Source organism: Brevundimonas sp. (genome assembly GCF_035626535.1).
Taxonomy (GTDB): Bacteria; Pseudomonadota; Alphaproteobacteria; order Caulobacterales; family Caulobacteraceae; genus Brevundimonas.
In genome coordinates this window covers 1-57671 of the sequence record NZ_DASPNO010000063.1, presented here as the reverse complement: position 1 = coordinate 57671, position 57671 = coordinate 1, and the positions used below count along the sequence as shown (strand labels likewise).

47 protein-coding genes (1 of these 47 running past the window's edge) are annotated in these 57671 nt (G+C 69.5%); 30 read left to right on the top strand and 17 right to left on the bottom strand.

The window, feature by feature from the left end:
* Positions 1-435 carry the start of a DUF4349 domain-containing protein gene (locus tag VEC04_RS10120; RefSeq protein WP_324776420.1) on the bottom strand. It extends 546 nt beyond the left edge of the window, so only the first 435 of its 981 coding nucleotides appear in the window; the start codon lies at positions 433-435; its stop codon lies beyond the left edge, outside the window.
* Between the two features lie 220 nt (positions 436-655).
* On the opposite strand from VEC04_RS10120, the gene VEC04_RS10115 reads away from it, so the two are divergent.
* The 4 genes from VEC04_RS10115 to VEC04_RS10100 are packed head-to-tail and all read left to right on the top strand — an operon-like array spanning position 656 to position 5238.
* On the top strand, positions 656-1927 hold the full coding sequence (locus VEC04_RS10115) for a NupC/NupG family nucleoside CNT transporter (protein ID WP_324776418.1): 1272 nt from the start codon (positions 656-658) through the stop codon (positions 1925-1927).
* A 17-nt stretch (positions 1928-1944) separates the two neighbouring features.
* A complete protein-coding gene (locus VEC04_RS10110) occupies positions 1945-2565 on the top strand; it encodes a glutathione S-transferase (RefSeq protein ID WP_324776416.1) in 621 nt (206 codons plus the stop codon).
* 53 nt (positions 2566-2618) lie between these two features.
* A complete protein-coding gene (acs, locus tag VEC04_RS10105) occupies positions 2619-4577 on the top strand; it encodes an acetate--CoA ligase (RefSeq protein ID WP_324776415.1) in 1959 nt (652 codons plus the stop codon).
* Positions 4567-5238: a Crp/Fnr family transcriptional regulator gene (locus tag VEC04_RS10100; RefSeq protein WP_324776413.1), complete on the top strand. Its 672-nt coding sequence runs from the start codon at positions 4567-4569 to the stop codon at positions 5236-5238. Before acs ends, VEC04_RS10100 begins: the two co-directional genes overlap by 11 nt.
* Here the strand turns inward: VEC04_RS10100 and VEC04_RS10095 are convergent.
* Genes VEC04_RS10095 through VEC04_RS10085 form a run of 3 tightly spaced genes read right to left on the bottom strand, consistent with a single transcriptional unit; the run spans position 5235 to position 9064 of the window.
* Complete coding sequence (locus VEC04_RS10095; RefSeq protein ID WP_324776411.1) at positions 5235-6833, bottom strand: tetratricopeptide repeat-containing protein; 1599 nt, start codon at positions 6831-6833, stop codon at positions 5235-5237. The two genes, VEC04_RS10100 and VEC04_RS10095, sit on opposite strands and share 4 nt — an antisense overlap.
* Before the next feature lie 9 nt (positions 6834-6842).
* The gene (locus VEC04_RS10090; protein ID WP_324776409.1) at positions 6843-7481 is read right to left on the bottom strand and encodes a nucleotide synthetase; all 639 of its coding nucleotides are present in this window, start codon (positions 7479-7481) and stop codon (positions 6843-6845) included.
* The gene (locus tag VEC04_RS10085; protein WP_324776407.1) at positions 7478-9064 is read right to left on the bottom strand and encodes a TIR domain-containing protein; all 1587 of its coding nucleotides are present in this window, start codon (positions 9062-9064) and stop codon (positions 7478-7480) included. Before VEC04_RS10085 ends, VEC04_RS10090 begins: the two co-directional genes overlap by 4 nt.
* Before the next feature lie 157 nt (positions 9065-9221).
* Here VEC04_RS10085 and VEC04_RS10080 point away from each other — a divergent pair, with 157 nt between their 5' ends.
* The 5 genes from VEC04_RS10080 (at position 9222) to VEC04_RS10060 (ending at position 15661) form a co-directional block, all read left to right on the top strand.
* Positions 9222-10556, top strand: a complete 1335-nt coding sequence (locus VEC04_RS10080) for a hypothetical protein (protein WP_324776405.1) — start codon at positions 9222-9224, stop codon at positions 10554-10556.
* A gap of 170 nt (positions 10557-10726) precedes the next feature.
* Positions 10727-12004: a cytochrome P450 gene (locus VEC04_RS10075; protein WP_324776403.1), complete on the top strand. Its 1278-nt coding sequence runs from the start codon at positions 10727-10729 to the stop codon at positions 12002-12004.
* A complete protein-coding gene (locus VEC04_RS10070) occupies positions 12001-13470 on the top strand; it encodes an MBOAT family O-acyltransferase (RefSeq protein WP_324776401.1) in 1470 nt (489 codons plus the stop codon). The genes VEC04_RS10075 and VEC04_RS10070 overlap by 4 nt, the downstream gene beginning before the upstream one ends.
* Before the next feature lie 8 nt (positions 13471-13478).
* Complete coding sequence (locus VEC04_RS10065) at positions 13479-14540, top strand: hypothetical protein (protein ID WP_324776399.1); 1062 nt, start codon at positions 13479-13481, stop codon at positions 14538-14540.
* 23 nt (positions 14541-14563) lie between these two features.
* Positions 14564-15661, top strand: a complete 1098-nt coding sequence (locus VEC04_RS10060) for a radical SAM protein (RefSeq protein WP_324776397.1) — start codon at positions 14564-14566, stop codon at positions 15659-15661.
* Positions 15662-15664: 3 nt separating this feature from the next.
* Here VEC04_RS10060 and VEC04_RS10055 read toward each other — a convergent pair whose 3' ends face one another.
* Complete coding sequence (locus VEC04_RS10055; protein WP_324776395.1) at positions 15665-17236, bottom strand: radical SAM protein; 1572 nt, start codon at positions 17234-17236, stop codon at positions 15665-15667.
* A gap of 183 nt (positions 17237-17419) precedes the next feature.
* Between VEC04_RS10055 and VEC04_RS10050 the strand changes: the two genes are divergently transcribed.
* The 5 genes from VEC04_RS10050 to VEC04_RS10030 all read left to right on the top strand — a co-directional run bounded on the left by VEC04_RS10050 (position 17420) and on the right by VEC04_RS10030 (position 21659).
* Positions 17420-17794: a GntR family transcriptional regulator gene (locus VEC04_RS10050; RefSeq protein ID WP_324776393.1), complete on the top strand. Its 375-nt coding sequence runs from the start codon at positions 17420-17422 to the stop codon at positions 17792-17794.
* A 3-nt stretch (positions 17795-17797) separates the two neighbouring features.
* On the top strand, positions 17798-18667 hold the full coding sequence (locus tag VEC04_RS10045; protein ID WP_324776390.1) for an ABC transporter ATP-binding protein: 870 nt from the start codon (positions 17798-17800) through the stop codon (positions 18665-18667).
* Positions 18664-19551 carry a hypothetical protein gene (locus VEC04_RS10040; RefSeq protein WP_324776388.1) on the top strand — a complete coding sequence of 296 codons (888 nt, stop codon included), beginning with the start codon at positions 18664-18666 and terminating at the stop codon, positions 19549-19551. Before VEC04_RS10045 ends, VEC04_RS10040 begins: the two co-directional genes overlap by 4 nt.
* A 142-nt stretch (positions 19552-19693) precedes the next feature.
* Positions 19694-20383 carry a hypothetical protein gene (locus VEC04_RS10035; RefSeq protein ID WP_324776386.1) on the top strand — a complete coding sequence of 230 codons (690 nt, stop codon included), beginning with the start codon at positions 19694-19696 and terminating at the stop codon, positions 20381-20383.
* 49 nt (positions 20384-20432) lie between these two features.
* Positions 20433-21659 (top strand): vanadium-dependent haloperoxidase, encoded by a 1227-nt coding sequence (locus tag VEC04_RS10030; RefSeq protein ID WP_324776384.1) that lies wholly within the window; start codon positions 20433-20435, stop codon positions 21657-21659.
* 56 nt (positions 21660-21715) lie between these two features.
* Here the strand turns inward: VEC04_RS10030 and VEC04_RS10025 are convergent, their stop codons facing one another.
* From VEC04_RS10025 to VEC04_RS10000, 6 genes are all read right to left on the bottom strand, one after another.
* Positions 21716-22720 carry a DUF2891 domain-containing protein gene (locus VEC04_RS10025; protein WP_324776382.1) on the bottom strand — a complete coding sequence of 335 codons (1005 nt, stop codon included), beginning with the start codon at positions 22718-22720 and terminating at the stop codon, positions 21716-21718.
* Positions 22721-22722: 2 nt separating this feature from the next.
* Positions 22723-23691 carry a DUF979 domain-containing protein gene (locus VEC04_RS10020; RefSeq protein WP_324776381.1) on the bottom strand — a complete coding sequence of 323 codons (969 nt, stop codon included), beginning with the start codon at positions 23689-23691 and terminating at the stop codon, positions 22723-22725.
* Entirely contained in the window at positions 23688-24401 is a 714-nt protein-coding gene (locus VEC04_RS10015; RefSeq protein WP_324776379.1) for a DUF969 domain-containing protein, read from the bottom strand. Before VEC04_RS10015 ends, VEC04_RS10020 begins: the two co-directional genes overlap by 4 nt.
* Positions 24402-24464: 63 nt before the next feature.
* Positions 24465-28097 (bottom strand): hydantoinase B/oxoprolinase family protein, encoded by a 3633-nt coding sequence (locus tag VEC04_RS10010; protein WP_324776377.1) that lies wholly within the window; start codon positions 28095-28097, stop codon positions 24465-24467.
* A gap of 212 nt (positions 28098-28309) precedes the next feature.
* The gene (locus VEC04_RS10005; RefSeq protein WP_324776374.1) at positions 28310-28681 is read right to left on the bottom strand and encodes a helix-turn-helix transcriptional regulator; all 372 of its coding nucleotides are present in this window, start codon (positions 28679-28681) and stop codon (positions 28310-28312) included.
* Positions 28682-28770: 89 nt separating this feature from the next.
* The gene (locus VEC04_RS10000) at positions 28771-29541 is read right to left on the bottom strand and encodes an A24 family peptidase (protein WP_324776372.1); all 771 of its coding nucleotides are present in this window, start codon (positions 29539-29541) and stop codon (positions 28771-28773) included.
* Between the two features lie 283 nt (positions 29542-29824).
* Between VEC04_RS10000 and VEC04_RS09995 the strand changes: the two genes are divergently transcribed.
* The 13 genes from VEC04_RS09995 (at position 29825) to gspM (ending at position 44424) form a co-directional block, all read left to right on the top strand.
* Entirely contained in the window at positions 29825-31336 is a 1512-nt protein-coding gene (locus tag VEC04_RS09995) for a hypothetical protein (protein ID WP_324776370.1), read from the top strand.
* An 82-nt stretch (positions 31337-31418) separates the two neighbouring features.
* On the top strand, positions 31419-34043 hold the full coding sequence (locus VEC04_RS09990; RefSeq protein ID WP_324776368.1) for a TonB-dependent receptor domain-containing protein: 2625 nt from the start codon (positions 31419-31421) through the stop codon (positions 34041-34043).
* Between the two features lie 161 nt (positions 34044-34204).
* Complete coding sequence (locus VEC04_RS09985; RefSeq protein ID WP_324776366.1) at positions 34205-35047, top strand: type II secretion system protein N; 843 nt, start codon at positions 34205-34207, stop codon at positions 35045-35047.
* Entirely contained in the window at positions 35044-37131 is a 2088-nt protein-coding gene (gspD, locus tag VEC04_RS09980; protein WP_324776364.1) for a type II secretion system secretin GspD, read from the top strand. The genes VEC04_RS09985 and gspD overlap by 4 nt, the downstream gene beginning before the upstream one ends.
* 7 nt (positions 37132-37138) lie before the next feature.
* Positions 37139-38650, top strand: a complete 1512-nt coding sequence (gspE, locus tag VEC04_RS09975) for a type II secretion system ATPase GspE (protein ID WP_324776362.1) — start codon at positions 37139-37141, stop codon at positions 38648-38650.
* Complete coding sequence (gene gspF / locus VEC04_RS09970; RefSeq protein WP_324776361.1) at positions 38650-39867, top strand: type II secretion system inner membrane protein GspF; 1218 nt, start codon at positions 38650-38652, stop codon at positions 39865-39867. The genes gspE and gspF overlap by 1 nt, the downstream gene beginning before the upstream one ends.
* An 89-nt stretch (positions 39868-39956) precedes the next feature.
* Complete coding sequence (gspG, locus tag VEC04_RS09965) at positions 39957-40397, top strand: type II secretion system major pseudopilin GspG (RefSeq protein ID WP_324776359.1); 441 nt, start codon at positions 39957-39959, stop codon at positions 40395-40397.
* Entirely contained in the window at positions 40366-40923 is a 558-nt protein-coding gene (locus VEC04_RS09960) for a GspH/FimT family pseudopilin (protein ID WP_349255594.1), read from the top strand. The genes gspG and VEC04_RS09960 overlap by 32 nt, the downstream gene beginning before the upstream one ends.
* Entirely contained in the window at positions 40916-41266 is a 351-nt protein-coding gene (gspI, locus tag VEC04_RS09955; protein ID WP_324776355.1) for a type II secretion system minor pseudopilin GspI, read from the top strand. Before VEC04_RS09960 ends, gspI begins: the two co-directional genes overlap by 8 nt.
* Positions 41263-41853 (top strand): type II secretion system minor pseudopilin GspJ, encoded by a 591-nt coding sequence (gspJ, locus tag VEC04_RS09950; RefSeq protein WP_324776353.1) that lies wholly within the window; start codon positions 41263-41265, stop codon positions 41851-41853. Before gspI ends, gspJ begins: the two co-directional genes overlap by 4 nt.
* Positions 41853-42845 (top strand): type II secretion system minor pseudopilin GspK, encoded by a 993-nt coding sequence (gene gspK / locus VEC04_RS09945; RefSeq protein ID WP_324776351.1) that lies wholly within the window; start codon positions 41853-41855, stop codon positions 42843-42845. Before gspJ ends, gspK begins: the two co-directional genes overlap by 1 nt.
* Entirely contained in the window at positions 42842-43951 is a 1110-nt protein-coding gene (gspL, locus tag VEC04_RS09940) for a type II secretion system protein GspL (RefSeq protein WP_324776350.1), read from the top strand. The genes gspK and gspL overlap by 4 nt, the downstream gene beginning before the upstream one ends.
* Positions 43948-44424: a type II secretion system protein GspM gene (gene gspM, locus VEC04_RS09935; RefSeq protein ID WP_324776348.1), complete on the top strand. Its 477-nt coding sequence runs from the start codon at positions 43948-43950 to the stop codon at positions 44422-44424. Before gspL ends, gspM begins: the two co-directional genes overlap by 4 nt.
* Before the next feature lie 36 nt (positions 44425-44460).
* Here gspM and VEC04_RS09930 read toward each other — a convergent pair whose 3' ends face one another.
* Positions 44461-46710 (bottom strand): TonB-dependent receptor plug domain-containing protein, encoded by a 2250-nt coding sequence (locus VEC04_RS09930; protein ID WP_324776346.1) that lies wholly within the window; start codon positions 46708-46710, stop codon positions 44461-44463.
* Between the two features lie 245 nt (positions 46711-46955).
* Between VEC04_RS09930 and VEC04_RS09925 the strand changes: the two genes are divergently transcribed.
* The 3 genes from VEC04_RS09925 (at position 46956) to VEC04_RS09915 (ending at position 52460) form a co-directional block, all read left to right on the top strand.
* Positions 46956-48047, top strand: a complete 1092-nt coding sequence (locus tag VEC04_RS09925) for a phytase (protein ID WP_324776344.1) — start codon at positions 46956-46958, stop codon at positions 48045-48047.
* A 484-nt stretch (positions 48048-48531) separates the two neighbouring features.
* Positions 48532-49656, top strand: coding sequence for a hypothetical protein (locus VEC04_RS09920; protein WP_324776342.1), 1125 nt, complete (start codon positions 48532-48534; stop codon positions 49654-49656).
* A gap of 500 nt (positions 49657-50156) precedes the next feature.
* Positions 50157-52460: an alpha-amylase family glycosyl hydrolase gene (locus tag VEC04_RS09915; protein ID WP_324776340.1), complete on the top strand. Its 2304-nt coding sequence runs from the start codon at positions 50157-50159 to the stop codon at positions 52458-52460.
* A gap of 398 nt (positions 52461-52858) precedes the next feature.
* Here VEC04_RS09915 and virB11 read toward each other — a convergent pair whose 3' ends face one another.
* Genes virB11 through VEC04_RS09890 form a run of 5 tightly spaced genes read right to left on the bottom strand, consistent with a single transcriptional unit; the run spans position 52859 to position 57597 of the window.
* Complete coding sequence (gene virB11 / locus VEC04_RS09910) at positions 52859-53887, bottom strand: P-type DNA transfer ATPase VirB11 (protein WP_324776338.1); 1029 nt, start codon at positions 53885-53887, stop codon at positions 52859-52861.
* Positions 53884-54897 carry a TrbI/VirB10 family protein gene (locus VEC04_RS09905; protein WP_324776337.1) on the bottom strand — a complete coding sequence of 338 codons (1014 nt, stop codon included), beginning with the start codon at positions 54895-54897 and terminating at the stop codon, positions 53884-53886. The genes virB11 and VEC04_RS09905 overlap by 4 nt, the downstream gene beginning before the upstream one ends.
* A 26-nt stretch (positions 54898-54923) precedes the next feature.
* On the bottom strand, positions 54924-55610 hold the full coding sequence (locus VEC04_RS09900) for a TrbG/VirB9 family P-type conjugative transfer protein (protein ID WP_324776335.1): 687 nt from the start codon (positions 55608-55610) through the stop codon (positions 54924-54926).
* A complete protein-coding gene (locus VEC04_RS09895; protein WP_324776333.1) occupies positions 55607-56383 on the bottom strand; it encodes a virB8 family protein in 777 nt (258 codons plus the stop codon). The genes VEC04_RS09900 and VEC04_RS09895 overlap by 4 nt, the downstream gene beginning before the upstream one ends.
* Entirely contained in the window at positions 56380-57597 is a 1218-nt protein-coding gene (locus VEC04_RS09890; protein ID WP_324776331.1) for a type IV secretion system protein, read from the bottom strand. The genes VEC04_RS09895 and VEC04_RS09890 overlap by 4 nt, the downstream gene beginning before the upstream one ends.
* Positions 57598-57671: the final 74 nt, after the last annotated feature.

The window sequence follows — 57671 nt, the reverse complement described above, 5'->3', positions numbered from 1 at the left end:
CCAGTCCGCGTTGGCCGACACCACCTGGCACAGACCCGGGCCGGCCGTGACGCAGGCGAACTCGTGCCGGCTCATCAGCTCGGCCCCGCGGTCGGTAGGCACCGACATCACATAGCTGAAGGCGTAGGCGATCTTCGCGATGGGCGCGAGCGGGGCAGGGGGCGGCGGGGCGACTTCGGCAAGGACGGGAGCGATAGCCGGGGCGGAGGGGGGCGCCGCCTCCGCCACCGCGGCCTGCGGGCGAACGCTCATCGAAACCGTCGCATCGGCCTGGGTGACCGGGGCTCTTTCAGCGGCGTCAGGGACCGGAGGCGCGACGTTGAGCCGGACGTCGGCCTCTTCGGCGGCGTAGTCGGAGGAGGGTGCCTTCTCCGCCGGTTGGCAGGCGGACAGAACCAGTGCGCTGGCGGCGGCCAGCATCAGAGCCTTTCGCATCGTCGTTCTCCCTGTCGCCGTGGTGATCACGGTTCCGTGATGGCGCGCCGGGATCGCGGCGAACTGTGGGCCGGGGTGAAGCGGAACCTTGGCCGCGCGGCGTCTTCTTCACGTCGTGGTTGCCGTCGGCCCGGCGGCGCGAACCGGCGGCTTGCCATTCCCGGGCGCGTGGCGTTCAACGGGACAGGGACCGGCGGGGAGCCGGTCGGGGAAAGCGTCCATGTTCAGCGTCCTGAACCTGCAGAGCCTGTTGGGGCTCGCCGTCATCGTCGCCGCCTGCTGGGCGCTGTCCGAGAACCGGCGCGCCTTTCCGTGGAAGCTGGCGCTGGGCGCGATCGCGGTGCAGGCGGCGCTGGTGCTGGCCCTGTTCGCCATTCCCGGCTCGCAGGCGGTGCTGGCGGCGATCACCGGCGCGGTCGACGGACTGAACAGGGCCACCGAGAGCGGGACCCAGTTCGTGTTCGGCTATCTGGCCGGAGGCGACCAGCCCTATGCGGTGACCAACCAACGGGCCCTGTTCACCTTCGCCTTCAAGGTGCTGCCGCTGATCCTGGTGATCTCGGCCCTGTCGGCGTTGCTGTGGCACTGGAAGGTGCTGAAGTGGATCACCCACGGCTTCGGCATCCTGTTCCAGCGCACCATGGGGCTGGGCGGCGCGTCGGCGCTGGCGGTGGCGGCGAACATATTTCTCGGCATGATCGAAAGCCCGATCGTGATCCGGGCCTATCTGGACAAGCTGACCCGGTCGGAGCTGTTCCTGCTGATGGTGGTGGGTCTGGCGACCGTGGCCGGATCGACCATGGTGGCCTATGCGGCCATCCTAGCGCCGGTGATGCCGAACGCGGCGGGGCATGTGCTGGTCGCCTCGATCGTCTCGGCGCCCGCCGGCATCCTGCTGGCCCGGATCATGATCCCGGAGACGCCGGGCGAGGGCGGGGCGCACGCCGACTACGACTCCGCCCTGAAATACGACAGCGCCATCGACGCCATCGTCAGGGGCACCGCCGACGGGCTGATGGTGGTCCTGAACATCTCGGCGGTGCTGATCGTGTTCGTGGCGCTGGTGGCGCTGGTCAACCTCATGCTCGGCGGCTTCTGGCTGTTCGGGGACGAGGTCACTGTCGAGCGGCTGCTCGGCTGGGTGTTCATGCCGGTGGCGTGGCTGACCGGGGTGGAGTGGTCCGAGGCGGGCCGGGCCGGCTGGCTGCTGGGGGTCAAGCTGACCCTGACCGAGTTCGTCGCCTTCATCGAGCTGGGCAAGATCCCGGTCGGCGAGATGAGCGAGCGGACGCGGATGCTGATGACCTATGCGCTGTGCGGCTTCGCCAACATCGGTTCGGTGGGGATAACGGTGACGGGACTGAGCGTGCTGATGCCGGAGCGCCGCGAGGAGGTGCTGGGCATGGTCTGGAAGGGGCTGTTCGCCGGCTTCCTGGCCACGCTGATGGCGGCGGCGGTTGTGGGGACGATGCCCGCCGCCATATTCCGCTGACGCCGGAGACCTGATCGATGAAGCTCTACACCTCTCACCGCGCACCCAATCCGCGCCGGGTGCGCTGGGTCATGGCCGAGAAGGGCATCGAGGACGTCGAACTGGTCGAGGTCGACATTCTCGCCGGGGAGCACAAGACGGCGGAATATCGCGCGCGGGTCGGCGTGCCGCACGTGCCGTCGCTGACGCTGGACGACGGCACGACGATCTCGGAATCGATCGCCATCGGGCGGTATCTGGAGTCTCTGTATCCCGAGCCCAACCTGTTCGGCCACGACGCGCGGGAGCAGGCGATCGTCGAGATGTGGACGCGGCGCGCGGAGTTCTATCTCGCCAATCCGATCATGCTGAGCGTGCGCCATTCGCATCCGGCGCTGGCCGCGCTGGAGGCGACCCAGCTGCCGCAGGTGGCGGAGTACAACCGGGTGGCCGCCGAGCATTTCATGAAGACGCTCGACCGCCATCTGGCTGACCGGGAGTTCATCGCCCTGGACCGGTTCACCATCGCCGACATCGTCGCCGTCGTGGGCCTCGATTTCGCGCGTCTGGTCCGCTACCGCCCGCCCGAGGAGCTGGTGAACCTGGGGCGCTGGCTCGGGGCGTGCCGGGCCCGGCCGGCGGCGAAGGCCGGGGCCTGAGCGCCGCTCCGCTGCGTTGACCCGGGCAGGCTGCGGGGGCAGCATCCGGCCCCATGAGCGACCAGCCCGACCTCTACCCCGTCCCTTCCGAGTGGGCGCAGCGCGCCCGCATGAACGCCGGCGCCTATGAGGCGGCGAGGACGGCGGCGCGCGAGACCCCGGACGCCTTCTGGAGCGAGCAGGCCCGGCGGCTGGACTGGTTCACCGCGCCGTCGAGGATCAAGGACGTGTCGTTCGACAAGGCGGATTTCCGCATCCGCTGGTTCGAGGACGGGGTTCTGAACGTCGCCCATAATTGCCTCGACCGGCATCTAGAGAGGCGCGGCGACGAGACGGCGATCATCTGGGAGGGCGACGACCCGAACCAGTCGGGCAAGCTGAGCTATCGCGAGCTGCACCGCGAGGTGTGCCGCATGGCCAATGTGCTGAAGGGCCTTGGCGTGGTGAAGGGCGACCGCGTCACCCTTTATCTGCCGATGATCCCGGCGGCGGCGGTGGCCATGCTGGCCTGCGCCCGGATCGGGGCGGTGCATTCGGTGGTGTTCGGCGGCTTCTCGCCCGACAGCCTGTGCGGACGGATCGAGGACTGCGGCTCCAAGGTCGTGATCACCGCCGACGAGGGGCTGCGCGGCGGCAAGCGGGTGCCGCTCAAGGCCAACGTCGACGCGGCGCTGCAGAAGGGGGCCGGCGCCCTTGTCGAGAAGGTGCTGATCGTCTCGCACACCAACGCCGACATCCCGATCGTCGAGGGCCGCGACGTGCGCTACGGCGAGGCCAAGCACGGCGCGTCCGACGAGTGTCCCTGCGAGCCGATGAAGGCCGAGGACCCGCTGTTCATCCTCTACACCTCGGGCTCGACGGGGAAGCCGAAGGGCGTGCTGCACACCACGGGCGGCTATCTGTTCTGGGCGGCCTGGACGCACGAACTGGTGTTCGACTACCGGCCGGGCGAGGTGTTCTGGTGCACCGCCGACGTCGGCTGGGTCACCGGCCACAGCTATTGCGTCTACGGCCCGCTGGCCAATGGCGCGACCACGCTGATGTTTGAAGGCGTGCCGAACTATCCCGACCACAGCCGCTTCTGGCGGATCGTGGACAAGCACAAGGTGGAGATCTTCTACACCGCCCCGACGGCGCTGCGGGCCCTGATGCGCGAGGGCGACGGACCGGTGAAGGCGACCTCGCGGGCCTCGCTGCGCCTGCTCGGCACCGTCGGCGAGCCGATCAATCCGGAGGCCTGGCGCTGGTATCACGAGGTGGTCGGCGAAGGGCGCTGCCCGATCGTCGACACCTGGTGGCAGACCGAGACAGGGGGCATACTGGTGTCGCCGCTGCCGGGCGCGACGGACCTGAAGCCGGGCTCGGCGACGAAGCCGCTGCCGGGGGTCGAGCTGCAGCTGGTCGACGCCGACGGGGAGGTGCTGGAGGGCGCGGCCTCGGGCAATCTGTGCATCGCCGACAGCTGGCCAGGTCAGATGCGCACGGTCTGGGGCGACCATGCCCGCTTCTTCGACACCTATTTCAGCACCTGGCCGGGCAAGTATTTCACCGGCGACGGCTGCCGCCGCGACGACGACGGCTACTACTGGATCACCGGGCGGGTTGACGACGTGATCAACGTCTCGGGACATCGCATGGGCACGGCCGAGGTCGAGAGCGCCCTGGTGCTGCACGAGGCCGTGGCCGAGGCGGCGGTGGTCGGCTTCCCGCACGACATCAAGGGGCAGGGCATCTACGCCTATGTGACCCTGAACGCCGGCGTCGAGCCGGACGAGGCCCTGCGCAAGGCACTGGTCGATCAGGTCCGCAGGGAGATCGGGCCGATCGCCGCGCCCGACGTGATCCAGTGGGCCCCGGGCCTGCCCAAGACCCGCTCGGGCAAGATCATGCGGCGCATCCTGAGGAAGATCGCCGAGAACGACGTTGGCGCCCTGGGCGACACCTCCACCCTGGCCGATCCGGCGGTGGTCGAGGACTTGGTGCGCAACCGGGCCGGCGCCGATGGCGGTTGAGCCCGCCGAACTGCGTGAAGCTGTTCGGGCGGCCCTCGGCTGTTCGCCGGAGGTGGCGGAGGCCCTGGCGGCGAGCGCGACGGCGCGGGACTATGCTCCCCGGACGGTGATCCTGCGCTACGGCGACCGCTGGAGCCATGCGTATCTGGTCGTGGCGGGGCGGGCCCATGCGCTGGTCTACGGCCTCGACGGGCAGATGGTGCTGGTCCACGAGTATCGCACCGGAGACATCTTCGGCGCGGTGGCGGCGACCGAGGTTTCCCCGGCCGAGGCCGATGTCGTCGCCGCCGACCCGACCCGCGCCGCCTGCGTGCCGGCCGCCGATTTCGTGATGCTGGTCGAACGTCACGGTTCGCTGGGCCTGCTGCTGGTCCGGTCGCTGCTTTCCCAGTTGCGCGCCACCAGCGCCCGGATGGTCGACCGGACGACCTTGTCGGCGCCGGGGCGGGTCTATGCCGAGCTGCTGCGTCTGGCCCGCCTCGGCGACGGGACCGTCATCCGCCCGGCGCCGGTGCTCGCCGCGCTGGCGGTGAGGGTGCAGAGCACTCGCGAAACCGTGTCCCGCGCGGTCAGCGCCCTCGAACGGCGGGGCATCGTGCGGCGCGAGGACGATACGCTGGTCATCGTCGCCGCGCAGCGTCTCGAGGAACTGGTCGTCTAGCGCCGGGCGGGCGCAAGGGCGTAGAGGCCGATCGTCTCGCCGCCGCTCGACAGGTCGCCCACGTAGGGGGTCTCGCCGGCGGCGAGGCTGGTCCAGCTGTGCAGGGCGGCCACGAAGCTATCGCTGACGTGGGTCGCGCCCGGCGGGGTCGAGGCCAGCAGATCAGACGCCAGTCCGGCGGCGGAACCGACGAGCGCGGACGGCCCGCCGAACGGGTTCTCCACCCGCCGCGCGACGCCATAGTGGCCGGCGATGCGCGGCGCGCCCGCCCCGAAGGCTCCGCCGATCAGGCTGGCGGCCTCGGCGGCCTGAGCCGGATCGGCGAACGCCAGATGGAGGGCGTCTCCGGCGAACACCGGGGGCGTGAGCGGCCGGGCCGCGCCGGCCAGCGCCTCCGCGGCGCGCCGCAGGGCCGCAGGCGTGGTCGAGCCGGCGGACGAAGCCCCGTCGAAGCCGATCGCCAGCAGGGCGGCCAGGACGCCGTCACCCGGCCCGTCCGGCAGATGTTTCCCGCCGGGCGCCGCTCCCGACGGCCGGGGCCGGTCCAGCTGCGTCTGACGGCGTCCGCTCCGCCGCCAGTGGGCGCCGATCAGACCGGTCGCGCTGGTAGGGGTTTCCGGATCGGTCAGCAGCAGCTGAACCGCCTCGCTGGCCAGCGAGGCGGCCTTCATCACAGCCCGGCCCATGGCGACCTCGGCCGCGAGGCGGATGTGGAGCATGGTCGTCGCCGTGAGCCGGGGATCGACCACCGAAACGGCGGCCGCCCGGGCCAGAACCGCATCGAACCGCGTCGGCCAGTCGCCTCCCAGCGGGGCGGCGGAATCGGCCCGGAACACGGCCGGCGGCGCGGGCAGCACGAGATGGAGCTCGGCGCCGCGAGCCAGCACGGCCTCGGCGACGATCAGGTCCGCGCCGCCGGCCAGCGCGCCCCAGGCGAAACCGATGCGCTCCTCCGCCAGCAGGGCCGCGATGCGGTCGCGCAACCCGGCGTCCTCGTCGACCCCCATATGCCCCGCGAAATGCAGGCTGCGGGGCGGCTGCAACGGGGCCAGCCAGCCGGCGTCCTCGCCGAGGGTTTCGAGGATCAGGCTGAACTGCCGAAGGGCCGAGGCGTGGTCTTCCCAGGCTTCGGGCGCCAGTCGACAGGCGGCCTCGAGCGCGGCCTGCGCCTCGCCCGTGCGGCCCAGCAGCAGCAGGGCTTCCGCCCGGGTGGCGCCCAGATAGTAGGGCGTCTCCGGCCCGGTATCGCCGGCGTCCAGCTTGTCCAGCACGTGGCGGGCCCGCTCTTCGGCCATGGTCCGGTCGCCGGCGAGCAGGGCGAGGGTGGCGGCGTTGATCAGGTGGTAGGTCGCGCCGCTCAGGTCCGCCGCCCGGGCATAGGCGTCGCCCGCCTCGCGCCACAGGCGGGCGCGGTCGGAGGCAGGCGCCCGCCGCGCCTCGTCCTTGAGCAGACGGCCGTGCACGCTGAGCGTGGCGGGCTCATCGGCCACCGAAGCGAGGCCCGCCTCGTCGAACAGCCGTCTCGCCCGGTCCAGGGCTCCGGACCGGGCGAGGGCGATGATGACGGGGAGGGACGCGGGAGGGGTGCGGGTCAAGTCGAACGCTCACTCATCCTCAGGGCATGGCTTTCCCCAGAGAGGGTAGGGAAATTTGCCCCCGTCGTTGGGGATGTCCGGGTCGATGGGGTCTTCCCGCAGTCCAAGCTGGGAGACATCGACGTTGCAGATGAACCTCTGGCGCTCGGTCCCGCAACGGGCGTTCACCCCGAAATAGATCATTCGGCAGCCATCGCCCGTCGGGCCATCGCCGTCCGCGAGCTTCCCGCGAGGCATGACGTGCATGAGGCCCCAGTTGTCATCCTGATGGTCGTCCCGGGTCGTAATTCCGGGGGCTCCCGGCTTGAACTGCCACTTCTCTTTCTCGTCGAGTTCGATGACCAGCCAGCACTGCTCGCTGACGAAAATGTTGATGGGTCGCTTCTCCCCGGAATCGTTCCCCGCTTGCTGATAGGTGTCGTCGGCGGGCGGCAGTCGACCGTTCACGCGCGCATCGATGAAATCCTCGATGGTCATGCCGCGCACGACATGACTGCCCGGCTGCGGGACAATCCTTTTTCCCTCGGGCTTCGTCCGATCGACTGTGTACCGGGTGTAGACGATTTCCACCGGTTCAAAGCCGTCCGGCCTGTCCTTCGGCAGTTTGACGCCCGGCACAGTCGCCGTGGTTTCCGTTTCGCTGTTCATTGCAGTCTCTCCCTCTCCATCCGTTCCAGCGCGACGAGATTGTCGGCCGTCTTGCGGCGTAGGGCCGCCCAATCTTCATTGGCGGGGTCGTGGGCCACCATGGCCTCCGCGCCCCTCAGCGCCGCCTGAAGCCTCTGGCGCGCCAGGTCGGGCCGTCTGGCCGCGTACTCCAGAGACGCCAGCGCCCGGTACAGGGCGACCTCGCGCAGGCGGGCCTCCATGTTCGCCGGGTTTTTCGCCAGAAGGCGGCGGACGATGATTTCCTCGGCGAGACGGTGCTCGCGCGCCTTCGCGTCGTCGCCGTTGAAGCGCCAGGCGTCGGCCAGCCAGGCGTGGCGGTTGGCGAGATCGAGCGCATAGGCGTCCGGATGAGCCGAGGCCGCGACCGCCGCCTGCATGCGCGCGAGGGCGATCCGGCAGCGCTCCAGCGCCTCGGCCGGACGCGGCGGCTCGGCCAGCGCCAGACTGCACAGATTGCCGTGAGCGAACCCGGCCTCACGAAGGTATTCGGCGTTCTCCCGCTCGCGCGCCGCCAGTCGGTCAGCCAGCACCCGATAGCTTTCGAAAGCCGCTTGCGCCTCGTCCGGACGCTGCCGCGCGAAGGCGAGCTCTCCTATGGCCTGTTCGCTTTGGCCATGGGCCCACATGCGGTCCGGATTGTCGGGATCGGCGGCGAGCAGGGCGGCCGTGGTGCGCCGGGCCTGTTCAAACTGGCGCATCGCCGCATCGAATTCGCCGCGCGTCTGGAGGTCCTCGCCAATGGTCAGCAGCACCCGCGCGCATCGTTCCAGCGAGTCAGGCGGGAGTCGCTCAAGGTCCTGGGCCTCGCAATATCGCAACGCCCGCGCGTTGACCGCGTCCAGCGCGTCCAGCCGGCCGACTCCTTCCAGGGTGTCTCGTAGATCGGTGAGCATGAACTCGACCATTCCCTCGGCTTCGGCGCGCTGGCGCTCGGCTTCCCGCCGGGCCCCGATGGCCGTGGCGGTCAACAGGGCCATGGCTAGCATCCCGGCCAGCGCCGCCACCGTGACGGTCGTCACGGCCCGCATCCGTCGCTGGGCGTCGCGCTGGACCAGCTCGTCGAGGCCGACGCCGACGACGCCGGCGACCAGTTTGAGGAAGCCCAGACGGGATCTGTCGCCGGCGGGTTGCAGATCGGCGGCCAGCGGCTCACGGGTCCCGTCGGCGAGTGTGGCGGGAAACGCCTCCGCCGGCGTTCCCGCGATCAGCGCCGCCAGCACCGGCCGGACGGGATGCAGCGACCGGAACAGCTCCACCTCGCGGGCGACCCAGGGCGACTGCCGCGCGGCGGGCGAGCAGACCACGATCAGACTGGCCGAACCGGCCAGGGCCGCGCGCACCTCCTCGCTCAGGCTGTCGGCGGCAGGCAGGTCCTCACGATCCCGGAAGATGGGGCCGAGGCGGCGCGGAATGGGGCCTCTGGGGGTCGTTCGGCCGACCAGCCGCTTCGGCAGGACATACCGCTCCAGCCGTCGGTGGAGGCGGCGGCCAGCGGCCGCGTCCTGATGGCTGTAGCTGATGAAGGCCCGATACCGCGCGGGTCCGCCGCCGCCCTCGTCCATCCTCCCCTCCCGCGGGCACGCTGCCAGAGAGTGAGCCGCCGCACAATCGGAGCGTGACGGCCGTCACGGACGGCTCCTTGAGGCCCGGGCAGTGTCGAGCCGGGCGTGGCGGCGCAGGAGCGTCCGGACCGTGGCCCAGGTTTGAGGGAGGATCGAGATGTTTGAGTTGAATGGGAGTTCGGACGGGACGGGCGGGCGGTCCGCGGTGGCGATCGCCATGGCGGCGCTTATCGCGGCGGCGCCGGGCGCCGCGGCTCCGGGGAGCGCGACGGCGCAGGTGCCTCCGGTCGCGGGCTCGCTCGCGACCGGAGCCGTCGTCGACCAAATCGCGGACCGGTTGAACGAAGCCCTCGACAAGGCGACGGCCAATGGCGACTTCCTGGCGATGCGGGCCTCGCAGGAGGCGCTGTACGTCATCGACGCCTTCAAGAAGGCCAACCAGGAGCTGCTGGACGACGCCTTCGACCGCATCGGCGACGAGCGCCGGGCTCTGCTCAACGGGTTGCGCGAGACGACGCGGGCCATCGAGGAGGGGCGCATCGACACCCTGCAGAAGCTGCAGGACACCGGTGACCAGATGGATCGTCTGGTGCGGGATTCCACGTTCAAGCGCCAGCCGGTGGTCTATCGCTATCGCGGAAGCATCGTGACGCCCGGCGAGACGCAGGACATCCGTCTGACGGTTTCCGGCTACCGGCTGACGACCGACCAGCCGTACCTGCTCTTCCGCGGGCAGCGGTATCCGGCGATCGAGGAGGGGGATACGCTCCGCTTCGAGCTTCCCCGCAACCTTTTCACGGCCGACCCGGCGCGGCTCAAGTCGGAGACGGCGACACTGGTTCTCTTCGCCCGCCACGGCGGCTTCCTGGGCATCGGGGAGAAGACCCGCGAGGAGCGCACGAACATCAATCTCGTCACCCTGCCCGGGCAACTCGGCTCGGTCGACGTTCAGTACACCGAGATCGCCACGGTCCGGCGCGAACAGCCGTTCGTGCGCGAGGAGTCCCACCGCAAGAGCGGATATGGCGGATGGGACTGCAGAAGTTTCGCCCACAATCCCACGCGGGCGGATCGGCGCTTCAATCCCGACCGATCGAGTGTCCGCCAAGGATCCGGGAATTCGAACGGAAGGCTGCAGGACGTGTCTGTAAGGGATTCCGGCATCTCCTACCGGATTTGCGCCCGCCGCCGGCAATGGGACAGCGGTCCCGGCTACCGGCACGCCCACGTCAACGCGGTCGAGGTGTGGAATGAAACCGAGAACCGGCCGCGCGCGGCGACCCAGCCGCTGACCTGGACGACGGATGCGGTGTTCCCCATCCCGGAGGACAACAGCGGTCTTCTGATCAAGGTCACCGACTTCACCGGGGTGCAGCGCGTGGTTCTGGCCTCGGGTGGGGACGCAGGACGCTACGCCACGGTCACCTACGACCCGGACAGCGATGCGGTGCTGGTCCGACCGAAGGTTCCGGCGGATCTCAACGCCCTCTGAGCAGGCGTGGAGGAGGGAGTCCGGCTGTGCCGGCTCCCGTCTTCCCTCATCCGGCCGGCGTGGGGCCGGTTGACACGACTCGCGGTTGCGGGCGGGTAGTGGGCGGGGCCGTGAGAGCCTCGCTGACGGCCTGCACGAGACGCCGTCGAGCCGGGGGGGCGAACGCGAAGATGGACGGCGAGCCGCCGAAGCTGACGTTCCGTGGGCGCTTCCCCCTGGTCCTGCCGGGCGCGGGCCGGGTGCTGCGCGACCCCGAAGCTCACTGGCCGCCGGAGATCCTGGAACGGTCGGCCATCGAGGCCTCGGCGGCGGGTCGCCGGCTGGTGCTGCTGGCTCATCCAGAGGCCGTCAACGAGGTGCTGCAGAACCAGGACGGCGCCTTTCCACGGGCCCGGCTGCATGACCGGATGCTGGGCGCCAGCTATGGCGACAACCTGTTGCGCGGCGACCGGGCGGACTGGCGCCGCCAGCGGCGGGAGCTGCTGCAGCCGTTCAACGCCCCGGGGGCCGAGGCGCCGGAGGCGCGCATCGGCGCGGCTTGCGAGCGCATCCTGGACGAATGGCCCGGGACGCCGGAGGGCGCGCCCGTCGACGTGATCCGAGATGCTCGGCGCTTCACCCTCGACAGCTTGTGGCGCAGCTTCTTCTGCGACGAGGCCCAGGCCGGGGCCGTCGAACCGTTGGTCGAGACCACTGCCCTGCAGGTGGATGCGCACGAAGCCGCGCCCCTCACCGCGCATCTCGAGGACCTCAGGCCATTGGCGGCCGTGGCGCTGGACCGGGAGCGCGCGCGGCTGTCGGCCGAGGGCGGCGAAGCGGCGGGCGTCGATCCCAACACCATGCTGCTGTTCCTGCATGCCGGACACGACAACGTCGCCGCGGCGCTGGCGTGGGCCTTCTGGCTGCTGGCGGAGCACCCGCAGTGGCAGGCGCGGGTGAGAGAGGAATGGCGCGGGCACGACCTGCGCACCGGCTTCGACGCCGGCGCGTTTCCTGCGGCGGGGGCGGTCATCAGCGAGACGCTGCGCCTCTACCCGCCGATCATGCACCTGATCCGGGAGGTGAACCGGGACTTCGAGGTCGACGGTCAGATCATCGCCGGAGGCTTTACAGCCGTCCTGAGCCTCTACGCCATGCACCGGAACCGGCAGTGGTGGGACGAGCCGGACGCCTTCCGGCCGGGCCGGTTCCTGAAGGCCGCGCCAGACCTGCGCCGCCGTCTGTTGTGGGCGCCGTTCGGGACCGGACCGCGCGGCTGCGTCGGCTCAGCCTTCGCGCGGACGGAAATGATCGTCGCCCTCGGGACCTCGCTCGACCGGTTCGAACTTCTGCCGGGCCCGGAGCGGATGACATGCCGGGTCGATTTCGTGCTGCGCCCGGAAGGACGTCCGGCGGTAACGGTGCGGCCGCTGGATCGTGACGGGACCCGGGACGCCGCCGCCCGATGAATTTCCATTCGATCGACTACCTGCTGTTCCTGCCGGTGGTGGTGGTGCTCTACTACGCCGTCCCGCAACGCTTCCGCTGGCTGCTGCTGCTGCTCGCCAGCAACGCCTTCTACGGCAGCTGGCGACTCGAGTTCCTGCCGCTGCTGTGGTTGACGACGGGGATCGATTACGCCGTGGGTCGGGTGCTACCAGAGGTGGAGGATCAGCGGCTGCGGCGCCTCCTGCTGGCGCTGAGCCTGACCAGCAATCTGGGCCTGCTGCTATTCTTCAAATACTTCGCGCTGGCGGCGAACACGACGTTGAGTCTGTGGCACGGTGGCGAGCCGGGCGCGTTCGAGCCGATCGACATCATCCTGCCGCTGGGCATCTCGTTCTACACCTTCCAGACGCTCGGCTACGTGATCGACGTCTATCGTCGTCGGCGTGAGCCGGAGACCCACCTCGGCTATTTCGCCGTCTACGTGATGTATTTCCCGCAGCTGATCGCCGGCCCGATCGAACGGCCGGGACATCTGCTGCCGCAACTGCGCCGCAAGCACGTCTTCGACGTCCGCCTCGCCGCCGCCGGGGGGGCGATGATGCTGATCGGCTATTTCAAGAAGCTGGTCATCGCCGACCGCCTGGCGCAAAGCCTGCCCGCGGTGCTGACGGCCCCGCAGGACCACTCGCCGCTGGCCGTCGTCCTGGCGTCGATAGGCAGCATCTACCAGTACTACGCCGATATTTCGGGCTATGCGGACATCGCGATCGGGTCGAGCCTCGTTCTCGGCATCCGGCTGAGCCGCAACTTCAACCGGCCGCTGGCGGCGGCGTCGATCAGCGAATTCTGGCAGCGCTGGCACATCACGGTCACGACGTGGTTCCGCGACTACGTCTACATGCCGATCGCGCGGGCCGGGCGCGGTCGCTGGCGCAAGCCCGTGGCCACGGTGCTGACCATCGTCATCATCTCCTTCTGGCACGGAGCCGCCTGGACCTGGCTGGCCGCCGGCCTGATCGCAGGGACGGTGATGATCGCCGAGGGGGCGGTGCGCCGGAACCGCGGACTGGCGATGGCGACGCGCTCGGTCCTCGGGGCGGTCGGGGTCGGCGACCGCGGCGTCCGCTTCGTGCAGGACAACAGCAACCGGCTGGTGCTGTGGCTGTTCCTGATCCTGCTCGGCTCGCTGGTGAACGCCGCCGACTGGACCGCGGCCATGGAGCTGTGGATCAGGATGGGCGAACTGCCGGCGCAGTTCGGCCGTCTCGGCTTCAGCCTGGCGGACGTAGGATTCGTTCCCAGGACCGTGCTGCTCGCCATCATCGGGCTCGAACTCTACCAGTGGCTGGACGCGCGGCGGCCGGTATTCGACCGCTTGTCGGACCGCGGTCTGCCCGCCGCCTGGGCCTTCTACTACGCCGTCGCCGCCGCGATTCTGGTGTTCGGGACCTTCGACCGGTCCGGCTTCATCTACTTCAACTTCTGAGGGCCGGGATGATCAGGCTCCTCCAGTTCTTCGGTCTCGGTTTCTTCCTCCTGATGGCGCTGAACGGCGTCAGTTGGTTTGTCGACGACGCCGGCGAGCACCGGCTGATGGAGGCGGCCCTGCCCCGCATTCAGGGGCGGGATGCGGTGACCTTGGGCGGCTCCGTGGGCGGGGCCGTCCGCTATCCGCACATGTGCGTCGACGGGGCCGACTATTACTGGAACGCCCAGGACCTGTTCGAGGTGGCGGCGATCGCGGACCTGATCCTCGAGGGCCCCGAGCCGCCCCGATACTGGATCGTCGTCGCGGCCCCCACGGCCCAGTCCTACGACAACGGGGCCGCCGCCAGCGAGCGAGGCGGGCGCCGCCGCGAGTTCCACCGGCTGCTGTTCCGGCACGGACGCCTCGGCATGATCGGCGGCGACTGGCGGCAGGTGCTGGTGACCGCCCTGACTCCGGCGCTGGGCTATGACGCGTGGGGCGGCCGGTTACACAGGCTGCTGCACCAGATGGGTCTGGCCGCCGCGCCGCCGCCGCCGCCGGGCCTGGCCGCACGGGACGGGCTCCGGGTCGATCCGGCGGACGCGGCCCGGGAGGCGGAGGTCTCCGCCGAACTGCAGGCCGCGCACCTCGAGCGCATCGTCTACTACGACGGGTCGATCGCGCGCCGTTCGGAACAGGCGCTGCTCGGGATGAACCGGCGCATCCGGGAGAGCGGCGGAACCATGATCCTCGTCGTGCCGCCCATGACCGAGGCGATGAGAATCAGCACCGTGCGAGAGTTGGGACCGGAGGTGCGCGCGTTCGGCGGCCTCCTGAAGCGGCTGGCCGAGGACGGCGTGATCGTCTCTGATCACTGGAGCGATCCGGCATTCGGGAAGCGCTATGACCTGTTCGCGGACAACCAGCATTTGAACGGCGCCGGCGCGGAGGCGTTTTCCCGGATGCTGGGCGCCGAGTTGCGGGCGCGCGGGGTTCTGCCTGCTGCGGCCTGCGCAGCGGGACCGCCTGCGGTATCAACGGACTACCCTACAACCTCCGGACATGAGATGGTGGACGATGTTCGCTGACGTTGGGCGCCGGGGTGAGTGCGATGAGTAGCCGGCGCCTCCGACTGGTTCGCCTCTCGGCTTTGCTCAAGGCCGCGCCGCATCTGGCCGCGCCCTATGAGGAGGCCAAGCGCGTGGTGCGGGCCTTCCGCAAGCCCGCCTTCTATGAGGTGGCCACCCGCTGCAACCTGTTCTGCGAGGGCTGCTACTATTTCCGCGACAGCTTTTCGCCTCCGGTGGAGGAGACGGATCCGGCGGCGTGGGAGCGGTTCTTCGAAGCCGAAGGCGCGCGCGGCGTGACCATGGCCTATTTCGTCGGAGCGGAACCCGCTCTGGAACAGGACCGGCTGTTCGCGGCCAGCAAGCATTTTCCGTACGGCAACATCGGCACCAACGGGACGATCCGCATCGACCCGGCCATCCCCTACCGCATCGGCGTCTCGGTCTGGGGCGTGGACGAGGAGGTGGACGCCAGCTTGCGCGGCGGCCGCTCGTTCCACAAGGCGATCCGCAACTACGCCGGCGATCCCCGGGCGATCATCCTCTACACCCTGACCCGATCGAACCTGGGCGACGCGCGCCGGCTGGCGGAGATCTGCCGCGACAACGACCTGCCCCTGACTTTCAACATGTATTCGCCGACCCAGAGCTACCTGCGCAAGCTGCAGGAAGGGGAGGGCAACGACCGGACGTTCTTCCGCATCTCCAGCGCCGACTCCAACCTGCGCTGGGACGAAGACAGTCTGTCGGAGGTGCGGCTGCTGATGCCACGGCTGATGGACGAGTTCCCCGAAACCGTCGTCTATTCGCGGGCCTACAACGCTTGGGCGACGCAGCCGGGGCCGCTGTACGACATCGATCCCGAGACCGGCATCGCGCGGGACTGCCACTCGCGGATGATCGGCCAGATGCGCTACTTCAAGACCGACATGCGGCCGGGGGCCGAGAAATGCGGCACGTCCGACGCGGTCTGTTCTGAATGTCGGATGTACAGCGGCGGCTGGTCATCGAAATTCGAGCCGCGCGACGAGGATGTGCGGGACGAGGCGGCCCTGACCGACTGGCTGGAGATGATCACCGCCTTGGGACGCATCTTCCTGATCGAGCGGCCCGCCGAGCAACGGCTGACGGTCGCGGCCTGAGGGTCAGGCCGCGTTGCGGCGATCCTCGAACGGCGGCGCGGGCAGGCGGGCCCATTCGGCGTCATAGACGCCCTTCTCCTGATGCACGTGCAGCGACAGCAGCCAGGTCGTCAGCACGTCGCCCAGGCCGTCGCGGATGTCCGGATACGCCCGCATCAGCCGGCCGGCCAGGCCGACGACCCGTGCCACATCACGGTCCTTGCGGCTGACTGCGCGGATCATGCCGCCGAAGTGGCGGTTGGCCCTCTCCCGCGCAGGCGAGTTGTGCAGCCGCCCCGTGCCGCGGGCGAGCAGGGGGTTGGGCGCGAGGACGCGGGCGATCTGCTGGAAGCGGGTCCAGAAGGCGTCAGGGCTGTAGAGACGGCTGATCAGCCATTTCGTGCCAGTGTAGAGCTGCTGCTTCGACATCTGCGCCGGGATGATGTTGGTCACCATGTCCGCGCCGGGGAAGTGCGCCTGCTCGCCCGTGAGGTCGAGGCGACCCGCGGCCAGCATCTCGCCGTAGATCGGGGTAGCCATGGGAGCGACCAGCGACGATATCTTGAAGGTCCCCACCGGCAGTTCCATCCCGAACGCCTGCTGCTGCTCGAAGATGCGCAGGGTGTCGGCGTCGAAGCCGACCATCAGCGCCGCCTCGACCTTGAGCCCGTGGGAGACCACCTTGCGCACCTGGGCGACCATGTCGGTGTTCAGGTTCTGGCGCTTCTTGCTGGCCTTGAGGCTCTCCTCGTTGACCGATTCCACGCCGATGAAGAGGTTGTTCACTCCCGCCTCGGCGCAGAGCTGAAGCATGCCGTCGTCGCGGGCCACGTCGATCGAGACCTGGGTGGCGAAGGTGACGAAGCCCCGCCCTTCCGTCCCGTTCCAGGCGATCAGGGCCTCCAGCAGGCTGGTGGCGCGCTTGCGGTAGACGGTGAAGTTGTCGTCGGCGAGGGCGATGCGGTTGTAGCCGAGGTCGTAGAGGCGCTGCACCTCGGCGATGACCTGCTCGTTCGACTTGTGCCGCTGGTTGCGGCCCAGATACTGGATCACGTCACAATAGTTGCACTCGAACGGGCAGCCGCGGCTGGTCTGGACCACGCCGACGAGGGCCCGATCGTTGTCGAACAGCTCCCAGGCCGGCACTGGCGAAAGCGTCAGGTCGGGGCGTCCGCCCATGTAGCGGGGCTTGAGCGCGCCGGCGAGCATGTCGGCGTAGAAGCCTCCGGCGATCTCCTCGAACTCCCCGGTCACCGCCACGTCGCAGGCCCCGTCGAAGGCTTCGGGGTCGAGGGTGATGTGCGGCCCGCCGATGACGACGGGCGTGCCGCGGGCGCGGAAGCCGGCGGCGATCTCGATGGCGCGGCGGGCCTGCGAGACATTGGCCGTGATCCCGACGTAGTCGGCCGGGGCGTCGAAATCGATCGGGTCGAGCGCTTCGTCGTGCAGCACGACCTCGACCCCGGGCGGAGCCATGGCGGCGACGGTGGCGATGGCGACCGGCGCGACGCGCGTCACGGAACCGCCGTCGCCGGCGATTCCCGCAAAGTCCGCATCCCAGTGCGGCCGCGGGGCGATCAACAGAAAACGCGGCATCGCTGCTCTCACTCCCCAACCGTGGGTCGCACGGGGGCCGCCGCCGATCAAGCCGCGCGGTCAGCGAGGGCGGTCGATACCGGGCGCCTCTTGCGCAAGTGTTATAGTCATGTATAACACCACTACAGGCCGACAGGCATGGAGCATGTACGATGGTCCAGCAAGGACTGTCCGGAACCGACGATGGACTCAGAGTGGAACGACAGCCAGCCGATCTATCGACAACTCCGCGACCGGGTCGTCGCCATGATTCTTGACGACCTGCTCAGGGAAGGGGACCCGCTGCCGTCGGTGCGCAGCGTGGCGACCGACAGCCGAATCAATCCGCTCACGGTGCTGAAGGCGTATCAGCAGCTCGTCGACGAGAACCTCGTCGAGAAGAGGCGGGGGGTCGGCATGTTCGTTAGCCCGGGGGCGCGGGACCTGCTGCTTCAGGGCGAACGTCAGCGGTTCCTGACGGAGCGCTGGCCCGAGATCCGCACCACCATCCAGCGGCTCGGGCTGGGACCGGAACTGCGCCCGTCCCTGGATGCCGATCACGAACGCGGGGGGGAGTGAGCCGTGGCCGTCGTGGAAGCGCGCAACCTGCGCAAGACCTACCGCAAGACACAAGCCCTGGACGGCGTGGACCTGTCGATCGGGGAAGGCCGGATCGTCGGCCTGCTCGGTCCGAACGGCGCCGGCAAGAGCACCGCCCTGCAGGCCATCCTCGGGCTGGTCTCGCATGAAGGCGAGCTGCGGGTGCTGGGCCGCGACCCGTGGCGCGAGCGCGGCGAACTGATGCACGAGGTCTGCTTCATCGCGGACGTGGCCGTGCTGCCGCGCTGGATGCGGGTCAGCCAGACGCTCGACTACATGGCCGGCGTGCACCCGCGATTTGACCGCGCCCGGGCGGAGGGCTTCCTCGCCCGGACCACGATCCGCTCCGACAGCAGAATCCGCGAACTATCCAAGGGGATGGTGACCCAGTTGCACCTCGCCCTGGTGATGGCGGTGGACGCGCGGCTGCTGGTTCTGGACGAGCCGACGCTCGGACTGGACCTGCTCTACCGCAAGCAGTTCTTCGACGCCCTGCTCAGCGACTATGTCGACCACAGCCGGACGATCCTGCTGTCGACGCACGACGTGCACGAGATTCAGCACGTGCTGACCGACGTGATCTTCCTCGACCGCGGTCGTGTCGCGCTCAGCGCCTCCATGGAGGACATCGAGGCGCGCTTCGTCGAGGTGTTGACGACCGACGACCGGCTGGCCGCCGCGCGCGTGTTGAAGCCGGTGGCGGAGCGGCGGATGTTTGGACGCACCAGCCTGCTGTTCGATGGCGAGGACAGGGGACGGCTGGCGGCGCTGGGGGAGGTGAGGTCGCCGAGCCTGGCCGACCTGTTCATCGCCCTGCTCGGCGAAACCGGTCCCCGGGAGGCCGCGGCATGAGCGGGGCGCGTTTTTCGAAGCAGGTGTTCAGGACCTTCCTCTGGCAGGTGCGTCGCGAGCTGTGGGAGCACCGCGCGCTGTGGATCGCGCCGCTGGCGGTCGCCGCCTTCGCCACGATCGTGCATCTCGGGACCAGCCTGACCGCGTCGGACGCCGGCCGGGCCGCCGTCCTCGCGGATCCGGCCCGGGCCCGGGAGCTCGTGATCCACTATCACGCCATGACCGGAGCCACGGTGATCGCCGGCCTGCTCGTCGGGGTGCTCTACAGCCTCGACGCCCTGCAGGGGGAACGGCGCGACCGCAGCATCCTGTTCTGGAAATCGCTGCCCGTGTCGGACCGCATGACGGTGCTTTCCAAGGCGGCCGTCCCGCTCGTGGTCGGGCCGCTGATCGTCTTCCCGATCGTCGTCGTGGCCAGCCTGGCGATGATGGGCCTGCAGTCGCTGATCTGGACCCTGGACGGAGCCGATCCGCGCGAGTTGTGGGTCCGGGTGAACCTGCCCTTCCTCTGGACGGCCCTGCTCTACGGCCTGCCGTTCATGGCGCTGTGGAACGCGCCGCTCTACGCCTGGATGCTGCTGATGTCGGCGTGGTCGCGCCGAATGGCCTTCCTGTGGGCCGCCGCTCCGTTCGCGGCCGTCCTGATGGTCGAGCATCTGGCCCTGCACCACACGCCCTCGCACTGGATGCTGGAACGGCGCATCGCCGGCGGCGTGCTGCAGCCTTATTCGGCCGACGGCCAAGGGGTGGTCTGGATCGAGCGGCTGTCCGACCTCGATCCGCTGCGCCTCTATTCGCTGCCTGGCCTGTGGGCCGGCGTCCTGCTCGCCGCCGGACTGCTCTGGGCGGCGATCCGCATCCGCCGCGCCCGAACGCCCAACTGATCGTCGATCCCGGAAAGGGCCCGCCCATGCCGCCAGACAGAGCCAGCGCCGACACCGGCTAGACCGGGGCTCCACCCCCACACCCCTGCACATAGCCAGCTTTCACCCACCGACTTTCGCGACGCCGCGAACGGAGGACGCCATGACCTTGCCTGCGCCCAGCCTCGACAGCCTCGCCCAGATGGCCCTCGTCATCCATGTCGGCGGCGGCGCCGTCAGCCTCGTTTCCGGCTTCGCAGCGCTCGCGGCGCCCAAGGGGCGACGGATTCACCGGGGCGCCGGGACGGTGTTCGTCCTCGCCATGCTGGTGATGGCCCTGTTCGCCGTCATCGTGGCCCTGCTGCGAAACGAGTCGCTGAACACAATCGCGGGGGCCTTCACCCTTTATCTGATCGGCACCGCCTGGCTGGCCGTGCGCCGCCCCGACGGGGTTGTCGGCCGGCCGGAGACGGCGGGCTTCTTCATCGCCGCCACCATCGCCGTCGCCAGTTTCATGGTCGGCTGGAACGGGCTCGGCGCCGACGGGGCGCCCGTCGCGGCCCTCTATGTGTTCTCGGGCGTCGCCGCCCTCGCCGCAGCCGCCGACCTGAACATGCTCCTGAGGCGAGGCGTGTCCGGCCCCTCACGCATCGCCCGTCATCTGTGGCGGATGTGCACGGCCCTGTTCATCGCCTCGGGCTCCTTCTTCCTCGGCCAGGCGGACGAGATTCCGGCGGCCCTGCGCGGCCCCCACCTTTTCGTGCCGGCGCTCCTGCCGCTGGCCGCACTGCTCTTCTGGATGATCCGGGTGCGCTTCACCCGGGTGTTCAAAAGCGCTCCGGCGACGCCCTGAGGGAGGCACGGAGCGGCATCCACGACAATCAACAACGGGAGGACAGGATATGCGTCGGATGATGATGGGAATGGCCGCGCTCGCGGCCCTGGCGTCGGGCCAGCCGGCCAGCGCCGACACCGTGACGGACTGGTGGGAGTTCGCCAACAAGATCGCCCCCTACATGGCGACGAGCGGCACGCCCGAACAGGGCCGGGCCGTGACCCGCGCCTCGCTGGCGATGTTCGAGGCGGTCAACGCCATCGACCGGCGCTACGAGAGCTATCTGGATTTCCCGGCGGGCGATCCGACCGCGTCGCAGGACGCCGCGGCCGCGACGGCGGCCTATACGGTCATGCTGCACCACTTCCCGACGCAGAAGACGGCGCTGGATGACGGCTACATGATCGCCATGGCCGGCATCGCCGACGAGCGGGCGCGCGAGGCCGGCCGGCTGATCGGCGAACAGGCGGCGCGGGCGGCGATCGCGGCCGGGGGCATCGACCCGGCGCTGCAGCCGACGCCCTATCGTCCGCGCACCACGCCCGGCGCCTGGGTCGCGACCGCCCTGCCTCAGATCGAACCCCATATGGTGACCTACCGGCCGTGGGCGATCCCGTCGGCCGATGCGTTGCGGCCGCCGCCGCCGGTGGCCCTGGCCAGCGAGCGCTGGGCGCGGGACTATGAGGAGGTGCGGCGGCTTGGCGGCCGGACCAGCACCGAGCGGACACCGTACCAGACCCTGATGGCCCGATACCGGCAGGCGTTCGACCTGACGCCGACGATGCGGCTCGTCGCCGACGGGCCCGGCCGAAGCCAGGTCCAGAACGCCCGCATGTTCGCCATCTACCAGATGACCTTCGACGACGCCGCGATGGCGATGGCGGACGCCAAGGCCCACTACGACTTCTGGCGGCCCATCACGGCGATCCGCAACGGCGGGGACGACGGCAACGACGCCACGCCGCAGGACGCCGCTTGGGTCCCGCTGCTGGGCACGCCGAACTTCGCCGAATACCCCTGCGGCCACTGCGTCATCGCGGCCGCCCACGCCGAAGTGATGACCGCCGAGACCGGACCGCGCCCGGCGACGGGCGTCCGGGTCGCGGCCATGGCCGTGCCGATGTCGGCGGTGCAGGTGCTGCCGAGCTGGGACGAGTGGGAGCAGGAGGTCTCGGACTCGCGCATCTACGGCGGGGTCCATTTCCGCTTCTCGAACGAGGCGGGTCAGCAGATCGGCCGACGGGCGGCGCGCATCGTGCTGGACAGCGTTATGCGGCCGCTGCCCGGGCGGTGACATCGGGCCGTGGGAGGAGGCGGCGGAAATCCGTCGCCGCCTTTCGGCTCGTGGCTCTAGTCGCCGGCGAGAAGCGCCAGCAGGGCGAAGCTGGCCAGCCAGTGCTCGCCCATGTAGTCGCCGGTCACATGCGGCAGGGCTGCGTCCAGATGCGTTTGGGCGGCCTGTTGCGCAATGGCGCGGCGGGGATCTGCTCCGTCCAGCGCACTCGCGACCTCGCGCCAGCACCAGGCCCGGCTGAGGTTCAGGCCGTCGAGATGGGCGATCTTGCCGTCGGAGCGGTCGCTGACTCCGGCGGGCTGGAACAGGCTCGCAGGCTCGCGCTGCGTCAGACGGGGCAGAAAGGCGTCAAACCATGCCGCGAAGGCGGCGGGCTCCAGCACGCGGCGCATCAGGGCGGCCTCCATCAGGGCCGGCGACAGGAACTCGTCCTGCGACGGCTCCCACGCCTGACAGTCGCGATCGAGCGAGTGCCAGCGCAGGGCGCGCTCGCGGCACAGGGCGGTGAGGGCCTCGTCGCCCGCGCCATCGGCGTAGTCGAGCGCCAGCCGCAGGGCGAAGGCGGTGTTGTAGTGGGTACCGACGCGGACGGGGTAATCGGCCAGCGGCAGGAAGACGGTGAACTGTCTGGCGAAGGCCAGCGTCAGGGGCCGCAGGGTATCGGCGCGGCCGTCGCCATGGCGCTCCAGTTCCGCCGCCAGCATCAGCAGCCAGCCCCAGCCGTAGGGCCGCTCGAATCCCCGGCTTTCCGGGCGCGCCAGATAGGTGGTTTCGGCCGCGACATTGGCTGGCGTGAACAGCTCGTCGGCGAGCCCGCGGATCGGCGCCGCCTCCGGCATGTCAGGATACAGCCGCAGCAGCGTGAACAGGGTCCACCAGCCGTGGACGCAGGAATGCCAGTCGAAACTGCCGAAGAAGATCGGATGCAGGGCGCGCGGCCCCTGGACGTCGCCGGGCCCGCCGAGGACGTGGTCCATCTTGTTCGGATACTCCCGGGCGACGTGGCCCAGGGCGGTGCTGGCGTAGAGGCGGGCGATTTCCGGGGTCAGACGATCGATCATACTCAGAACCGGAAGGCCAGGGCATACATCAGCACGATGTTGATCGCGAGCAGGGCGGCGGCGGTGGGCAGCTGCGCCCGGATCACGCCATTGAACGGCGCGTCGCGGTCCGGCAGGTCGAGCAGGGCGGCGGGCACGACGTTGAAATTGGCCGCCATGGGCGTGGTCAGGGTGCCGCAGAAGCCGGCCAGCATGCCGATGGCGCAGACGATCGCCGGGTTCCCGTCGAACTGCATCACCACCAGCGGCAGGCCGACGGCCGCGGTCATCACCGGGAAGGCGGCGAAGGCGTTGCCCATGATGAAGGTGAACAGCGCCATGCCGACACAATAGGCGACCACAGCCACCAGCCGGGTGTCGAGCGGCAGATAGCTGGCGAACAGCTCCCCGATCCGGTCGCCGACGCCGGCTATGACGAACACCGCCCCCAGCGCCGCCAGCGCCTGGGGCAGGATGCCGGCCCAGCCGACCGAGTCCATCAGCCGGCGGCCCTCCTGAAGCGGGGCGAGGACCGGCGGCCGCAGCCAGACCATGGCCCCGGCGAGGGCGAGGGCGACCGCCAGTCCGAGGGCGATGATCGTCGGCTGCTCGGCCCCGAACAGGGGCGCACCGAACAGCGAGACCCTCTCCAGAACCAGCACGCCGAGGACGGCGACGGCGGGGATCATCAGGGCCGGGACGAACAGCCAGTTGCCGCGCCGTGCGGCGCTGGCGGCGCGCTTTTCCGGGGTGGTCGTGTCAGGACGGCTCTGGCCGAGCAGGCGAAGGCCGGCGAGGGCGGCGAGGGCCAGCACCAGCACGCCGTTGCCGAGGTCGCCCAGATACGAACCGAACAGGAAGCTGACGGCCAGCAGGCCCCAGAAGGCCGCCGTGCCGAACCTGCGCGGATGGTCGCGGTCCAACATGGTCAGAACCGAGAAGGCGGCGAAGGTCAGGCCGGCGAAGATGTAGACCCAGTCGAGCGTGATCATTGGCCGCTCTCCCGTCCGCTCTCGCGTGCGATCGAGCTGTCGAGCCGGATCAACCGTACCCCGTGGATGAGGAGGGCGGAGATGGCGGTGGGGATGGCCCAGACCGCCAGTTGCCACGGCTCGAGCAGGATGCCGTTGGCCTCGAGGAAGCCCTTGATCAGCAGGATGGAGGCGATGGCGAAGAAGATGTCCTCACCGAAGAAGAGTGCGATGTTGTCGACCGCCGCGGCGTGCGCCCGGATGCGATGGCGCAGGGCGTCCGGCAGGTCGCCATAGCGGGTCTCGGCCGCCGCCTCGGCCATAGGCGCGATCAGCGGCCGGACCATCTGGGGATGACCGCCCAGCTTGGTCAGGCCGGCCGCGGCGCTGATCTGGCGCAGCACGAAATAGGCCAGAAGGATGCGGCCGGTGGTGGCCGAGCGCACCTTGCCGACGAGGGCCCGGGCCTGTTCCTGCAGGCCGAAGCGCTCGAGCAGGCCGATCAGCGGCAGCACCAGCCAGATGACGCTGATGTAGCGGTAGTCGTTAAAGGCCTTTCCAAACGCCGCGATGGTGTCGAGCGCCGCCTGGCCCAGTTCGGCGACTCCCACGCCCGGGGCGACGGCCGCGGCCGTGCCGGTGACCACCGCCGCGGCGAGGATCACGGCCAACGGGTTGAGCCGCGCCACGAAGCCTGCGACCAGCACCGCTATGCCCAGCAACACCCACATGGATCAGCCTCCCCCGGTCCGTGGCGGAGAGTTGCGCGGTTTGACCCGTCGGGGAAGGGGCGATCAGGCCTTTCCGTAGCCGCCGCCCCCGGGGGTTTCGATGACGAAGACATCGCCCGGAGCCATCTCCGCCTCGGCGGTGGAACCGAGGAGTTCCCGCTCCCCATTGGCGCGTTCGATGCGGTTGACGCCCGTCGCGCCAGCCTCGCCCCCGGCAGCGCCGAACGGGGGGACGCGGCGCCGGTTGGACAGGATGGCCGCCGTCAGGGGCTCGAGGAAACGCACGCGTCGCACGGCCCCGTCGCCGCCGCGGCTCGCCCCGTTTCCACCCGAACCGCGGCGGATGGAGAACTCCTCCAGCAGGACCGGGAAGCGGGTTTCCAGCACCTCGGGATCGGTCAGGCGGCTGTTGGTCATGTGCGTCTGGACCGCCGGGGCGCCGTCGAAGCCGGGGCCCGCGCCCGAGCCGCCGGCGATGGTCTCGTAATACTGCCGGGCGTCGTCGCCGAAGGTGAAGTTGTTCATCGTGCCCTGGCTGGCGGCGAGCACGCCCAGGGCGCCGTAGAGGCAGTCGACCACGGCCTGGCTGGTCTCGACATTGCCGGCGACGACGGCGGCCGGGTAGCGGGGGTTGAGCATCGAGCCCTCGGGAACGATCAGCCGGATCGGCTTCTGGCAGCCCTCGTTCAGCGGGATGGTGTCGTCGACCAGGGTGCGGAAGACGTAGAGGGTCGCCGCCCGGGTGATCGACAGGGGTGCGTTGAAATTATTCGGTCGCTGGTCGCTGGTTCCGGTGAAATCGACCACGGCGCTTCGGGCCATTGCGTCCACATCGATGCGGACCTTGATGACCGCGCCGTCGTCCATTTCCAGCGCGAACGACCCCGGTTTCAGCACCGCGATGGCGCGGCGGACGGCCTCCTCGGCATTGTCCTGGACGTGGCCCATATAGGCGGCGACGACCTCGCGGCCGAATTCGGCGACCATCCGGGTCAGCTCGTCGGCCCCGCGGGCGCAGGCGGCGACCTGGGCCTTCAGGTCGGCCATGTTCTGACCGACGTTTCGGGACGGGTAGCGGCCCGAGGCGAACAGGGCGCGGGTCTCCGTATCCCTCAGCCGACCGGCGTCGACGAGCAGGAAATCGTCGATCAGCACGCCCTCTTGCTCGACCGTGCGCGACGCCGGCGGCATCGATCCGGGCGTGATGCCGCCCACGTCGGCGTGGTGTCCCCGCGCGGCGACGAAGAAGGCGGGCGCGTAGTCGGCCTCGAGGAAGACCGGCATGATCACCGTGATGTCGGGCAGGTGGGTCCCGCCGTTGTATGGCGCGTTCAGCATGTAGACGTCGCCGCGCTGCATGCCCCGTCTATCGGCCCGGCCGCCGCGCGAGCGGATGACGGTGCGGATGCTCTCGCCCATCGAGCCGAGATGGACCGGGATGTGCGGCGCATTGGCGATCAACGCGCCGCCCGCGTCGAAGACGGCGCAGGAGAAGTCGAGCCGCTCCTTGATGTTGACCGAATACGCCGTGGCCCGCAGGGCCTCGCCCATCTGCTCGGCGGCGGCCATGAAGCGGCTGTTGAACACCTCCAGCATGATCGGGTCGGCGTCGACGCCGAGGGCGGCGCGGCGGGGCAGGGGGGCGACCCGGACGAGGATCAGGTTGAGCGCGTCGTCCACCGTGGCGCGCCAGCCGGGTTCCAGAAGGGTCGTGCCGGTGTCCTCCAGAATGATCGCGGGACCGTCGACGGAAGCGCCGGGGCCGAAGGCGTCGCGGCGATAGACCGGCGTGTCGTGATCGGCGCCGGCCATGCGCACCGGAACGCGGGCGACGGCTGCGGGCGCTTCGACGGACCCGCCGGTGGAGAGGATGGAGGCCGGCTGATCGGACGCGGCCACCGCCTCGGCCTCCAGGGTTTCGACGACGAGCGCCTTGTCTTCGGCGAAGAAGCCGAAGCGCCGGCGGTGCAGGGCCTCAAACGCGTCCCGCATCTCCGTGGCCGGCCCGAACGGCACGGACAGGGACGTGTCCGAGCCGGCGAATTTAATCTCGGCGCGGACGAGGGCGGCGACCGACAGGTCGTCGAAGCCCTGCGCCGTCAGCAGGCCGCGCGCCTCGGCGATCAGGGCCTCGGCCCGGCCGCTCATGGCCGTATCGCCGGCGGCTTCCAGCGGCGCCGCCACGGTCGCCTGCCGGATGGCCCTGACGTCGGCCAGTCCCATGCCGTACGCGGACAGCACGCCCGCGAACGGGTGCAGCATCACCCGGGTCATGCCGAGCGCGTCGGCGACGAGGCAGGCGTGCTGACCGCCAGCGCCGCCGAAACAGTTCAGAACATAGCGGGTGACGTCGTAGCCGCGCTGGATCGATACCGACTTGATCGCCTCAGCCATGTTCTGGACGGCGATGGTGATGAAACCCTCGGCGAGCGTTTCCGGTGTCGTCTCGCGGCCGGTGGCCTTCGCGACGTCTGAGGCCAGCGCTTCGAACCGTTCGCGTACGGCGTCCGCGTCCAGCGGCTGGTCGCCGTCCGGGCCGAAGACAGCCGGAAACTGGTCGGGACGCAGCTTGCCGAGCATGACGTTGCAGTCGGTCACGGTCAGAGGGCCGCCGCGGCGGTAGGCGGCCGGCCCCGGCACGGCGCCGGCGGATTCGGGTCCGACGCGAAGGCGGGAACCGTCGAAGCGGCAGATCGAGCCGCCGCCCGCCGCCACCGTATGGATGCCGAGCATGGGCGCACGCAGCCGGACACCTGCCACGACCGCGTCCGAGGTCCGCTCATAGTCGCCGGCGAAATGCGACACGTCGGTCGAGGTGCCGCCCATGTCGAAGCCGATGACCCGATCGAAGCCGGCCGCACGCGCCGTCTGCGCCATGCCGACGACGCCGCCCGCCGGACCCGACAGGATGGCGTCCTTGCCCCGGAACGCCCCCGCCGCCGTCAACCCGCCGCTGGACTGCATGAACAGCAGCGGCGCCGCCTCGCCCAGATCGGCGCCGACGCGGTCGACATAGGCGCGCAGGATCGGCGACAGATAGGCGTCGGCCACGGTGGTGTCGCCGCGCCCGATCAGCTTGATCAGCGCCCCCACCTCATGGCTGACCGAGATCTGTTCGAAGCCGACCTCGCGGGCGACTACGGCGAGCCGCGCCTCGTGGGCGGTGAAGCGCCAGCCGTGCATCAGGACGATTGCGATGGCCCGAAGTCCCGCGGCATGCGCGGCGGCCAGGTCGGCGCGGGTCCGGGCTTCGTCGAGCGACTGCTCCACCGTCCCGTCGGCGCGCACCCGCTCGTCGATTTCGACGACCCTGTCATAGAGCTGCTCGTTGAGAACGATGTGCCGGGCGAAGATGTCGGGCCGGCTCTGCCAGCCGATCCGAAGCGTGTCGCCGAAACCGCGGGTGATCGCCAGCACCGTCGGCGCGCCCTTGCGCTCCAGCAGGGCGTTGGTCGCCACCGTGGTGCCCATGCGGATGCTGTCGACGCGGCCCGGCGGCAGCGGACCGGGTCCGGCGCCCAGGATGCGGCGCACGCCTTCGACGGCGGCGTCGGCGTACTGTTCCGGATTGTCCGACAGCAGCTTGCGCGTCTCGAGCCGTCCGTCCGGTGCCCGGGCCACGATATCGGTGAAGGTGCCGCCCCGGTCGATCCAGAACCGCCAGCCGTGGCGCGCGAAGGTCGAGGGCGCAGGCATGAGGTCGCTCCGGCGGGTGGGCTCGTCAGGCCGAGCTCTGAAGCGCCCCAGATAGCGGGTCGGGCGGCCATCCGTCCAACCGGCAGTCGAGGCCGGACCGAGCCGTCGGCCGGACGGCAATGTCGCCGTCATGGGCCAGCGTCACCTGCCGCGCCAGGCTCAGGCCGAGGCGGGCGCCGTGCGGCCTGGTGGTGAAAAGGCGCAGGAAAGCCCTAGGGTCGGCCCAGTTCTCTCGCCAGGGCGACAAGAACCGCACGCTTCGAAGGCGGGAGCCGGCCGGTGATACGGGCGATTTGCAGGACAACCCGTGTCTCCGGATCTTCGGCGGAACCGCTGTCGAAAGCGTCGCCGATCAGCACCCTCAAGGGTGTCTCCAGGGCGTTGGCGATCTGCACCAGCCGACCGAACGGCACCGCCATCTCGCCCGTCTCGTAGCGCTGGATGAGTTGGTGACCGCCTCCGACCGCGGCGGCCAGTTCGGCGAGTGTCAGCCCCCTGGCTGAACGGGCGAGCGCGATGCGCTGGCCCAGCAGGCGGTTGCTACGGGCCTCGGCCGTTCCGTCGGATTTGCGCTTGGTGGTCATCTATCCCGGCGTCCCCGTCCGCCGGAACTAGCGCAGCCGCAACTCAGATTTGTGTCGTTTCGGGGAAGGTTTGCCGGAGCCGGTGCGGATCAGTGAGAAAGGCCCAGTGGCCCCAGGAGCCAGGTCAGCCAGACGCCGAGGGCCAGAAAAATGCCGAATGGCATGCGGTCCGAGCCGGAGACTCTGGCCCCTGTAAGCAGGCGCGCGACGACGATGCTCAGTCCCGCCAGAGCGGCCCAAAGCAGGATGCTGGGCAGACCGATCCACCCGGTCCAGGCGCCGCCGGCGGCGAGAAGAAAAGGGTCGCCGCCTCCCAGGCCGTCACGGCCCCGGACCAGACGGTAGGCGTGGCCGACAAGCCAGAGGCCGCCGAAGCCGACCACCGCCCCTGTCAGGGATTCGACGAAGGTAAGCGGGTGCAGGACGGTGGCGGCGAGGAGCCCGCTCCCGAGCAGGGGGAGGGTCAGGCGGTCGGGAAGCCAGAGATGCTCGCCGTCGACCACCGCGATCAGCAGGAGTTGCCAGCCGAGCAGAGCCGTCAGCAGGGCGGCGGCGATGGTCGGCTGGGTCAGGGCCGCATAGACGCCGATGGCGGCGCAAGCGAACTCCATGAGCGGGTAGCGGATCGGAATCGCCGCGCCGCAATCGACACACCGGCCCCTGGAGACGGCGTAACTCAGCAACGGAATCAGCCGCCATGGAGCCAACGGCCGATCGCACCCGCGGCAAGACGAGCGCCCGGCGACAAAGCCTTCGCCCCGGGGAAGACGCAGGCTGACGAGGCCGACGAAGCTTCCGGCCAGCAGACCGGCGCCGAAGAGCCCGAAGGCGAGCAACATCGGACCCGTGTCGGTCGTCATAGATTTTCCTCGCGGTGTCACACACGGATTCAGTGGCTCAGACACCTCCGCGGCCATCGCCTCTACCCTCGATCTGTGACGATCCTGCCGTACCGGGACGGTGTTTCACTGATCGGCCAAAACAACTTCACAGAGGTGCGCCGCAACCGTCACGGTTCGGCGGCCACCCTGTCACAACCGGATTCTAACGAGAGCGCCGGGCAGGGGGCGAGTTTCGCCGCGACGGGGCAGCGTGTCCGGTCGTCCTGCCGAATGATCCTTTGGACCAGACACGGTGGACACGATGACCGGCTTTCGACTGACAACCCTGCTCGCGCTTTCGGCCAGCGCCCTGGCGCTCGCCGCCTGCGGATCGGCCGAGGTGGCCTCGCCAGGCGAGGGCGACTTCGGCGGCGGCGGCGGCGGCGGCGGCGGCCCGACGCCGCTTCCCCCCGGCACCCCCGCCGCGGATTGCCCGACCGGCTTCGCCAACGTCGGTCTCGTCGCCGCCAACACCCTGCGCGTCTGCCAGCTGCCGCAGCAGATCCTCGGCGCCCTGACGGTGCCGCTGCGCGCCGGCACCATCTACTCGATCAGCGGCCGCACCGAGGTCGGCACCGACCGCGGCATCGACGCTGCCTCGCCGACCCCGGGCAGCGCCCAGGGCATCCTCACCATCGAGCCTGGCGTGCGCATCTTCGCCTCGGGCGGTTCGGACTACCTGATCGTCAACCGGGGCTCGCAGATCTTCGCCGAAGGCACCGCCACCCAGCCGATCGTCTTCACCAGCCGCCAGAACGTCGAGGGCACGACCACCGAAACCTCGCAAGGACAGTGGGGCGGCCTGGTCATCGCCGGCCGCGCGCCGCAGGCCAACTGCCAGCTGACCGCGCCGGTCACCTGCACGGGCACCGTCGAGGGCACCAGCGCCTTCTACGGCGGCAACACGCCGTCGGATAACTCGGGCCGGATCCGCTATGTGCAGATTAAATACTCGGGCTTCGAGATCGCGCCGGGCAACGAGCTTCAGGGCCTGACCATGGCCGGCGTCGGCTCGGGCACCACGGTCGACCACGTCCAGATTCACAACAGCTCGGACGACGGCATCGAGATCTTCGGCGGCAATGTGAACCTGCGCCACCTGGTCATCACCGGGGCCGACGACGACGGCCTGGACACCGACACCGGCTGGCGCGGCGGGGCCCAGTTCGGTATCGTCACCCAGCGTCCGCCGAACGCCACCAGCCGCAGCGCCGGCTTCGAGTTCTCGGCCGCGCCGGCCTCGACGCCGCTGGCCTCGCGCTACGTCTCCCAGCCGAAGATCGCCAACTTCACCCTGGTGGGCCGGAACTCGCCGACCAACGCCCACACGGTCGCCCACTTCGACACGGGCACGGACGCCACGGTGATCAACTCGGTGTTCACGAACGTGGCGGGCTCGGCCTCGGGCTGCCTCGACATCGCTGACGCAGACACCGAAACCAGCATGCCGACCTTCACCTCGATCTATATGTCGTGCGGCATTTCCTATCGTCCGGGCGGCAGCGCCGCGCGGTCGCAGTCGGTGTTCACGGCCGGGACGGGCAATACGCCGGCCGGCGCCTCGACCCTGACCGCTCCGGCGTCGGGAACGAGCCTGAGCAACCAGGTGCTGACCTTCATCAACGGCGCCAACGAGACGGCGGTCACGCCGGCCAACGCCCCGGCGGTCTATCCGTTCTTCACGGCCACGACCTACATCGGCGCCGTCCAGAACGCCTCCGACACCTGGTGGCAGGGCTGGACCTGCGGCCTGACGTCGGGCGCGACCTGCTGACCACGGACGCGCGGCGGCGGCTCGATCCTTGAGCCGCCGCCGGCTTTCGCCCCGTCCGTTGAACTCCTCCAAGGCGCAGAACATGAAGACCGCCTCCCTGACACTTATCGGGCTCCTGTTGGCCACCAGCGCGCTGCTAGCGCCCGGCGCCGCATACGCCCAGATCCAAACCGCACTGCCCGGGCCCGACCCGACCACCGAGGTGGATGAGGTCGTGGTGCTGGGACGGCACATCCCGGAGCCGAACCGCGAGAGCTCCGAAGTCGCGGCCTTCCTGACCGCCGAGGATCTCGAGCGAACCGGTGATTCCAGCGCCGCCGCCGCCCTGACCCGGGTGACGGGCCTGACCATCGTAGAGGGCCGGTTCATCTATGTGCGGGGTCTGGGCGAGCGCTACTCGTCGGCCCTCTTGAACGGTTCGCCCCTTCCCAGCCCTGAGCCCTTGCAACGCGTCGTGCCGCTGGACCTGTTTCCCGCAAGCATCCTCGAGAGCGTGACGGTCCAGAAAAGCTATTCCGCCGACTTTCCGGGCGAGTTCGGCGGGGGCGTGATCGACCTGCGCACCATCGACGCGCCTCGCGATCCCTTCTTCAGCTTCTCGGCCTCGATCGGCGGCAACACCGAAACCACGAACGAGGAAAGTCTGATCTACTACGGGTCGCGCACCGACTTCACGGGGTTCGACGACGGCACGAGGGATGTGCCCGGCCCCATCGCGCTGGCCTTCAGCTCCGGTCGGCAGATCAACCGGGCGAATTTCTCGACCGACGAGTTGCAGGCGATGGGCCAGTCGCTCGTCAACGCGCCTCTGCGCCTGCTTCAGCGTGAAACCACGCCGGTCAACTTCGGGTTCGATGTCGCGGGCGGGCTGTCCAGCGACAGCAGCCTGGGCACACTCGGGTTGATCGGCGTGGCCGGCTACAGCAACACCTGGAGCACCCGGCGCGGCTTCCAGGAGGAAGGCCAGTTCTCCGGCGACGCCATCGTTCCGGTGACCAGCAAGGCGTTCGAATCGAACCAGAACGATCTGCAGCTGAACCTCCTCGCCGGGCTGTCGCTGACCGTTCAGGACCACGAGCTGAAGTGGACCAACCTCTACGTCCGCAGCACCACCAAGGAAGCCCGGACCAGCGCTGGTCCGGACCTCAGCGTCGGCGGCGGCATCCTGCGCGACGACTACACCGAATGGTTCGTCCGCGAGTTGCTCTCCAGCCAACTGGCCGGCGAGCATTTCTTCATGGATGGGGCGCTGGAGTTCGCCTGGCGCGCCGCGTGGGCCCATACCTCGCGTGACGCCCCCTATGAGTCCCGTTTTCAGTACGGGGTGAACGCCGACGGCGACTACATCCACAATCCGTCCAACCTGATCTCGTTCAGCGAACTGGACGAGGATGTGGTCTCGGGCGGGGCCGACGTCCGCTACGCCCTGCCGCTTTCCGACGCCCGTGAGGCGGTGTTCAGCCTCGGCGTGGCGTATATGGACACGACGCGGGAGGCGACCCGGCACGATCTTCAGCTGGCCGCGGTCAGCGGGCTGACCGACGAACAGCGCCGGTCCCGGATCGACTTCCTGTTCTCCGACTTCAACATCAACCCGACCACGATCGAGCTGCGGCAGGTCTCGGGCACCAACGGCGCGGGCGCCTATGACGCCGGCCTCGAGGTCGCCGCCGTCTACGCCCAGGTCGACGCCGAGATCCTTCCCCTGCTTCGCACCACCGTTGGCGTCCGCTTCGAGGACAGCCGTCAGACGGTGACGCCGCGCGATCTGTTCGGCGGCACGACCACCTTTGCGGCCAGCGAGCTCGAGGCGCAATACTATCTGCCCTCCTTCACCGCGACGTGGAATTTCGCCGAGGATCAGCAGGTCCGGCTGGGGGCCTCGCAAACCATCGGCCGGCCCCAGTTCCGCGAACTGGCGCCCCAGTCCTACATCGATCCGGAAAGCGACCGCGAATTCACCGGCAACCCGTTCCTGGTGGACACCGAAATCCTCAATCTCGACGCCCGGTACGAGTGGTATTTCGCCCGGCAGCAGTATCTGACGGCCGGCGTCTTCTACAAGGATCTGGACAAGCCGGTGGAGTCGGTCGTGGTGCTGACCGGCGACCAGCGCCAGCAGTCCTTCCTCAATGCGCCCAAGGCCACGGTCTACGGCGCCGAGGTCGAGGCCAAGAAGTATTTCGAGTTCCCCGACGCGGGCTGGTCCTTCGTCGCCAACAAGCGGTGGTTGGTGCAGGCCAACTACACGTGGTCGACCTCGGAGGTGCAGGTCGACGCGGATGACGTGGTCTTCACCCAGGGCGGCGGCGGGGCCCCGGAACAGGCGTCCTTCTTCATCGCCGACGGCAGCCGGCTGCAGGGTCAGTCGGACCATGTCGCCAACCTGCAGATGGGCTGGGAAGACGACACGGCCCGGTCGCAGGCGACGATCATCGTCAACTACGTCAGCGAGCGCATCACCGCCCGCGGGGCCGGCGCGGCGGGCGCCCGGGAGCCCGACTACATCCAGGACCCCGGTGTCTTCCTCGACTTCGTCTACCGCAGGGATTTCGAATACGCGGGCCGCGACCTCGGCTTCGCCCTCGAACTGCGCAATCTGCTGAACACCGACTACGACGAGTTCCAGGAGCTGGGAAACAGGATCCGGATCAACAACTACGATCTCGGATCCTCGGCCACCGTCAGCCTGACGGCCCGGTTCTGACGACCCCCGGGACACCTGATTGCAGAAATGCGGCAGTTGATCCGCACCCGCCCTAACCGTCACCGCAAGTTCTCCGCACCGTCATCGCCCCGTGAAGCCCGGGCACGGACGATTGGTCTAGGACGCTTTCGGGCCGTCGAGGCCCGTCGGGGCCTGCGATCGTGATCGGCGCAATTCGCAACTGGAGCACGGGAGTCCGCGAGGCTGTCGCCGCCCGCCCGGACCGGGTCCGGAGCGCCGTGGAGGCGGCCCTGGCCCTGTTGCTGATCGTGCAGCTGGGGCGGCTGGTCTGGATCGCCGTCGAGCCGGTCGACGCCCCGGCCGCCCCGGTGACGCGACCGGAGGTCAAGCCGGTCGACTACTCCGTCTTCCGGCGCTTCGACGCCTTCTTCCGCACCGGCGGGCAGAGCAGCCTCGCCGAGGACACCGCCGCGGGCAGCAGCCAGATGCGGCTGTTCGGCGTGCGCTCGGACGGCGCAGGCGGCGGCTCGGCCATCATCGGTCTGGCCGACGGCCGTCAATTGTCCGTGGCCGTGGGGGAAGCCGTCGAGCCCGGCCTCGTCCTACAGTCGGTGGGCGCCGACCACGTCGTGCTGGCGCGCGGGAGCTCGCTGAGCCGCCTGATCTTCAGCGACCTTCCGGTCGGCGCGGCGCCCCCGCCACCGCCACCGCCCGTACCGCAGACCATGACGCCCGCACCGGCGAGCGCGCCCGCGCCGGTCCAGGTCGATCCCGTCCGGCTGATGACCGAGGCGTCGCTGCGTCCCCGCATGCAGGGGATCGGGGTCAACGGCTTCACCGTCTCCTCGAACGGGAACGGCGCCGCACTCCTCGCGGCGGGACTGCAACCCGGCGACGTGATCCTGGCGGTCAACGGACAGCCGCTCGACCGTCTCGACCGCCTCGCCGCCCTGCGCGGCCAGCTTTCCGGCAGCGCCAGCGCCGAAATCCGCTTCGAGCGGGACGGCGCGGTTCAGACCACCACCATAAGGACAGGCCGTTGAAGCGATCGATCCGCAGCGTCCTCGGCGTTTCCCTCGCGGCTCTCCTGAGCGTGGAGGGCCCGCTCGCCGCAGCGCCCGCCCTGGCCCAGTCCGGCGAGCGCCAGACCCTCAATGTTCAGGGCGCCGACATCCGCGCCTTCATTCAGGACGTGGCCCGCTCGACCGGCCGCACCTTCATCGTCGATCCGGCGGTGACCGGCGCCGTGACGGTGACCAGCGACCGGCCGCTGTCGCGCGCCGAACTGTTCGAGGTCTTTCTGTCGACCTTGCGCGCTAACGGTCTGGTGGTGACGCCGACCAGCTCGGGCGCCTACCGCATCAGCCCGGCCCTGGGCGCCGCGCAGGGTCCGGCGACGGTCGGCTCCGAGCGGTTCGCGACCGAGGTCTTCCAGCTCCGCAACATCGACGCCGCCTCGGCCGCCGAGACCATCCGTCCCCTCGTCGGCCCGCAGGGACAGGTGCTGCCCAACGCCGGCGCCAACAGCGTCGTCGTCGCCGATTTCGCTGACAATCTGGCGCGCATACGGGCCCTGATCGGCCGTATCGACGTCGACCGCACCGGCTTCGAGGTGGTGACGCTGGAGAACTCCTCGGCGCACGAGATCGCCGCCGTCCTGCAGAGCGTGCTCGCGCCGCCCGGCGGTCAGCCAGGGCAGGGAATGGTCTCGGTCACGCCCGTCGAAAGCTCGAACTCGGTCGTGCTGCGCGGCGATCCGTCGGCCGTGGCGCGGGTGCGGCCGCTGATCGAGGACCTCGACCGCCGCGCCGAGTCCGCAGACGACGTCAATGTCATCTTCCTGCAGCACGCCAACGCCGAGGCGCTGCTGCCGGTGCTTCAGCAGATCGTCGGCCAGCCGCCCACCGCGGCCGGCGCCACTGCGACGCCAGGGGCCGGGCGGGCCGGCGAGGTCGATGCGGCGTCGGCGGCCGTTGCGCCCGTGGCTGCGCCGGTTCCCGGCCAGCGCGCCACCATCGCTCGCTTCCCCGGCGCCAACGCCCTGGTCATCTCGGCCTCGGGCGACACCCAGCGCATGCTGGCCGAGGTCATCCGCCAGCTCGACCAGCGCCGCCAGCAGGTGTTGATCGAGGCCATCGTCGTCGAACTGTCCGACAACGCCGTGCGCGAACTGGGCGTGCAGTGGCTGCTGGCCGGCGAGGACGGCAACCCGATCGGCCTGACCAACTATTCGGATCGCGCTTCACCGTTGGTCCCCATTGCCGGCGGCGCGGCGGCGGGCCAGCTCGACGAGGACGACCCGCTGCGCGAGCAACTGCAGGAGCTGGCGCTGAACAGCCTTCTGGGCGCCAACGGTTTTGTCGGCGGCGGCGGCGGACGGATCGGCGACGGCCTGTTCGGTTTCATCATCAACGCCGCCAAGACCGACGACGGCTCCAACCTGCTGCAGACCCCGTCGCTGATGACGCTGGACAATGAGGAGGCGACCATCCTCGTGGGGCAGGAGGTGCCGATCACCACCGGCGAGACCCTGCTGGACGGCAACTCCAACCCGTTCCGCACGACCCAGCGCCAGGATATCGGCGTCAAGCTGATCGTCCGGCCCCAGATCAACGCCGGCGGCTCGATCACCTTGTTCCTGCGTCAGGAGGTGTCCAGCATCAACGGCGTGCTGACCAACTCGGCCAGCGACCTGGTGCTGAACAAGCGCGAGCTGGAGACCACGCTGGTGGTCGACGACGGCGATATCGCAGTGGCCGGCGGCCTGCTGGACCAGAACGACCGCCTGTCGGTCGACAAGGTGCCGGGCTTCGGCGACCTGCCGGTCGTGGGCGGTCTGTTCCGCTCCACCAGCCGGCAGCGCGGGCGGACCAATCTGATGGTCTTCATCCGCCCGACGATCATCCGCTCGCCGGCCGAGGCGCAGGCGTTGAGCGCCGACCGCTGGGGCTATATGCGCCAGCAACAGCTGAACAATGCCCCCGGCGTCGAGCCCGGCCTCGACGAAATGCTGCGCGACTACATGCGGACCCAGCCCCCGGCCGCGCCCGCGAACACCGTCGCCGCGCCCGTCGGCGAGGTGACGATCTCGCCGCTGCCGCCGCCCCTGCCGTCGTCGCAGGAGTGAGGACGGCATGATCACCCCCGTCAATCCGACGCTGCCCTACGGCTTCGCCAAACGGCACGGCGTCATCCTGCTGGACGCCGGAGAGATCGCCCTTGTAGGGCTGCGCGAGGGGGCCGACCCGACGGCCTTGGTCGAGACCCGCCGGGCCGTCGGGCGATCTCTGCGGGTCGAATGGCTGGGCCAGGCCGAGTTCGACCGGCGCCTGTCGCAAGTCTATGCCGGCGATCACCTGAGCGCCGCGGACGACGATCTGGACGTGCCGTCCGGACTGGACAGCCTGATCGACGACATACCCGCCGCCGCCGACCTGCTCGACACCGTCGACGACGCCCCCGTCATCCGACTGATCAACGGCATCATCGCCGAGGCCGTGCGGATCGGCGCCTCCGACATCCATCTGGAGCCGTTCGAAAGCGCTCTGACCGTGCGCATGCGCGTCGACGGCGTGCTGCGCGAGGCCTTGTCGCTGAACCCCCGGATCACTCCGTTGCTGGTGTCTCGGATCAAGGTCATGGCCCGGCTCGATATCGCCGAAAAGCGGGTGCCGCAGGACGGCCGCATCCCGCTGGCCCTGGGCGGCAAGACGCTGGATGTCCGCGTCTCGACCCTGCCGTCGCGCGCCGGCGAACGGGTGGTGCTGCGCATCCTTGATAAGGACCACGCCGAGCTGACCCTGGACCAGTTGGGCATGACCGGCGAGACGCTGGACGCCTTCCGCTCCGCCTTGCGCGAGCCCAACGGCATCATCCTGGTCACCGGACCCACCGGGTCGGGCAAGACCACCTCGCTCTACGCCGGCCTGTCGCTGCTGAACGACTCGACCCGCAACATCCTCACCGTCGAGGACCCGGTCGAATACGCCATCGACGGAGTCGGTCAGACCCAGGTCAACGCCAAGGTCGGCATGACCTTCGCCGCCGGGCTGCGCGCCATCCTGCGTCAGGACCCCGACGTGGTCATGGTCGGCGAGATCCGCGACGTGGAGACGGCGAGCATCGCCGTGCAGGCTTCGCTGACGGGCCACCTGGTGCTGTCGACGGTGCACACCAACGACGCCGCCGGGGCCATAACCCGGCTGCGCGACATGGGGGTCGAGCCCTTCCTGCTGGCTTCGACGCTGCGTCTGATCGTGGCCCAGAGGCTGGTGCGGCGGCTGTGCGCCGCCTGCCGCCGGTCGGAGCCGGCGGATCGCGCCACGGCGCGGCTGATCGGCGTCAAGCCGGGTGAGCCGGTCTGGCGCGCCCAGGGCTGCGACCGCTGTCACCAGACCGGCTATGTGGGGCGCGTCGGCCTGTACGAGGTCATAGCGGTTGACGACCGCGTCCGCCGCCTGATCGCCGCCGAGGCCGATGAGGACGCCATCAACGCGGTGGCCTTCGAACGCATGGACACCTTGTCCCAGCGGGCCCGCGCCTTCGTCCTTGGTGGCCTGACCTCGGTCGAGGAAGCGGTGCGGGTCACGCGGCGGGAGACCGCGGCGCCGCACGGCGAGATGCTCGCCAGCGAGGCGGCGGCTTGATGGCGGCGTTCGACTATGTGGCGGTGGATGCCGGCGGACGCACCCTTACGGGTGCCCTGAACGCCGCTGACGAGAACGTGGCGCGAGCCCAGCTCAAGCGGCGGAAGCTGATGCCGCTGGAGATCAAGCCGGCGCGCGCCGCCGTCGGGCAGACGGGCCGTCCCGCGGGGGGCAAGGGCGGCAAGCTCAACGCCAGGACCCTGGCCCTGACAACCCGCCAGCTCTCCACCCTCGTCTCGGTCGCGCCCATCGAGGAGGCGCTGCGCACCATCGCCGTGCAGGCCGACCGCCCGGCAGTACGCCGGGTTCTGGAGGGCGTCCATGGCGGGGTCATGGAGGGCCGCCGGCTCTCGGACGCCATGGCGTTGCAGAGTCAGGCCTTCCCGCCGCTCTACCGGGCCATGGTTTCGGCCGGCGAGACCTCGGGCGCGCTGGAGCCGATCCTGCAGCGCCTCGCCGACGGCCTGGAGCGGGACCAGACGGTACGCGGCAAGGTGATCACGGCGCTGGTCTATCCGGCCGTGCTGGCGGTGGTGGCGCTCGGCGTCATCGGCGCCCTGATGACCTTCGTGGTGCCGAAGGTGGTCGACCAGTTCGACAGCATGAACCAGACCCTGCCGTTGCTGACGCGTCTGGTCATCGGCGTCTCGGACCTGATGCGCGACTGGGGCTGGCTGGCGGGTCTGGCCGTAATGCTGGTGGTGCTTGCCGGCGCCGTCGCCCTGCGCAATCCCGCGATCCGGCTCCGGGCTGACACGGCCCTGCTCCGCCTGCCGCTGGTCGGCCGCCTGATCCGCGACCTGCACGGCGCGAAGATGGCGCGGACGCTGGCGACCATGATCGCGGCGGGCCTGCCGGTGCTCGAAGGCCTGACCATCACCGCCCGCACCGTGTCCAACCGGGCCCTGCGCGCCGCCACCGAAACCATGGCCGGCGCCGTGCGCGAGGGCGGAAGCTTGTCCGCCGCCATGCGCCGGGCCGACGTCTTTCCGCCGATCCTCGTCTACATGACCGCCTCGGGCGAGAGCAGCGGCCGGCTTGAGCCGATGCTGGAGCGCGCCGCCGACTATCTCGAGCGCGAGTTCTCGACCTTCACGGCCGTTATGCTGAGCCTCCTCGAGCCCGCCATCATCGTCGTCATGGGCGGCGTGGTCGCCATGATCGTCCTCTCGATCCTCCTGCCCATCCTTCAGATCAACACCCTGGCCATGGGGTGAGGAAGTTGAACATGTCTCCTGGTCCTGACGCCCGCCGCGCGGCGGCTCACTTCTTGAGGACGACCTGGCGCGTCCGCGCTCAAGCAGCGTTGCGCCGCGCGCAACGCGATAGCGCCCAAAAACGAGCGGGGTTCACCCTGGTCGAACTGATGGTGGTCATCGTCATCATTGGTCTGCTGGCCACCGTGGTCGCCATCAACGTTCTGCCCAGCCAGGACAGGGCCATGGTGGGCAAGGCGCGGGCCGACATCTCGGTGCTGGAGCAGGCCATCGAAACCTACCGCCTCGACAATCTGGCCTTCCCCGACGACCTGCAGGCGCTTGTCTCCGCCCCCGCTGGCCTCGCCCGGCCCGAGCGCTATCGCCAGGGCGGCTACGTCCGCCGCCTGCCCGAGGATCCTTGGGGCAATCCCTATCTGTACCGCCGGCCCGGCGCGCACGGCGGCCAGTTCGACGTCTTCTCGTACGGGGCGGACGGTCGCGAAGGGGGCGAGGGCAATGACGCCGACCTCGGCAACTGGCAGGCCTAGCGGCGCTACCGCTCGCGACGCGGTCGCTCACTGCCTGAGCGCGGTTCGGGATCGCGCTCAAGCAGCGCCGCGCCGCGCGCGGCGCGATAGCGCACAGGCAAGAGCGGGTTTCACCTTGGTCGAGCTGCTGATGACGGTGGCCATCATCGGGCTGGCGGCGGGCGCCGTCGTGCTGTCGGTCCCCGATCCGCGACCCTCCATTTCGGAAGACGCCGAGCGCTTCGCCGCCCGCCTGTCCCGCGCGCGGGAGGAGGCGGTGCTGTCGAACCGGCCGGTGGCGGTCGAGGCGACGGCCGCGGGCTATGCCTTCTCGACCTTCGACGGCGTCGAATGGTCACCTCTGACCGACGGCCCGTTCGGACCGGAGGCGTGGAGCGAGGGAGTGTCCGTGTCGCCCGCCGGGCCGGTCCGGCTGGTGTTCGACCCCACCGGCGTCGCTGAGCCTGCCACCGTCACGCTCAGCCGCGAGGGGCGCGCCTCCCGCATCGCCGTCGACGGCGCGGGAGAGGTGATCATCGATGGCTGATCGCTCCGGCTTCACCCTGATCGAACTGCTGGTCGCCCTGGCCGTGTTTAGCCTCGCCGCCATGGCCCTGCTCAACCTGTCGGGAGAGAGCACCCGCTCCGCCGCCCGGGTGGAGACGCGGACGCTGGGCGGCGTGGTCGCCGAGAATCTGGCGGTGGAGGCGATGATCGATCCCCGCCTCGCCGAAGGCGAAACCGGCGGCGTGGTCCCGCTGGCGGGCCGCCAGTGGCGCTGGAGCCGGTCGGTGCGAGGCGTCGAGGCCGGCCTGCTGCGCATCGATATCGCGGTGGCGACCGACGAGGGGCGGGCCGCCGACCGCGTGCTGTTCCGGGCGCGGCCATGACCGGTTCCCACGCCGGCTTCACCCTCGTCGAGGTGCTCGTCTCGCTGCTCGTCTTTGCCCTGATCGCCGCGGCGGGGGCGACGGTGCTCAGCCTGTCGATCGACAACCGTTTCGCCATCAAGGCTGCCTCGGACCGGACCGCGGACCTGCAGCGGATGCGCAGCCTGCTGAAGGCCGATCTGGGTCAGGCGGCGGCGCGGCGCTCGCGCGGGCCCGCCGGCCGTCCAATGCCCCTGCCGATGGGCGGTCCGGCCGCGCCCGGCGATCCGGTGCTGGTCCTGACCCGGGCCGGCTGGACCAACCCGGGCGAACAGCCCCGCCCCTCGCTGCAGCGGGTCGAATACCGGCTGGCGGAGGATCGGCTGGAGCGGCGGGTCTCGACCCATCTGGACGGCGCGCGGCCGGGTCCGCCGCAGGTCCTGTACCGTGGAGTGCGCGACCTCACCGTGGCCTTCATCAAGGACGGGCAGGAGGCGCCCGCCTATATCACCACGTCCGAACGGCCCCTGCCGGACGCGGTGCGGGTCAGGATGACGCTGGATGGCTACGGCCCGGTCGAGCAGCTTTTCCTCGTGGGAGGCGGCTGATGCGGCCGGCGTCGCGAACCGATGGCCGCGAGGGCATGGCGCTGCTGACGGTTCTGCTGCTGGTCGCGGTGATGTCGGTGGTCGCCGTCGCCGTGCTCGACGACGTGCGGTTCTCCGTCCGCCGCGCGACCAACGCGGAGATCCAGGCCCAAGCCCAGTGGTACGCTTCCGGCGCCGAGGCTCTGGCCCGTCGCCAGGTCGCGCGCCTGCTCGCCGCCGGCCCAGCCCGCACGCCGCTGCAGCCGGAGTGGAACGGCCGCCAGCTGGAGTTTCCCCTCGAGGACGGCTCGATCAGCGCGGTGGTCACCGACGGCCAGGCCTGCTTCAACCTGAACAGCCTGGTCGAGGGCGTCGGCGAAGACCTGATGGCGCGTCCGCTCGGGACGGCGCAGTTCCTCGCTCTCGGCCGGGCCGTCGGCGCGCCCGAGAGCCGTATGCGCGCCGTGGCCGACGCTCTCACGGACTGGCTGGACGCGGACGGCGTCTCGCGGCCGTTGGGGGCCGAGGACGGCGCCTATGCGGGTCTGGCGACGCCGTATCGCACGGGCGGCGTTCTGCTGGCCGAAGTCAGCGAGCTGCGCGCGGTCAAGGGCGTCGACGCCGATCTCTACCGCCGCCTGCGCCCGTACGTCTGCGCCCTGCCGACCAGCCGCCCGTCACCGCTGAACGTCAACACCCTGACGCCGGAGCAGGCCCCGCTGCTGATGATGCTGACCAACAACGCCCTGGGCCGCGAGAGCGCGCGCGCCGTGATTTCGCGCCGGCCGCGGGACGGTTGGCCCGATGCCGCCGCCTTCTGGGCCCAGCCCGCGATGGCCGCGGTCGAGATCCCGGCGGAGGCGCGCGAACAGGCTGCCGTCCTGACCCGCTATTTCAACCTCCGCATCGAGGTCGACTACGGCGGCGGGCGCGCCGTCCGCACCGCCCTCCTGCACGCACAGCCAGACGGCGCGGTGCGGACTGTCATCCAGCGCTGGACTCCTGAAGAATGAAACCGATCCGCCTCGTCCTCATCCCCGCGCTCGCCGGCCAGCCGGCGCCATTCATGATCGTCGCCCCTGACGGCGGCGTGCTCCACCGGGGCCAGCTGGCGCCCGACGCCGTCGAACGGCCCGCACCGATGCGCACAGTCGCCGTCTGCCCCGGCGCCGACGTTTCCGTTCACTGGCTGGATGATTTGCCGCCGGGCGGCGCGGCCCAGCTCCGCGCCGCGGCGGCGTGGCGGCTGCGTGACGAACTGGCCGCCACCTCTGATCGGGTGGCGACGGTCGTCGGCCCGCCCGTCGGCCCCGATCAGCCGCGTCTGGTCGCCGTGGTCGGTCAGGGACTTCTGCAGGCGTGGTCGGGCTATCTCGAGGCGCTGGGTGTTCGCGCCGACGTCATCGTGCCGGACATGCTGACCCTCGCCGAGCCTGACGACGAGGACGGGGTGACGGCGGTGACGTTCGGCGACAGCGTGGCGCTGCGGGGGCGGCGCTTCGCGGCCACGGTCCAGCCCGACCTCGTCGACATGGTTGTCGGCGAGCGGCGGGTGATCTCCGTCCGGGATTCCTTCGAAGTCGAACGGGCGCTGGTGACCGCCGCGCGGTCGCCGGTCATCAATCTGCTCGACGCCGGCGCGCGTGACCGGACCGGGGCGCGGGTCGGCTGGCGCCGGGCGACCGGGTTGGCCGCCGCCGTCCTCGTCTCGCCCCTGATGCTGACCGCCGCCGTGGCCGCCCGCGACGACATGGGTGCGCGCAGACTCAGGACTGATGCTGTCGCGGCGGTCGCCGCTGCGGCGCCCGATCTGGCGCGGGAGGCGGACCCGGTCGCCGCCCTTCGCCGCCGGGCCACCTCGGCTCCGCCGCCCGGCGGCGTGACGGCCGCCGCGGCCGCGCTGTTCACCGCTGTCGAGGCTGTCGAGGGGGCCGAGATCGACGCGCTCGTCGCCACGCCGGACGACGGCGTGAAGGCCACGCTCAGCCACCCCACCTGGTCGGACATGGAGGAGATCACCCGCCGGATGGCCGACATCGGTATGGCCGTGACGGTCACAGCCACCCTCGAGGACGCCGGCCGCGTGGTCAGCGACATCAGCATCGGAGCGCGCCCATGAACCGGATTTTCGCGCAACTTCATCAGGCTTGGGACGGCCGCACGCGCCGTGAGCAGCGGATGCTGGCGGCGATGACCCTGCTCGTGGCGGTGGTGGTCCTGTGGCTGGGGGTGGTCCGCCCGGTGACCGGCTGGCGGGACGAGGCGGCCCGCGACCGGGCGCGCGCCGAAACCGACCTCGCCGAGGTCCGCGCCGCCCTGAACCGCCTGGCGCCGGCGGCCGCCGGGGGGGCGCGTGCGAACGACCTGCAGGGTCTGGAGCCGGTCGTCCGGCAGACGGCGGAGGCGGCGGGGCTTCAGATCATCACCGGTATGGATGCCTCGGGCCGTCTCGGCTTCAGCACGGCCAATGCCCCGGCCGCCGCCGTTTTCGGTTGGCTGGCCGCCCTCGAAACCACGCACGGCGTACGGCCCTCCAGCCTTGGCGTGATCGAGAACGCCGACGCCTCGCTGCAGGTCGAGGGGGCGTTCTGAACCGCCCCCTCGGCCCGTCAGGTTGCTGGCGTCCCGTCAGAACGCCGCGCGCAAGGTGACCTGGTACAGGACGCCCGAGCGCTCGCTCTCCAGCTCGTATTCGTCCAGGTCGCCGTTGGCGCGGTTGTCGAGGATCTCCTCGATCGAGTCGCCGTCGTACTTCATGAACGTCTCGCGCTTCTCCTTGTCGAGCAGGTTCTGGGCCGACAGGCGAACCACGAACCGATCGCCGAAGCGCTTCTCGACGAAGGCCTCCAGATCCTGGTCGTACTCGACCTTGACCAGCTCATCGAGGCCGGATTCATAGCCCTCGTCGCGGCCGTACAGGCTGGCCCCGAAGCTGACGTCCCAAGCCGGCAGGTTCTGGATGAAGCCGACGTTCCAGACGTTCTGCGGCTGGTTGCGGAACCGCCGCTCGACACCAGTGAACGGGTCGACGACCTGGCTGTCCAGCCAGGTGTAGTTGGCGAACACGCCGGTCTCCGGCAGGCCGATCAAGTCCAGCGGCGCCGACAGGTCGATCTCGACACCCCAGGTGGTCCCGTCGCCGATGTTGCGGGGCTCGATCAGATTGTAGGCGTCGTCGCCGGGATCGACCGGACCGCCGTTCTCGTCGACCTCCGCGCCGGTGTCGACCAGTTCGATCAGGTCGTCGATCTCGCGATAAAAGATGTTGAAGCCGAACACACCGCGCGAGCCGATGCGGTGCTCGTATCCGACATCGATACCGTTGGCCTTTTCGCTCTCCAGCAGCGGGTTGCCGCGCAGGGCGTCCTCGTCCGCCGGCTCCTCATCGGCGATGTAGGGCGCGAGGAGGCTGTAGTCGGGACGGCGCTGCGTGCGGGCGAAGGAGGCCCGGAATTGGTCCGCCGCCGTCGGCCGCCACGTCAGGTGCAGCGACGGGAACAGCTCGTCGGCGTCGGCCGAGACCGTGCCGAGGTCGCTGGTCACGTCGCGCTCGTTCGATTCGTAGCGCAGGCCGGCGTCGACCGTCAGGTTCGGACCGAGTTCTGCGGTCAGCCGCACGAACGGCTCCCAGCGCGTCTCCTCGACGGTGTAGATCGCCCCCGGGGCAGGATCGGGATCGTCGACCATGCCGTTGTCGATGTCGAACTCGATCTCGGCCGCATCGCGCTCCTTGACCAGATAGTCCACCCCGGCCTTCAGGCGCAGGGCCTCCCGCCCGAAGGTGATGGCGACGCCGGCCTCGTATTCGTCGTCGGTGATGCCCAGCTCGACGTACTCGTCCAGCTCCAGAGGATCGCCGGCGTCGGCGGCGTCGATGCGGGTCGTGGTTTCGTCGCGGAAACCCGACCAGCCCAGTTTGAAGTCCAGTTCGCCCGGACCGGCGTCGAATTCGCCGTCGATCCCGAGGGCGTAGGTCTGCTGGCTGATCCGTTCGGCCTGGACCTCGGTTTCCTCCAGTTCGTCGAACACGCCTGATCCGTTGTCCACGAAGGTCAGGGACGTCTCATCCTCGTCCCGGGAGGTGTCGACCGCCAGACCGTTGAAGCGCAGGCGGCCGCGGTCGAGGCGCACGGTGTATTCGGCGTTGGCCGACAGGTCCTCGCCGTCGCGGGTGTCGCCCTGCAACTCGATGTTGTCCAGCACGCCGCCGTTGGCGGGGTCGTCGTCGTAGCGCTCCGACCGCTTCTCCTTCGGATTGCGCCGGCCCTGGTAGTTGAGGGCGGCCCAGAGCGAGGTGTTCTCGGTATTGCCCGCCCACGAGATCGAGCCGGAGCCGCGCACCTCACCGTCGCCGTTGACGAGCAGGCCGGCGCGAACGGCGCCGCCCTCAAGCTGCGCGCCCTCCTTGAGCACGACGTTGATCGCGCCGGCGACGCCGTCCGACGGCTGGTCGGCGCGGGGGCTGCGGATGATCTCGATGCGTTCGACCAGTTCGGCCGGGATGCGGTCGACCAGGAAGGCGCCGTCGTCCTCTCCACCTGGCGCGCGGCGGCCGTTGATCAGGATGTTGGTGTAGCCGGGCGGCAGGCCGCGCATCGACACGCCGTCGAACTCCAGCACGTCCGAGGTGAAGGTCACGCCCGGCACGCGCTTCAGCATTTCGCCGACCGACACCGGCTCGAAGCGCTGGAAGTATTCGAGGTCGTACGACAGGATCGGGTTCTCGTCCGTGGTCCGGTTGCGAAACACGATCTCACCGTTGACGATAACGTCCTCGATGGCCGTGGCCTCGACCGGACCGGCGACCTCCTGGGCGCAGACGGTTCCAGCGAGGGCGAGCGGCGCCAAGGCGGCGCCGAGCAGCAGTTTGAGTTTCATGGCAGGCATCCCCGAAGCCCGATCGGCCCCGCGGCCGCCGGTTCTGACGCCCAGCTAGGCTGTGCCGGCGACGCCCCCACGACGCTTTGGCGAACCCGCGTTGGCGCTTTTCCGATGCTCCAGCGACGCTTGCTCCCGCAACGGACGATGGGTCACCAAACCGACGCGGTATCGTCATCGAGCCTGCGTTGACGCGTCGGGAGTCGCGTGATCTGGCCCGCTGGGACAAGCCTTACGGACGCGCCATGATCCTCCGGACCCTGACCGCCATCGCCACCTCCACCGGCTTGCTCGCCGCCTGCGCGACCCACGAGGTCGACTATCCGGGCGAGGGCGAGGGTTTCGTCGGTGAAGGCGTGGCCGTGCAGGCGCGGCTCGAAACCCCCTCCGTCGGCACGGCGGGGCAGGATGCGGCCGACGATCCGGCCATCTGGGCCTCAGCCGTTCCGGTGCGGATCGGCGGCGTGTCGACGCGCGGCTTTGTCGCCGGCACCGACAAGAAGGCCGGCCTCTACATTTACGGCCTCGACGGCGCCGTGCTGCAGTTCCTGCCCGAAGGCCTGCTGAACAATGTCGACCTGACCGAGGGGCTCGCCCTCGGTGGCCGGCCACAGGTGGTGCTGGGCGCCAGCGATCGGACCCCCGGCAAGACCGGGGTCGCCCTCTATCTCTTCGACCCCGCGGCCGGGACCGGCGTACGCCCGTGGGGCGCCGTCACCTCCGACGTGGTCGAGCCCTACGGCTTCTGCTTCGCCCGGCGCGGCGCCGAGGTGCACGCCATCCTTGTCGGGCACGAGGGCGAGGTCCGCCAGTTCGTCCTGACCGCCGACGCCGCCGGCCGCCCCGCCGCGCGCGAGGTCCGCCACTTCGACATCGGCACGATCTCTGAAGGCTGCGCCGCCGACGAGGCCACCGACGCCCTCTACATCGCCGAGGAGAACATCGGGGTCTGGCGCTACCGGCTCGACCCATCCGCCGGCGCGGCCCGCACTCTGGTCCAGCCGGTCGCCCCCGGAGTCCTCGTGGCCGACGCCGAGGGACTGACCATCATAGAGGATGGCGCCGCCCGCTATCTGATCGGCTCCAGCCAGGGCGATTCGACCTTCCCGGTCTGGCGCATCGACGGCCCGCAGCCGGTGTACAGCGGCCGGTTCGTGGTCGACGCCGGCGCGGTCGACCGCGTCACCGGAACCGACGGGCTGGACGCCCTCGGCGGCCCCGTCGGCGACGCCTTTCCGGAAGGCGTGGTGGTCGTCCAGGACGACGTCAACGACGCCGGAACGCAGAACTTCAAGTTCATCGACTGGCGCGATATTCGCGTGGCCCTGGGGCTGTAGACCCGGAAGGCCTCCCGCCAGGGTCCGTGGATGTCTGCAACGTGCCGCATCGAGGCCTGCGGAGGGGGCGCCCTCGTCGTTCGCAAATGAGCGGGCCCGCGCTCCGGGGCCCTGCGGCCCGTTACCGCGAGGCCTTTGACGGAAGCATGCAACGGCGCCTCGAGCGGCAGGACTGCGAGTGCTCCGCCACCGTGAAGTATTTGCGCAGGTGATGGACCAGCCCGGATCCCCCCTGAACGTCAGCAGCGGGTGGAGGGCGGTGACCGGTTGGCGGCGGGCGGTTTTCGGTGCGGCTCAGGCCCTAATGGGCATTCACGCATAATCTTCACCAGATCGAAGCGGTCCCGGGGATAGGGGAAGGGAGCGGCGCTCGCCTCTCCTGACAACTCGTGGCGCCGGAGGTCCCATGACGGCAACGGCTTGCTTGCGAGTGTCTCTGGACGCCAATCGGACCGAGGTCCCCGTCGAGGCTCTTGGCCCCTTGGTGGCGAAGTACGCGAACGCCTTCCTCGAAGTCCGCTGGTGCTGGCCTCGCACCTCCTCGGCGCTCAGCCACTACTGCTATCTGCTGGCGGATCCGCGAGCCGACCGGCTGGACACGGCGGAACTCGCCCGACTGTCCGATGAACTGGAAGTACGCCTGTTCGGCACCGCCGCCAGCGAAGCCTTGACGCTCCTGTTGTTCGAGGGGCCGGCGGAAGCGATCGAGGAATTTGCTGCTCTTTCGGACGCGGACGTTCGCGATCTCCTGTCCAGCGACCGGAACTTGCCGAAAGAAGGGCGCCTGAGCCGGATCGGTCCGGACGGCGCTCTTAGTCCCGTGCCCCCATCGCTCTCGCAGCCCATGCTGCTCCCGCTTGACCTTCCCCCACCAGTCGATGAGGCGGTCCAGGGTATCTATTTCGCCGGACGGGAGCTGTTCGTGGGCGATGTCCTCAGCTGCACGCCAGGCGATGCCGAGCGCCATGCCAGCCTGGTCGAGGGCGAGCCTCATCTTCCGTCCGACGCGGTCGAGTTCGACAACGGCTGCGTCCTCGCGGCGCTGCGTCACATCGGTCAGAGGGGACTGCGAGCCCCGCTCTACCTTCCGGTGAGCTTCTCGAAGCTCATGCGGCCGACGATGCGCTCCGGATATGCCGAGTTGCTCCACTGCCTGCCCTTCTCCGCCCGCCCGAGTCTCGCCGCCGCCGTCTACGATGTCCCACGGGTGATGTCGTACCAGGCGCTCAGAGTCGTCCACGACACCCTCGACGAGCATTTCTCGGCGATCGATCTGCAGACTTTCGATCCCGGCTTCGAGGTCCTTCAGTTGTCCACCCGGGCGGTGCGCAGCGTCACCCTCTCGCTTCCCACAGCCCGGTCCGATGTCCGCCTGGCGGCGCTTCGCCGCTTCGGCGCCCGGGCCAACGAGTTCAAGCGGCGTCAGATCTGGACCGGCGTCACCAACATCCGCACTCGTGCTGAGTGCGATACGGCGCTGGGCCTTCGGGTGCCGTTCATCACTGGCCCCGCGATATGCCAGCGCCAGGACAGGCTCCTGGGTGGCGCCCTGTGGGCGTACAAGGATCTGCCCGTGACATCGCCTGAACACAGGGACGCGAGCGCATAAGGGGGGGTGGCTTGTCCCCGGGCATCGCCCTGACTGGACGTCGGCGCGCCCGTCAGGCCTCGGTGGCGAATGGATCGGGCGCCGCCGGTTGAGGCGCTCAGACTCTGCATTCGCGATCGCCTCGCCGATCGAGACTGTCCCGCCGGCGTTCGATTTTGCAGCGTTTTGCACAACAAGCTGAGCCAGATGAGCGCGTCAGCATTGCGCCAGACTTGCTCTGTGGCGCGCTCGCGGTGGCGCAATGTCCATTCTTGTGAAAACTTGCAGAAATCAAACAGCGCGGAGACCGACGCATGGCGACTGGCGGGGTTGGATCGGGGACGGCTGAAGGGCGTGTCGAACGCGCGCACCGAACACCCCGCGAACCATCGAGCCGGCTACATCGCTGCGGACGGGCCGGGAGAGGCGCGGCGGTCGCGGCGCTGGCGGTCTCCTGCAGCGTGCTCGCGGGCTGCGCCGGCGTCGCGGGCGAGTCGGTCGGCCGGTGCGGCGCTCCGCCGTTGGGCGACACACGGCTCTACCTGCGCGGGGCCATGAGCGGCTGGGCCGCCGTGGACGAATACGCCATGCGGTGGGATTGCGACGCCTACGTCGTCACCGCCGAGCTCCAGGGCGCCCAGGACTTCAAGATCGCCGACGCCGACTGGACCAACCTCTCCACCTTCGGGGCGTCACGGGGGTCGGAACCCGAAGGATCCTCGATACCCACGGCGCGCGCGGACGAAGGCGGTTCGGACAATCTGCGCTTTCGGTTCGACGGCTGGAGCACGCTTCGCCTTCAGTTTGGGGACGGCCGCTCGGTGCTGACGGTGGCGCAGGCGACACCCCGGGTCGAGCCGCCTTCGGATTCCCGCGCGCAATCGTTGCGACACGACAGCCGCGACGTGACCTACAAGGCGCCGTTCGGTCCCGTCACCGCCGGCGGAGAGGTGGCGTTCGCCCTCGACGCACCGGACGCTGATCGGGCGACGCTGGTGATCGACCGGCGCCGTCTCGAGGGCAATCAGGAGATCCTGGCCTACGACGAACTGGAACGTGTGCCGCTGGTCCGCGACGCGGACGGCCGCTGGTCCGGCCGGTACGTGTTCGCTGCGCCGGGTGTGTACGGCTACTGGTTCGACGTGGAGATCGGTGGACGCCGGTTCGTCTATCAGAATAACAGCGCGCCAATGTACTGGACCCGCGAACGGGGCGGCAACGGGCTGGGCGTCGCGTCGGACGCACCCCTGGATTCAGGCGCGGTGCGGCGATTCCGGCTGACCGTAACCTCTCGTGACTATGTGGTGCCCGAGTGGGCGCAGCAGGCGGTCTGGTACTATCTCTTCCCCGAGCGGTTCCGGAACGGCGACGCCTCCAATGACCCGAGGCCGGGTCCAAACACCTTCCAGAACGGGTCGGTTGAAACGCACGCCGATTGGAACGCCCGGCCGTTTCGACCTGGTTCGGGCGATGGCTCGGACAACAGCGGCAGCAACGACTTCTTCGGCGGCGACCTGGCCGGGATCATCGAGAAGCTCGATCATATCGCCGCGCTGGGCGCGACCGCGCTCTACATGACGCCGATCTTCACAGCCGCCAGCAACCACAAATATGACACCGCCGATTATCGGAACGTCGACCCGGCCTTCGGCGCCAACGCCGATTTCGAGCGGCTGACGCGCGAAGCCGCCCGGCGCGGCATCCGAGTGGTGGTGGACGCCTCGTTCAACCACTCCGGCCGCGACAGCCTCTATTTCGATCGCTTCGCCAAACACCCGGGTATCGGTGCGCTTGAGGGGGGCGAGGTGCGGGCCGACAGTCCGTACGCCGACTGGTACCGTCTCGACCCCGCCCGGGCCGACCCGGACGACCGCTACAGCGGCTGGACCGGTGCGCGGGACCTGCCGGAACTGAACGAGGAGTCGCTGTCTTTCCGGTCGTTCGCCTATGGCGCTCCGGATTCGGTGACGCGCCTGTGGCTCGATCGCGGCGCCGCCGGTTGGCGGATGGACGTCGCGCCGTGGGTGTCGGACGATTTCTGGCGGGAATGGCGTCGGGCGGTGAAGGTCCACAATCCCGACGCCGTGACCATCGCGGAAACCTGGTTCGACGCGTCCAAATACTTCCTGGGCGACACCTTCGACGCGACGATGAATTACATCTTCCGCGACACGGCGCTGAACATCGCCTCCGGAAGCAACGTCGCTGCCGCCTACCGCAACATCGAGCTGATGCGCGAGCTCTATCCCCCGCAGGCCTGGCGCGCGTCGATGAACCTGTTGTCCACACACGACACGGCCCGGAGCCTGTGGCTGTTGGGGGATAGGGGAGACGATCCGGCGGCGAGGGCGCAGGCGCGTCGCCGCTATCGCCTGGCGGTGCTGATGCAGGTCGCCTGGCCCGGAGCCCCGACCATCTTCTATGGGGACGAGGTCGGCGTGACGGGCGGTGAGGATCCCGACAACCGCCGCACCTTCCCCTGGGCTGACGCGGGTGGCGATCCGGACATGACGATGTACGCCGAGATGCGCCGGCTCATGGCGCTTCGGCGCCAGCACCCGATCCTGGCTCTTGGCGTTTTGGGGGCGCCGCTCCACACGGACACGCATGTAGTGGTCGCGCCGCGGACGCTGGAGGACGAGGTCGCCCTGGTCGCTGTGAACAACGCGGAGTCGGAGCGGACGGTCGAGATCGACTTGCCGCCGGCGTTGCGCGGTCGCGCCTATGTTGACGCCCTCACCGGGGAACGGATCATTGCCGGCCCGACGATGCGGCTGACCCTGCCGCCCTTGTTCGGCGCCGTCCTGGTGTCCGACAGTTCCTGAGGCGCGGCATGGCCCGCGCCGGTGGGGAAAGCCAGCTGAGCGCCGTCAGGGAATTCGCCGCCGGTCTGTCCTCAGCCGCCCGAGCCCGACACCCCACCGGCGTCCAGCGCCGCGGCGGGTGATGTCGATGAGGCCTTGGCTCACCGGCTCACAGCCGTGCATCCTGAAGCCGTATCACGACGACCGCCGTCGAAAACGGACGCTCCGTCCGCGATCCGCAGAAGGTCCGCGTCTCGTGCCCAGGCCAGTGTCCGCTTCTGGCGCAGATCTGACGCCAGATGGAGGTGGCCCCATCAATGGCGAGTCATCTCCGTTGAACGAGGCCGTATAGGTGGCCTTGGTTGCCGCGATGCGGCTCAGCTATTGATAAATATACAGAAAGCCGGTGGGCGGTGCGGTCAGTCCAGCGCCGCTTTCTCCGCCTGCCGCGGGCTCATGGACCGCAGCCGGATCTCGGAGATGCTCCTGCGTCCTGCGACCCGGGTTAGCTGAACGAAGACGTCGATCGTTGAACGAACATAGTGAAGAACGTCCTCTCGTCGGAGCCGTGTACCACCCTGCAGGACAAGCAGGGCGATCTGTTCGACGGCGCGTTCGGGGCTGTCCGCGTGAACGGTTGTCATCGATCCCGGGTGCCCGGTGTTGACCGCCCGAAGAAACGTATAGGCCTCCGGCCCTCGCAACTCGCCAAGGATGATCCTGTCCGGGCGCATTCGCAGCGATGCGTTCAACAGATCCTCCGCGGTTACCGCCGCTTCTCCAAGGGCGCTACGGGCAGCGAGGAGGCCGATCGCATTGCGGTGACGAATGTGCAGCTCGGGGGTGTCCTCCATGAAGATCAGGCGTTCTTCTGGCGGGATCTCGCGGATCAGGGCATTGAGGAAGGTCGTCTTGCCGGTGGAGGTCCCGCCAGAGACAAGGATGTTGCGACGGCTTTTAGCCGCGGTGGCCAACAGGCCTGCGAGATCGTCGGCTTCCAGAAGCGCTTGGAGCTGCGTGTCGATATCACCCTGAACGCGCCCACCGCCACGGTGGACGTTCTCGAAAGCCCCGGCTGCCACGTAGTCGGACAGACCAAGATCCGACGACACATGCTTACGGATGGCCAGGGCCAGATCGCCTCGCGTCGCCGGCGGGACGATGACCTGAACACGTTCGCCGCCCGGTAGCGTTGCGGACAGGATGGGATGCTCGCGATTGACGCCCTGATGGGTATAGGCGGCGATCTGACCCGCGAGCCGGGCGAGGACGGTGCTGTCGAGACCCGCCACGTGGTGATGTTCGATCGTTCCTCCGAGCGTCTCGGCCCAGAGTTCGCCGGGCTTGTTGACGTAGACGTCCGTCACGTCGGACCGCCCGAGAATTTCGGCGAACGGCGCCAGATAGCTCCGGAGATAGACCTGACCCTCGGAGTGGCCGTCTCTCACCGGCCAGACTCGCTCGGCGGGAACTCCAGGTCCCGGGCGACGAACACCGTCACCCGGGCCCCTGCGTCGACCCGGAGCGTGGGACGCGGGCCAGTATTGGCCGTCAGCGCTTCGGCGCCTTGCATCCCTCCGGGGAAGATGATCACGGAGCCGTCACCGCCGATCTTCTGACCTGCCAGACTGGTCCCGACGGTCAGGATCGATCGCAGCAGCGAGCCTCCGAACCGCTCGAGGAAATGACTGTCGACCCGTCCCTCGATCCCCGCGCGGCCTTCAAGGTCGGCCGCCGGAGAGGCGATCGCGATGGTGACGCCGTCGGGCCGCACAAGACGCGTCCATTGCACCAGCGCCCGGTCCTGGCCAGCGGACATGTCCGCCTGGTATTCGCCGAACGCCCGGGTCCCGCGCGGAATCAGCACCTGGCTGCCGTCGAACCCCCTCACATCGCGAGACACGATAGCCCGCACGTGTCCCGGCCGGGTCGAGTCGAGCGCCGTCTCAAGTACGGCGGGAATCAGGGTGCCCTGCGGGACTGTCGTCGAAGGCCGGCTGAGCCGGGCTGCAACGGCGGCGGCGGCGCTGCCGGCGCTCGCTTCGGCCGCCACTGTCGTGTCGAAGACCAGCGCCGGTCCCCCTGAGGTTATGGGCGGCGCTGGGGCGGGTTGGGGCGGCACGTAGGGAGGCGGTGGCACATAGGGAGGCGGCTGAGGCTGCGGAACATATTGCGGCGGGGGCGGCGGTGGCGGCGTGACCAGTTCCGCCGGTGCAAGCGGCGGGGGCGGAGGCGGTGGAGGCTCAGGGGTGATGTAGAGCGGCGGCAGCGCCGACAGGCCTTGTAGCGAGTCGACCGTCCTCACCTGGGTGGTCGGCGCAGTGGGGGCCCGCCTTTGGCCATCCAGGACGACGAACAGGAGAACGCCTCCGAGGAGAATGACGCCGATCATCAGCCACGCGGGCGCCTGGCCGTGATCGCGGGCGACGACGGGGCGGATATCCACCGCCTTCGCCATGGGGCGAGGCTTGCCAGCGCCCGGGTTCACTGGCGGTTCCTCACGGCATTGCGCCGGGCGCGCGCGCTTTGGCCGTCAAGACGAAACACGAGCGTCCGGTAGACCGCGTCGATGACGTACTGGCCGTCCCGGACATGGCCGTCCACCAGCGTGGCGTCACCCCTTTCATCGATGGCGAAGACGGCGGGTAACGGCTGTTCCGGCCGCCACTCCACATACGTGCGAACACCATCGTCGGTTATGGTCAGAGGCCGCAAGGCGCGGGTCCCGCTAAGTCTGTATCGACCGACGCCCGGTTGTGCAGCCGGAGCGGTCGGAGCCTCGGGCGGCGCGTCGCCATACAGAAACCGGACCGTGAACGGCGAGTCGGCCGTCGGGCCGTAGCTCGATGTCAGTTCGAAATTATAGATCCTCGCATCGGTAATGACCGTCATGTTCGTCGCGCCATCCTGCCGGAGCGGCTTGAGGAAGAGCGTGTCGCCCCGCTTGTTGACGGTCGCCTGCCAGGTGTCGCTGTTGCCGATCGCGACATTCTCCACCCGCTCGGCCGGGTCGAAGATCACCGTCAGCTGGAAATTGGTCGCCACGTTCAGGCGCACGACTTTGCCGGCGTCGTACTGGATCGTCTGAAGACGGGTGTCGGCCGGACCCGGCAGGGTCTGCGACCAGGCCGGCCCCGCCAGCAGCGACAGAATGAGGATCAGAGGTCTCACGGCGCTTCATCCGCGGGATAGACCGTCACGGGTCCGTCGACCTCAAGAGCCAGCGGATCCGTGGCGTCAACCGCGGCCACGGCATCAGCCTGTGGCAAGGCCTCCGGGTCCTGTTGGTACTCCACGACCTGGAAGCCCAAGGGGTTCAGGAACCGGTCTTCCGCGGACATGGGCTCGCCGGAGAAGCGATACCGGATGATGGCGACCCAGTGCTGCGCCGGCATGGCCTGGGCGCCTTCGTCGCGACGGACCGTCTCATAGCGCACCAGTGCGGACTGTTCGTCCAGCCGTGAAACGCTTTTCACCCGGGTCTCGACCACCGCGCTCCGGGGATACCGGATCAGCGGGCTATCGAGATTGGAGGGCTGCATCAGGTTGAGATACTCGTCCCGCGCCTTGTCCGCCGACCACAGGCCGACCTTCTGGTAGTTGGCCTGGAGGGTCGCGATGTCGAAGCTTTCGCGGGCGATCACGTACTGCACGAGCATCGACTGAACCAGCGCCCGGTCGGGCGTGATCTGGTTTGGTTCGAGCGGCTTAAGCGCCTGGACGAAGCCCGTCGTACGGTCGACCAGCAGGGTGTACGGCACCACGGTCTTCAGCGGCATGAGGATGACGAGCGCCAGAGCTTCGACCACAGCGACGGCGACCGCCGTGATCGCCACGATCCAGGCGAGGCGACGGGAAGCCTGAAGGGCCCCGATTCTGTCCGATGCCCAGCTTCCCGCTTCACGGTAGTAGGCGTTGAGGGCCTCGCGGCTTGATTTCTTCATGTGCGACGATCCCGAAGTGCGGCCCCGAGCGACTTCCTCGGCCTGCTACGGCGCAGGGATTGTCCGAAGGACGGAGCGGCGAACGCGTCGGCGCCGCCGGCGGCGGCACGTTGGGGGGCGAGGGGCCGGATGATGGATCCGCTATACGCCGGCCCGGGACTCGTCCGATCGCGGCTTTGCGAGGCGCGCAGGGCGTCCGCAACGGCCAGGGCGCGGGACGGCGACGGATGGGCGGCGGGCTGATCCGGAGCCATCACAAGGCGCTCTTCCCGTTCGCGGTCGAGCAACGGCAGACGAGGCAGGCTGAGCGAAAGATGGACCGTGAACGCCAGGCGCAACAGGATCGCCAATGAGCCGAACAAGGCCAGGGCGAACGCCAGACACAGGATCAGCAGTTCGACGGGGGCCGAGGCGGTCAGAATCTTGGCCTCGCGCAGTTGCAGGACATAAGCCAACCAGGGCTCCAGCAGAGCCAGCTCGATGCCGAGCATGATGGTGACGGCGATCGAGGCCAACACGGTGAACATCAGCGCGCGCGCCCATCCGGCGAACATGCTGCGCGCGAAGTCGAACAACAACAGGCCCGCCATGAGCGGCGCCAGAGCGAGCAGAACGCCGGCGGTCACCCGGACCGTGGCGACGGCGGCGACCACACCCGAAAGGAACAGCACGCGCGCCCAGCCGAGCGCAGGATCGTCGGGAAGCGGGGTGCGGTCGGGAGGCTGGTTCGGACCCGTCCGGCCGGGAAGCGGCCGGGACGCGGCCTCCTCACGCCCGGTCCCCAGATTGGTCAGGCGGATGATCGCGCTATCCGCCGCCTGAAGACGGCCGATGAGGTCGCCCTCGGCGCCTGGCAAGACGGCAGGTCCAGCGATGGCGGCGCTGAGCTGCGACGGGCCATCGACCACCACGTCGTAGACAACCGTCCGGTAGGCGCCCCAGCTGGTGGCGAGGGTCAGCACCACGCCGATCTTGATCACCGCCATGACGCCGTCGCGCAGGGTCGGCGCCTGGCCGAGGATCATACGAAAGCCGAAGAGTGCGACGAAGATGGTCAGCACCCCGGTCAATACGGCCGCCAGGGACGAGCCCGGGTCGGCCAGCGCTTGATAGCCCGTCGCGCCGATCGTCTGCGCCTGACAGTCGATGTGACGCAGCAGCGTCGAGAGGAACGCGTCGCCGGTGGACAGGGAAGGACAGGCGGCGATGCTCATGCCTGCTCCAGGAGCGGCGCCATCCACTCGGCGGGATCATCGCCCACGGACGCTCGAAGGTCGTCGAGCAGGCG

What these genes read in the sequence shown, in the direction of transcription:
- VEC04_RS10115 (WP_324776418.1), top strand. Translation starts at nt 656, where the DNA reads ATGTTCAGCGTCCTGAACCTGCAGAGCCTGTTGGGGCTCGCCGTCATC.
- VEC04_RS10110 (WP_324776416.1), top strand. Translation starts at nt 1,945, where the DNA reads ATGAAGCTCTACACCTCTCACCGCGCACCCAATCCGCGCCGGGTGCGC.
- acs (WP_324776415.1), top strand. Translation starts at nt 2,619, where the DNA reads ATGAGCGACCAGCCCGACCTCTACCCCGTCCCTTCCGAGTGGGCGCAG.
- VEC04_RS10100 (WP_324776413.1), top strand. Translation starts at nt 4,567, where the DNA reads ATGGCGGTTGAGCCCGCCGAACTGCGTGAAGCTGTTCGGGCGGCCCTC.
- VEC04_RS10090 (WP_324776409.1), bottom strand. Translation starts at nt 7,481, where the DNA reads ATGAACAGCGAAACGGAAACCACGGCGACTGTGCCGGGCGTCAAACTG.
- VEC04_RS10085 (WP_324776407.1), bottom strand. Translation starts at nt 9,064, where the DNA reads ATGGACGAGGGCGGCGGCGGACCCGCGCGGTATCGGGCCTTCATCAGC.
- VEC04_RS10080 (WP_324776405.1), top strand. Translation starts at nt 9,222, where the DNA reads ATGTTTGAGTTGAATGGGAGTTCGGACGGGACGGGCGGGCGGTCCGCG.
- VEC04_RS10075 (WP_324776403.1), top strand. Translation starts at nt 10,727, where the DNA reads ATGGACGGCGAGCCGCCGAAGCTGACGTTCCGTGGGCGCTTCCCCCTG.
- VEC04_RS10070 (WP_324776401.1), top strand. Translation starts at nt 12,001, where the DNA reads ATGAATTTCCATTCGATCGACTACCTGCTGTTCCTGCCGGTGGTGGTG.
- VEC04_RS10065 (WP_324776399.1), top strand. Translation starts at nt 13,479, where the DNA reads ATGATCAGGCTCCTCCAGTTCTTCGGTCTCGGTTTCTTCCTCCTGATG.
- VEC04_RS10060 (WP_324776397.1), top strand. Translation starts at nt 14,564, where the DNA reads ATGAGTAGCCGGCGCCTCCGACTGGTTCGCCTCTCGGCTTTGCTCAAG.
- VEC04_RS10055 (WP_324776395.1), bottom strand. Translation starts at nt 17,236, where the DNA reads ATGCCGCGTTTTCTGTTGATCGCCCCGCGGCCGCACTGGGATGCGGAC.
- VEC04_RS10050 (WP_324776393.1), top strand. Translation starts at nt 17,420, where the DNA reads ATGGACTCAGAGTGGAACGACAGCCAGCCGATCTATCGACAACTCCGC.
- VEC04_RS10040 (WP_324776388.1), top strand. Translation starts at nt 18,664, where the DNA reads ATGAGCGGGGCGCGTTTTTCGAAGCAGGTGTTCAGGACCTTCCTCTGG.
- VEC04_RS10035 (WP_324776386.1), top strand. Translation starts at nt 19,694, where the DNA reads ATGACCTTGCCTGCGCCCAGCCTCGACAGCCTCGCCCAGATGGCCCTC.
- VEC04_RS10030 (WP_324776384.1), top strand. Translation starts at nt 20,433, where the DNA reads ATGCGTCGGATGATGATGGGAATGGCCGCGCTCGCGGCCCTGGCGTCG.
- VEC04_RS10025 (WP_324776382.1), bottom strand. Translation starts at nt 22,720, where the DNA reads ATGATCGATCGTCTGACCCCGGAAATCGCCCGCCTCTACGCCAGCACC.
- VEC04_RS10020 (WP_324776381.1), bottom strand. Translation starts at nt 23,691, where the DNA reads ATGATCACGCTCGACTGGGTCTACATCTTCGCCGGCCTGACCTTCGCC.
- VEC04_RS10015 (WP_324776379.1), bottom strand. Translation starts at nt 24,401, where the DNA reads ATGTGGGTGTTGCTGGGCATAGCGGTGCTGGTCGCAGGCTTCGTGGCG.
- VEC04_RS10010 (WP_324776377.1), bottom strand. Translation starts at nt 28,097, where the DNA reads ATGCCTGCGCCCTCGACCTTCGCGCGCCACGGCTGGCGGTTCTGGATC.
- VEC04_RS10005 (WP_324776374.1), bottom strand. Translation starts at nt 28,681, where the DNA reads ATGACCACCAAGCGCAAATCCGACGGAACGGCCGAGGCCCGTAGCAAC.
- VEC04_RS10000 (WP_324776372.1), bottom strand. Translation starts at nt 29,541, where the DNA reads ATGACGACCGACACGGGTCCGATGTTGCTCGCCTTCGGGCTCTTCGGC.
- VEC04_RS09995 (WP_324776370.1), top strand. Translation starts at nt 29,825, where the DNA reads ATGACCGGCTTTCGACTGACAACCCTGCTCGCGCTTTCGGCCAGCGCC.
- VEC04_RS09990 (WP_324776368.1), top strand. Translation starts at nt 31,419, where the DNA reads ATGAAGACCGCCTCCCTGACACTTATCGGGCTCCTGTTGGCCACCAGC.
- gspE (WP_324776362.1), top strand. Translation starts at nt 37,139, where the DNA reads ATGATCACCCCCGTCAATCCGACGCTGCCCTACGGCTTCGCCAAACGG.
- gspF (WP_324776361.1), top strand. Translation starts at nt 38,650, where the DNA reads ATGGCGGCGTTCGACTATGTGGCGGTGGATGCCGGCGGACGCACCCTT.
- VEC04_RS09960 (WP_349255594.1), top strand. Translation starts at nt 40,366, where the DNA reads ATGACGCCGACCTCGGCAACTGGCAGGCCTAGCGGCGCTACCGCTCGC.
- gspI (WP_324776355.1), top strand. Translation starts at nt 40,916, where the DNA reads ATGGCTGATCGCTCCGGCTTCACCCTGATCGAACTGCTGGTCGCCCTG.
- gspJ (WP_324776353.1), top strand. Translation starts at nt 41,263, where the DNA reads ATGACCGGTTCCCACGCCGGCTTCACCCTCGTCGAGGTGCTCGTCTCG.
- gspK (WP_324776351.1), top strand. Translation starts at nt 41,853, where the DNA reads ATGCGGCCGGCGTCGCGAACCGATGGCCGCGAGGGCATGGCGCTGCTG.
- gspL (WP_324776350.1), top strand. Translation starts at nt 42,842, where the DNA reads ATGAAACCGATCCGCCTCGTCCTCATCCCCGCGCTCGCCGGCCAGCCG.
- gspM (WP_324776348.1), top strand. Translation starts at nt 43,948, where the DNA reads ATGAACCGGATTTTCGCGCAACTTCATCAGGCTTGGGACGGCCGCACG.
- VEC04_RS09930 (WP_324776346.1), bottom strand. Translation starts at nt 46,710, where the DNA reads ATGAAACTCAAACTGCTGCTCGGCGCCGCCTTGGCGCCGCTCGCCCTC.
- VEC04_RS09925 (WP_324776344.1), top strand. Translation starts at nt 46,956, where the DNA reads ATGATCCTCCGGACCCTGACCGCCATCGCCACCTCCACCGGCTTGCTC.
- VEC04_RS09905 (WP_324776337.1), bottom strand. Translation starts at nt 54,897, where the DNA reads ATGGCGAAGGCGGTGGATATCCGCCCCGTCGTCGCCCGCGATCACGGC.
- VEC04_RS09895 (WP_324776333.1), bottom strand. Translation starts at nt 56,383, where the DNA reads ATGAAGAAATCAAGCCGCGAGGCCCTCAACGCCTACTACCGTGAAGCG.
- VEC04_RS09890 (WP_324776331.1), bottom strand. Translation starts at nt 57,597, where the DNA reads ATGAGCATCGCCGCCTGTCCTTCCCTGTCCACCGGCGACGCGTTCCTC.